At 47.6% G+C, this 57,671-nt stretch carries 31 protein-coding genes, 2 pseudogenes and 1 riboswitch (1 of these 34 running past the window's edge); of the genes and pseudogenes, 6 read left to right on the top strand and 27 right to left on the bottom strand.

Annotation, left to right across the window (positions count from 1 at the left end):
* The 7 genes from ICC18_RS28685 to ICC18_RS28655 form a co-directional block, all read right to left on the bottom strand.
* Positions 1-1,042, bottom strand: the start of a protein-coding gene (locus ICC18_RS28685; RefSeq protein WP_188177845.1) for an RICIN domain-containing protein. The gene continues 1,094 nt to the left of window position 1, outside the view; the window shows 1,042 of its 2,136 coding nt (coding positions 1-1,042); it begins with the start codon at positions 1,040-1,042; its stop codon lies off the left edge, out of view.
* Between the two features lie 310 nt (positions 1,043-1,352).
* Positions 1,353-3,203, bottom strand: a complete 1,851-nt coding sequence (locus ICC18_RS28680) for a glycoside hydrolase family 97 protein (RefSeq protein ID WP_188177844.1) — start codon at positions 3,201-3,203, stop codon at positions 1,353-1,355.
* A 182-nt stretch (positions 3,204-3,385) separates the two neighbouring features.
* Entirely contained in the window at positions 3,386-5,023 is a 1,638-nt protein-coding gene (locus tag ICC18_RS28675; protein ID WP_188177843.1) for an extracellular solute-binding protein, read from the bottom strand.
* Between the two features lie 70 nt (positions 5,024-5,093).
* Entirely contained in the window at positions 5,094-5,984 is an 891-nt protein-coding gene (locus ICC18_RS28670; RefSeq protein WP_188177842.1) for a carbohydrate ABC transporter permease, read from the bottom strand.
* A 21-nt stretch (positions 5,985-6,005) separates the two neighbouring features.
* Positions 6,006-6,974: an ABC transporter permease gene (locus tag ICC18_RS28665; protein WP_188177841.1), complete on the bottom strand. Its 969-nt coding sequence runs from the start codon at positions 6,972-6,974 to the stop codon at positions 6,006-6,008.
* Between the two features lie 242 nt (positions 6,975-7,216).
* A complete protein-coding gene (locus ICC18_RS28660) occupies positions 7,217-9,556 on the bottom strand; it encodes an AraC family transcriptional regulator (RefSeq protein ID WP_188177840.1) in 2,340 nt (779 codons plus the stop codon).
* A 205-nt stretch (positions 9,557-9,761) separates the two neighbouring features.
* Positions 9,762-16,658, bottom strand: a complete 6,897-nt coding sequence (locus ICC18_RS28655; protein WP_188177839.1) for a LamG-like jellyroll fold domain-containing protein — start codon at positions 16,656-16,658, stop codon at positions 9,762-9,764.
* 431 nt (positions 16,659-17,089) lie between these two features.
* On the opposite strand from ICC18_RS28655, the gene ICC18_RS28650 reads away from it, so the two are divergent.
* Positions 17,090-17,923, top strand: a complete 834-nt coding sequence (locus ICC18_RS28650; RefSeq protein WP_188177838.1) for an AraC family transcriptional regulator — start codon at positions 17,090-17,092, stop codon at positions 17,921-17,923.
* A gap of 79 nt (positions 17,924-18,002) precedes the next feature.
* Here the strand turns inward: ICC18_RS28650 and ICC18_RS28645 are convergent, their stop codons facing one another.
* The 4 genes from ICC18_RS28645 to ICC18_RS28630 all read right to left on the bottom strand — a co-directional run bounded on the left by ICC18_RS28645 (position 18,003) and on the right by ICC18_RS28630 (position 23,032).
* On the bottom strand, positions 18,003-19,685 hold the full coding sequence (locus tag ICC18_RS28645; protein ID WP_188177837.1) for a type 2 periplasmic-binding domain-containing protein: 1,683 nt from the start codon (positions 19,683-19,685) through the stop codon (positions 18,003-18,005).
* Positions 19,686-19,780: 95 nt separating this feature from the next.
* On the bottom strand, positions 19,781-20,674 hold the full coding sequence (locus tag ICC18_RS28640) for a carbohydrate ABC transporter permease (RefSeq protein WP_188177836.1): 894 nt from the start codon (positions 20,672-20,674) through the stop codon (positions 19,781-19,783).
* Positions 20,675-20,687: 13 nt separating this feature from the next.
* Entirely contained in the window at positions 20,688-21,635 is a 948-nt protein-coding gene (locus ICC18_RS28635) for an ABC transporter permease (RefSeq protein ID WP_312029620.1), read from the bottom strand.
* A 107-nt stretch (positions 21,636-21,742) separates the two neighbouring features.
* The gene (locus tag ICC18_RS28630) at positions 21,743-23,032 is read right to left on the bottom strand and encodes an alpha-L-fucosidase (RefSeq protein WP_312029618.1); all 1,290 of its coding nucleotides are present in this window, start codon (positions 23,030-23,032) and stop codon (positions 21,743-21,745) included.
* 587 nt (positions 23,033-23,619) lie between these two features.
* On the opposite strand from ICC18_RS28630, the pseudogene ICC18_RS28625 reads away from it, so the two are divergent.
* Positions 23,620-23,791 (top strand): annotated as a pseudogene (locus ICC18_RS28625) (transposase domain-containing protein); the annotation flags it as partial.
* 563 nt (positions 23,792-24,354) lie between these two features.
* Here ICC18_RS28625 and ICC18_RS34055 read toward each other — a convergent pair.
* The 9 genes from ICC18_RS34055 to ICC18_RS28575 form a co-directional block, all read right to left on the bottom strand.
* A complete protein-coding gene (locus ICC18_RS34055) occupies positions 24,355-30,609 on the bottom strand; it encodes a pectinesterase family protein (protein WP_223192958.1) in 6,255 nt (2,084 codons plus the stop codon).
* On the bottom strand, positions 30,609-36,485 hold the full coding sequence (locus ICC18_RS28610; protein ID WP_188177835.1) for a pectinesterase family protein: 5,877 nt from the start codon (positions 36,483-36,485) through the stop codon (positions 30,609-30,611). The genes ICC18_RS34055 and ICC18_RS28610 overlap by 1 nt, the downstream gene beginning before the upstream one ends.
* An 80-nt stretch (positions 36,486-36,565) precedes the next feature.
* Positions 36,566-38,074, bottom strand: a complete 1,509-nt coding sequence (locus ICC18_RS28605; protein ID WP_188177890.1) for an extracellular solute-binding protein — start codon at positions 38,072-38,074, stop codon at positions 36,566-36,568.
* A 108-nt stretch (positions 38,075-38,182) separates the two neighbouring features.
* The gene (locus ICC18_RS28600; protein WP_188177834.1) at positions 38,183-39,055 is read right to left on the bottom strand and encodes a carbohydrate ABC transporter permease; all 873 of its coding nucleotides are present in this window, start codon (positions 39,053-39,055) and stop codon (positions 38,183-38,185) included.
* Positions 39,056-39,090: 35 nt separating this feature from the next.
* On the bottom strand, positions 39,091-40,056 hold the full coding sequence (locus ICC18_RS28595; protein WP_188177833.1) for an ABC transporter permease: 966 nt from the start codon (positions 40,054-40,056) through the stop codon (positions 39,091-39,093).
* 199 nt (positions 40,057-40,255) lie between these two features.
* Positions 40,256-41,740, bottom strand: a complete 1,485-nt coding sequence (locus tag ICC18_RS28590) for an extracellular solute-binding protein (RefSeq protein WP_188177832.1) — start codon at positions 41,738-41,740, stop codon at positions 40,256-40,258.
* A 25-nt stretch (positions 41,741-41,765) separates the two neighbouring features.
* On the bottom strand, positions 41,766-44,075 hold the full coding sequence (locus ICC18_RS28585) for a helix-turn-helix domain-containing protein (RefSeq protein ID WP_188177831.1): 2,310 nt from the start codon (positions 44,073-44,075) through the stop codon (positions 41,766-41,768).
* A 529-nt stretch (positions 44,076-44,604) separates the two neighbouring features.
* Positions 44,605-45,552 carry a glycoside hydrolase family 43 protein gene (locus tag ICC18_RS28580; protein ID WP_188177830.1) on the bottom strand — a complete coding sequence of 316 codons (948 nt, stop codon included), beginning with the start codon at positions 45,550-45,552 and terminating at the stop codon, positions 44,605-44,607.
* Positions 45,553-45,687: 135 nt separating this feature from the next.
* Positions 45,688-45,924 carry a family 43 glycosylhydrolase gene (locus ICC18_RS28575; RefSeq protein ID WP_223192957.1) on the bottom strand — a complete coding sequence of 79 codons (237 nt, stop codon included), beginning with the start codon at positions 45,922-45,924 and terminating at the stop codon, positions 45,688-45,690.
* Positions 45,925-46,423: 499 nt separating this feature from the next.
* Here ICC18_RS28575 and ICC18_RS28570 point away from each other — a divergent pair, with 499 nt between their 5' ends.
* The 4 genes and pseudogenes from ICC18_RS28570 to ICC18_RS28555 form a co-directional block, all read left to right on the top strand.
* Positions 46,424-46,969 carry a PadR family transcriptional regulator gene (locus ICC18_RS28570; protein WP_188177829.1) on the top strand — a complete coding sequence of 182 codons (546 nt, stop codon included), beginning with the start codon at positions 46,424-46,426 and terminating at the stop codon, positions 46,967-46,969.
* 45 nt (positions 46,970-47,014) lie between these two features.
* Complete coding sequence (locus ICC18_RS28565; RefSeq protein ID WP_188177828.1) at positions 47,015-48,079, top strand: WD40/YVTN/BNR-like repeat-containing protein; 1,065 nt, start codon at positions 47,015-47,017, stop codon at positions 48,077-48,079.
* A gap of 12 nt (positions 48,080-48,091) precedes the next feature.
* Entirely contained in the window at positions 48,092-48,859 is a 768-nt protein-coding gene (locus ICC18_RS28560) for an SDR family oxidoreductase (RefSeq protein WP_188177827.1), read from the top strand.
* Positions 48,860-48,950: 91 nt separating this feature from the next.
* Positions 48,951-49,268 (top strand): annotated as a pseudogene (locus tag ICC18_RS28555) (transposase family protein); the annotation flags it as partial.
* Positions 49,269-49,476: 208 nt separating this feature from the next.
* Here the strand turns inward: ICC18_RS28555 and ICC18_RS28550 are convergent.
* The 7 genes from ICC18_RS28550 to ICC18_RS28520 form a co-directional block, all read right to left on the bottom strand.
* The gene (locus ICC18_RS28550; protein ID WP_188177826.1) at positions 49,477-49,770 is read right to left on the bottom strand and encodes a copper amine oxidase N-terminal domain-containing protein; all 294 of its coding nucleotides are present in this window, start codon (positions 49,768-49,770) and stop codon (positions 49,477-49,479) included.
* A gap of 372 nt (positions 49,771-50,142) precedes the next feature.
* On the bottom strand, positions 50,143-53,157 hold the full coding sequence (locus ICC18_RS28545; RefSeq protein ID WP_188177825.1) for a glycoside hydrolase family 9 protein: 3,015 nt from the start codon (positions 53,155-53,157) through the stop codon (positions 50,143-50,145).
* Positions 53,158-53,364: 207 nt separating this feature from the next.
* Positions 53,365-53,598 carry a discoidin domain-containing protein gene (locus ICC18_RS28540; RefSeq protein ID WP_188177824.1) on the bottom strand — a complete coding sequence of 78 codons (234 nt, stop codon included), beginning with the start codon at positions 53,596-53,598 and terminating at the stop codon, positions 53,365-53,367.
* 102 nt (positions 53,599-53,700) lie between these two features.
* The gene (locus ICC18_RS28535; protein WP_223192955.1) at positions 53,701-54,318 is read right to left on the bottom strand and encodes an alginate lyase family protein; all 618 of its coding nucleotides are present in this window, start codon (positions 54,316-54,318) and stop codon (positions 53,701-53,703) included.
* A gap of 436 nt (positions 54,319-54,754) precedes the next feature.
* Positions 54,755-54,849: riboswitch (cyclic di-GMP riboswitch) on the bottom strand.
* A 426-nt stretch (positions 54,850-55,275) separates the two neighbouring features.
* Positions 55,276-55,416 (bottom strand): putative holin-like toxin, encoded by a 141-nt coding sequence (locus ICC18_RS28530; protein WP_188177823.1) that lies wholly within the window; start codon positions 55,414-55,416, stop codon positions 55,276-55,278.
* A gap of 294 nt (positions 55,417-55,710) precedes the next feature.
* Positions 55,711-56,511 (bottom strand): P-loop NTPase family protein, encoded by an 801-nt coding sequence (locus tag ICC18_RS28525; RefSeq protein WP_188177822.1) that lies wholly within the window; start codon positions 56,509-56,511, stop codon positions 55,711-55,713.
* 114 nt (positions 56,512-56,625) lie between these two features.
* Positions 56,626-56,901, bottom strand: coding sequence for a hypothetical protein (locus tag ICC18_RS28520; RefSeq protein WP_188177821.1), 276 nt, complete (start codon positions 56,899-56,901; stop codon positions 56,626-56,628).
* Between the last annotated feature and the right edge of the window lie 770 nt (positions 56,902-57,671).

The following is a 57,671-nucleotide window of genomic DNA, read 5'->3' as shown; positions in this document are numbered from 1 at the left end:
TGGTCCGCGCCAATGTAGACAGCCCGGCGACATTCGCGTAGGAATGCCCCACATCGCGCCCCATTTCGATCGCCTGCACATGGTAGTCCGCCGGGTCCAATGCTTCTCCAGTTCTCTCATTTTTCGTCATCCACCGCATCTGATGCTTAATGGAACCATTTCTTCCCCCTTGATCGCCTGCGGCATTCACGGTCGAAGCTTCTACAGCCTCATCGTAAAGCTTCAGATTATTGGTGAATATCGCTCTTCCCATCGTTCCCATTACCGTAAACTGATGCTGATTCATAAAAAAGCTATGAGGGCCATAAGTGACGGAAACGATATCCATGAGATGGGTGAGATTCGCTGTATCCGTAGCCGTCCATTTCTCACTCGCCGTAGGCGTATCGGAATAGCGCAGGATTTCCGCTGCCGCCGAGAGAAAATAACTCATTGTAGCAAAACGGAATTGCCAATGTTGAACGCAATCCACTGCGGCAGAATAACTCCTGATGATTTTCATGGCATTGGCGCGATACGTTTCATCGCCGGTAATATACCACATAACCGCCTGCATGAAAGCGGTTTCGGAGTCGGTATTGGCACGCGCTCCTACATATTCGCTGGGATTACTGTATGTGACAGTGGGTCTCTCGGGGTCGGTAAACTGCCAAGGACCTTGAATGTGCTTGAAGATATAAACATTTTCATAATAGATTCTTGGTGTTTTACTGGATTGGGAGTCGGCCGCAAAGGCATTAAACGCCGTATTCCAAGGCTCATCCCCCGCTCTTACGTGATCGCGCATGTTGTCCAAATCCGTCTGACTCATTGCAATGCCAGGATGGTGAATGGTTCCCGTTACCGTATTCCCGGAGGAATTGGTATAGGATACATTTGTATCCGTACTTACTACCTGCGGCTTATAAGAAGTAATCAGCGGCGAAATCGCCGCTTTCGCCGTTTGGCTGCCGATTCCGAGGAAGCTCGTCATCGCCAACACCATACAAAGAATGCCGAAAACAATCCTGTGGGAGCGACTTTTCTTCTTGAAAAAATTCATGTCATTATCCTCCTTTTTTTAATTACATACAATGCAGCCTGCCTGATACATCGCCGTACTCGTTTACATGCGCTTCCTCAATCGAATCTCCCCTTCCAAGAGTTTGTAACCGCTTGCAATAAGGGCTGTTGTTCGATGATAATCTGTCATAGTAGAGTAAATCCCCCCTTTTGCATTCAGTTAATGTAAACCCTTCTGTCAGCAAAAGAGGGGGATGAAACATGAAAAGCGGATTCTAATGACGTTACCGTTCCGAAGCTTCATGAATAACCCCCCCCCCCATTTCATGAATGATATATCCCCATTACAACTATAAAGGTTTTACATATATGGCTACTCCTCCCGAGCATTCCAATGGAAACTCGAGTATCGTATCTTTGGTTACTTCAGCGGATCTTATCCCGACCTTTGTACGAGTATCTAGTTCCGGTACATCTTCATAAATCTTCGCAGAATATCGTTTCCCATTATTCAAAAAATGTAGCGGAATTTTCACAGTACGGGCTTTCTCATTATTAATGCAACCGATAAACCACTCGCTTCCCTTGCGTCTTGCAATGGTTGCATATTCTCCGATCTCACCTGATATTCCAATAGACTCATCCCATACAACAGGCAGTTTCTCCCAGAATTCGATCTCCCGTTCACCATTCCAATCAGATGGCTTATCGTACCAGAACATCATCTGCATGGGACTGTACACAATAACGCCCATAGCCAGCATATGAGCATGCGTCACTTTTAATCGGTTATCAAAATAGCAAAGCGTATAATCGCCTGCTCCAGCCTGAAACCGTACAAAGGGCAATGTTGTATTATGTGAGGCTGTGGGAAAATGCTCGTTTCCGCGAATCCCCTCCTGTGTAAGCACATTGGGATAGGTACGTGAAATGCCTGTAGGGCGATAAGCATCGTGAATGTTGACCATCAAACCAAATTCATGGCACTTTTTAACTGCCTCAACAAGCCAACGCGTCGACTCTTGCGGCCCTACTTTTACAAAACCCAATTTAATGCCCGCTATCCCCCATTCTTTCCATACAGGAAGTGCAGCATCCAAATACGGTTCTGCAGCGGTTCTATCAACATATAGGAATATCCCTATGCCTTTCTCCTTACCATACGAAATGATTTTCCTTAGATCCAGGTCTCGGTCGGGATCTTCCCTTCTTGGATCAATTGCTTTATTTTCCGATTCGAGCGATCCATACCAGCCTCCGTCAAAAAGAACATATTGGAATTGATGGTCTACACAAAAATCGATACAGTCAAACGCGCTTTTTGTAGACAGCATCATATCCCGCAATGCCTTTCCAGGTTTAACATATGGAAAATCTTCAGCTTTGCCAGGCTCGCTTAGATTAAGGACCATATTGCTCCGGCATAGCAATTCTGCCGCATGGTCGGCAAGAATAAAAGTGCGCCACGGCGTTGCAAAAGGAGCTTTTCCTTCTACATGGGAAACAAGACTATCCGTTTCATCTTCGTTCAACGTAAATCCATATCCTATATAATCATCCTGACTGAAAAGCCCGCACAAATGTCCTGACAAATGCACTTTTAACGTGTTTTCGGCATGCTCGTCTTTGACAATCAACATTCTTGCATAATCAGTCAAACCGGCTTCATGAATAAGAACATACCCGCCTTCCGGTACATGCACGGCAAAAGGACGTTCACAATATCCGCTAATGTCTCCAACTGGCTTTGCAAAATATTCTCCTTCTACTCCATGCTCTTCCCATGCCATACTTCCTTGAGGAAAAGTAAAACCTGTATCTTCCTGAGTAATTGTAAAATCCTTCAATTTTTCCTGTTCAGGTATGAAATATTGAAAAGCTGTTCCTTCCGAATAAGCACGTAAACGGATTTCCATAATCCTTCCAAGGTCATCTTCCACGCAAACTGCCGCTTCTTCGAAGCTATCATCAATCTTAGCCCGCTCACCATATAACGGTTTCCATACACCTTCCACATTCCTTTTTGTAACGTTTCTTATTGTAAAGCTGTCACATAAAGGATGTGTATTTGCAAGGTGCAAACCAAGCCTTGAAGGCATAACCACAGTTTGTCCGTTACGCTTGACGGTGTACCACAGTCTTCCATCATGGTCAGAACTTAAGCTAATGCTATTCCCGCCGAAGGATGCTTCAGCCATCATACTTACTCACTCCAATATATCCCGGATATTTCGGCAGGCCATATTCCTAACCGTATTGTGTGGAATTCAACAACTTCTGTTTAAAAGGATATCGGGAGGAAGGCTACAAAGGCCTTCTTCCCGATATAGCTTGCGACTTTCAACTTACTTTAAGGCATTGGCATGGTACAAATCTCAGTAGCTTACTTACCGCCCTTATCAAGATAAGCCTGGACTTGCTTGAGGACTTCCGCACGTACTTTTTCCAAGCCCAGCTCACGCCATTCTTTATTGGATTTCTCCGTAAATTGTTTCCAGTTCGGATCGAGACCGGTCATCAGAATGTCATAGGCTTGCTGCAGCTTAGGATTGATCTTTGCGAGCTCCGTTGCAACCGGTTTTGTGTCAAACACGAAGTTGGATAGCGGGACTTGGTAGTAGCTGTCTGTTTTCTGTGCATACTCAACATATTTGATCACTTCCGGTTCATTGCTCGTATTCATTCTGGACAACGTCGGATTCCATGTCATTTCGTAGCCCGGGAATTTATAATTTGAGGATTTATCCGTCGTTTTGAATCCGTTGGCTCCCTCCACAGTCCAATGCTCGCCCTCGATCCCCAGCTCGATCAAATCATGGTTTTCTCGGCTGCTGAACATCCAATCCAGGAATTTCATGGTGCGCTCTACATTTTTCGAGCTTGCTGGAACTACCGCACTGTTGTTGGCAATGAAGGTTGTTCGGATCGCGCCGGGTTTCATATCCCGAATATCATCGCTGGTATAGAAGAAGGGCTCATAATCCGCATTGGGATTAATTTTCTTAAGTTTTAATCTGTCTTGGCTCAGATTGGAGATGGTTGTTTCAATTGCACCCTGCTTGTTCTGATCAAGCGCATCCACTGCTTGTTTCGATAAAGGATCTTTGTTCGTGTACTTTCTGTAATCTGTTCTTACTCCGAAATGGCCGTAAATCGAATCGTGCGTGTTAAACGGCGCCGGGAATTTGGCGAATTCGGAATCAGGATCGCCGATGGTTGCCGCGCCAAGCACTTTCTTCCCGTCTGGCGAGATCGCAACGCTGAACGGAACTCCGCCAGTGAACGATTCCGGTTTGATAGCGGCAAGTCGAATGTCCTTGCGCCCTTTCTCCTCCGGAATGCCAAGACGGAAAATACCGCGGCCGCCAATCACCATCGGTACATAGTCAGGAAGCTTCGTCCTTACGGCTTCCAGATAGTTATTGAAATCTGCCATGGATTTGACGGGAGGCAAGCCCAATTTTTCCCGGACATCTTTCCGGATCCCTATAATGAATGGATCGGCATAAGCCGTTTGAAAAGGAATCGTGTAGATATGGCCGTTGATTTTATTCGCTTCCATCATTTCCGCAGGGAACGCCTTCTTCAGTCCCGGGTATGCATCATTGTTGAAATACTTGTCCAGCGGCTGGTAGTAACCCAGACTCAGGTGGTTATAGAGCGTCGCCCATGGCGCATCGAAGGTCAAGTCAAACGATTCGCCTGTAGACATTTTTAATAGCGCTTTTTGTCTGAACTCGGGACCGGGAACGAAATCAAATTCGATTTTGGTATTCAGTGTGTCTTTGGTACGTTCCTCGAATTTGGCAAGCACCTTATCCAAATCTGTCGGCTTATCGCCGAAGAACATAAACTTGAGCGTTGCCGGGTCTGGTGCCTTTGTTGCCTTTGCAGAGTCTGTAGCTTTCGGTGCACTGCTGCTGGCGGCGGGTTCCTTGGTTGAGCACGCTGTCAATAATGTGCTCAAACCAAGAGTCAAAGCAATTGCTGGTACAGCGATCTGTTTGAATCTTGCTTTCATTTTGTGTCTTCCTCCCTTATTATGTTGTACTCTATACTAAACCGCCAAAGCGGATTTAGCCATCTGCGGATCAGCCTTTAACAGCACCGATTAACAAGCCTTTAACGAAATACTTTTGCAGGAACGGATACAAGAAGATAATCGGACCGATCGTGACAATGGTTGCGGCCAACCTCGTTGTCAACGTAGGAGTCGTATATTCGGTTAAATTAATATTTTGAGCGAGTTCCCTGCTAAAGTCGGCACTATCGAGAATTCGCTTAATCAAATATTGCAGCGGGAACAAATCCTCATTTCGAATATAGAGCATCGCCTCAAACCATTTGTTCCAAAAGGCCAAGGCATAGAACAAACCGACAGCCGCCATAGCGGGCAAAGAAATCGGAATCATGATTCGAAACATAATATAGATCTCGTTAGCGCCATCCATTTTGGCCGATTCCGCCAACGATTCATCAATCGATTTGAAAAAGTTGCGCATTAAAAACATATTAAACGGATTGAGCAGCGATGGAAGAATCAGCACCCATATCGAATCCGTCATCCCCAAATATTTGGTGATCAGAATGTAGCTGGACACAAGCCCTCCATGAAACAGCATCGTAAAGAAGACATAAAAAGCGATATGGTTGCGGTACTTCAAGGAACGCAGAGACAACGGGTAGGCCATGGCACACGTAACCAGCATGGCGAGAATGGTCCCGACGACAGTGATAAAGATGGTTACACCATAGGATTTATAGATCGTGTCGTTTTTTAACAATAATTGATACGCCTCTAGCGAGAAAGCTTTGGGAAATAATTGGAAGCCGTATGCCTGTATCGACGTTTCCGTGGTTAGCGAAGAACTCAGTACGGTAACGAACGGAAATAAACAAATGAGAGCAAAAACAGCAATGGACGCATACATAAGGATTAGCAGCAGACGGTCTCCGGCACCTTCTTTAATCTCCAAGTTCATTCACCTCTATCCTGTTGAATATTAATACAGCGCCGAATCAGGCGAATATTTGCGCGTGATTTGGTTGACAGTCAGTACAAGTATAAAACCGACAAAGGATTGGAATAACCCTATCGCCGATGACATGCTGATATTGGATAATTCCGTAAGCGCACGATACACATAGGTATCGATCACATCGGTGGTTGGATACAAGAGGGCATTCTTGCCGACAATCGCATAGATCATTCCAAAATCACCGTAGAAGATTCCCCCCAAGGCCAAAAGCAGCAACAGGATGATCGTCGGTTTCAACAAAGGCAACGTGATAGTCCATATTTTCATCCACCTGCTTGCGCCATCGATCGAGGCCGATTCATAAATTTCGGGATTAATGCCGGAGATTGTCGCCAAATAGACGATAGCCCCGAAGCCCGCCGATTGCCAAACCTTGATGCATACCAAGAAAACCGGCCAATATGCGGCTTCATTGTAGAATGCAATCGATTCAAACCCGAACACGTTCAAGATTTGATTCACCACTCCGCCTTGATACGGTAAGAAAACCGATACAATCATGGCGACAACCGTCCAGGACAAAAAATGGGGCAAGGTTACAACGGTTTGAGTGAGAACTTTGAACTTTTTGGACTTGATCTCCGAAAACATAATCGCAAGAGAAACGGAAACGACCATCGAGCTTAAGATAAACAATAGGTTTAAAAATACAGTATTTAATACAACTCGATAGACCTCTTTAGATTCAATAAAAAAACGGAAATTGTCGAAACCGACAAAAGGGCTTCCAAAAATCCCCTCTACGGGTCTGAAATCCTGGAAGGCAATGACGACCCCGAAGATCGGCAAGTAAGCAAAAACAAAAATGACCAGGATACCAGGCAATGTCAGAAGGTAAAGCAAATGATTTTTGCGAATTTCTCGGATGAAAGAATTTTTCGTCTTTTTATCAATCTTCTGTGATTGATATTGATAAGGTACAGTTCCCTCCATATGAATCCTCCTTCGAAGTTTTTAATAGCTGCTGTCGTTGATCCTAAGTATGCATGTCCATGCGATAATCCAAAAGTTTAACTACAGAAGTATTGTGTAAAAATGAGATAACCGCTCTTTAATAAGTGGATTATTCTTTAATTTTTCGCTTCTTCTCCATAAAAAGTGTAAATAAATGTCATTAAGAAAAAAAAGGCTGTCCCACAAGGTCTAATTTCAGACCCAAGGAACAGCTTTATCAGTTAATACGACTTCAAGTTTTCCAGTTTATTCTCTCTTCGGTAATGATCCGGAGTCATGCCGACATGCTTCTTAAACAATACATAGAAGTAATTCGTATTCTCGAATCCAACCATTTCACCGATTTTTCTCGCCGGATGATCGGTATGGATCAGGAGTTCCCGCGCTTTCCGGAATCGATGCTCGGCAAGATGCTCGGCAACGGATTTCCCTGTCTCCTCCTTTATATGTTTTCTAACATAACTTGCTGACATACCGATCATTTGCGATAACATGTCCACGGATAAATTGGGATCCGTATAGTGGTCCCTTATATATTCCACCATTTTTTCAACCGCTTTATTATTTTTGGACCGCGATTCTCTGTCTCTAATCGCAACAATCCTCTCACATAACGAAAGATACCATGCTTCGATTTGATCTAACGTATCCAGGCGTAATAATTGCTGTTGACACGTATGAATCTCCAAATCGGCATCTTCACGGTCAAAGCTTGACATCGATTTGGCGGTTCGAATGGTCATAACGAGCAATTGGACAAGCGACAGGATAATTTCATCGTATTTGAACGGATGAATACTCGCAATAAATTCTGCAGTCAAATCCCGAAGCTGCTCCAAATCGCCTGACTTCAGGCTGTTCATCATCTGGTTCTCTAATGCAACGGGATATTGATACTCTTTGGTTTCTGCCGATATAATGTCCTCATAGGAAATCAGGCTATTCGTCCCGTACACCAGTCTGTAGTGAATGGCTTGGTAAGCGCCTAATCTGGAGAGCTTCAGATCTTCAATTTTTTTTGCAACAGGTCCAATAGATGCCGCAACGGTCATTTTCAGAAATTTATCCACATTCATTTGAATTTCTGCTAATATATCCTTGATTTTTAATTCATGTACACCCTCGCCAGAACCGATAGTAAATATCAGATCGAGCGAATCATGACCATCTTCGAGTACTTCCAATTTATAGCGACTTGAGGCAATTTCCCTGCTTATATTTTCAACCGCATATTTTAACAATGAAATATCGACCATATCATATTTATCCGACATTTCATGGAAAGAATCGATCTTAAGTACGCAAACGACGTATTGATCCGACTCCACGCCAAGACCGAACTTCTTCATTGCTTGCTGTGCGTCAATTCCCTTCCCTGTCTTCCCAAGCAATATGGAACGAAGAATACTTTGCTTGCGAACCGATACCGATTGGTTGATATCGGATTGAAGGGTGTTCACTTTATTCTCCAACAATGAAAACGATTTATTCAATAGATCGTACTCATTTAGCAGCGGCTTATCCTTTGCCTCTGTCGTTGCCAACGTTCTTTTTATCAAATGATAAATAGGCACATAAATCATTTTGGTGAAAAATGCCGAGGTAATCGCCATGATGGCCAAACAAATAAGGGTCATTCTGAAAATAAAGCTTTGAAGTGCATCGACTTTGCCGAGCAGCTTATCGTAATCAGCTAAAATAATGAAGTTCCAGCCAAGCCGACCCGATTTCACGAAAGACACCCTTTGAGTCTTGTTATTGAATTCGGCAAAGAAACTCCCTCGCTTTTCATTACTTTCCAGAATGGGTTTCGTTATTTCTTTTACCATATCATTTTCCTGAAAGTCCTTGTCTTCAGGGCGGGAAATGACAAGTCCTTGATCATTAACGATCATCATTTTGTAAGTCCCATTGCCGCTTCCCTTCATGACAAGCTCCTGGAGCACATTTTGGTTCAGGTTCACAACCATGTTGTTCCGGGAACCGTCAGGCATTGCATACGAATAAATGATCGAGATTAAATTCTGGTTCACATCGGCACTGCTATTGGGGTACGTTAAGACGGCCTTTCGGGGGATAAAAATCCCCTGTTCGTATATTTCTTTCTGTACCAGCAAGGCTGTCATGCCTTTATCGAAAAAATTATCAATCGAATTGAACATCTGGACCGAGGAAAAAACAAGATTGCTATTGTAATTGTACACGTATATCGAAGAGACCAATGGGTTCTCCTGTATGAAATCGTTTAGCCGACTGTTTATATCATACATCTCGCCTAATGTGAAGCCTTCTCCATTCATTGCACTAATAATCCATTCATTTTTGAGAAATAACTGGGAGTAATAGTTATAAGTGGACGATAGAAGAATGTCAGCCGTATTGTAGGACTGTTCGATCATTCTTGATGAGGTTTCATTGACCTCTTGAGTCAAATCATTGGAAACCTTGTACAAAATAACGTAAGAAAATCCGGTAATAAATAAAAAACCGACGAGTACATAGGAAAGGATGAGTTTAAAAAGCATATTTTTTTTTCGTATAAATGCCAAAATTGTTTTCATTATGCTCGCCACCTAAGTAGTAATTCTATTATGTTGATATTGTAGCCCATAAACGGCTAAGACGACATAGGCTTTTTTTCACTCCTGATTTTCGCATATCAGATGAGGCATCCGTGTTTTTTAAGCGATTCTCTCACTGCATAACGAAAAGAAGCCCCGGCAAGCCTGAATTTATAAGCTTGCCAGGGGCTCCTATCCACGTTTACTACTTGCCTGACTCGTCATGTGGTACGGTTACGGTTACGGTCTTGACGGTTTTGTTACCGGCTTTGTCTGTCGCCGTGTAAGTTACAGTGTAGACGCGTCCCGTCCCTTGACCCGAACGTTCCGCCCTCAGGCTGAACGATTGGTCCAAGGTGCCGTACTCGGCATTTTGAATATCGTTCGGTTGATCGTCGTCTATTTCCTTTCCTTGATCTGGTTCGTTGCTCGTAATCGAAGTCAGTACGATCGATTCGATGCCGGATCCGCTGTCGCTGCCGTACACCTGAGCAGCAACCGTAACAAGCTTATGGTTCGGCGGCCAGAGAATCGTTTTATCGAGCACGACATCAAGCTGCGGCGCCGTCGTATCGACTACCTGGATATCAACAGTCATGTTAGCCCTCGCCCCTCTTGCATCGTATACGGCGAAAGTCACGCCATAGCTGCCGGGCACATTAGGCGTCCAGGCAAATTGACGGGTTTGCGGGTCGAAGGAAGATCCAAACGGCAGGTTGCTCGCGCTATAGGTAAGCGCGTCGCCATCCTTGTCTTCCGCATATACGGAAAAGGTCACGCTGGTACCTGTTTCTACGGTCTTAGGAGGAACCTGCGCGAAAACCGGAATCGTGTTCAGCGCCTTCAACGCGTTCAGCAGCTGTTCAGCCGCATCGTCGATTGCTTCCTGCGAAGCATCCGCAGGCAAAGTTTTGGCATTTGCGACCGCTGTCTCAAGAGCTTGCGAGCTCGATTCGGTATATTGCGCTGCGTCAAGCTTTGCGGCTTCATCCAGCAAGACAGTAACCAAGCTGATGTCAGTCCGCTTTGCCGCCGTATGGTTATATACGGCTTTAATCTCATCATCGCTTAAGACGTAATTGTAGACGAAGAATTCGTCGAGCATACCGTTCAACAGCGGGTCCGGCCATTGGCTTTTACCGATATAGTTGTTGACCGGTTTAAAATCGCTCGGTTTGATCGTGAAGCCGCTTTTGGTCGCCTTCAGTTCGCCGTTCACATACAGCTTCGCCGTACCGCCGCCCAGCGTCACCGCCACATGCACCCATTCATTGACGCCAAGCTGCGACGTCTCCACCATTTGTTCGCTGCTGCCATTCTTGATTGCGAAACGCAGTGTATTGCCGCCCGATCTCGGTGTAAGGAATAAATATTGATTCGTATCGTTACCGAAGTCGAAAATTCGCTGCCAAGAGTTGCCTCCCTTCCAGTTCACCCAGGTGGCCACAGTAATGGTATCGGAAGCGGACAACGGATGCGACGCAGGCAGGGTGACGAAGTTGTCCGTGCCGTTCATTTGGATCGCTTTACCGAACTTTCCTTCTGCGTATACGGCTTGCCCTTCAACGATTCCATGAGTCGGCCCAAAAGAATTGTCCGCATTGCCATCAAATGAATATAGCGAAGAGTGAACAAGCAGCTTCTCGGCCTGATCAAGTAGCGACGCAAGCTGCGCCTTATCGGCTCCCGGCTGGTTCATAGCAGATTCGATCTGTACCACTTCCTTCATGTACAGATAGTGGCTGCCCTTCGTATAATTTGCAGCAGGAAGCACGTGCAGCTTGACCTCGATGTTCATCGATTGGCTCACCGTATAGCTGCCGTTGCCGACTGTAAACGTTACCGAATGGCTGCCGAAATCCGCTTGTTGCGGAGTCCAAGTGAAGACGCCCTTCACGGTATCGAACGCCGCGCCCGCCGGCAAATTAGCTGCGCTGTAAACGAGCGGTGCGCCGGAGGGATCGGATGCGGATACCTGATAGGTGAACAGCTGCTTCGCCGTCGCCTGTACTGTCGCACCGGTATCGATAACCGGCAGTCCTTTAACCGTGATCCTGATCGTACGGGAAGAAGACAATTCACCGGATTTCACGGTAAAGGTTACCGTGTGCACGCCGCCTTGTTCTTTGGCCGGGGTCCATTCGAACGTTCGGGTATCCTCGCTGAAGGTTGCTCCCTCCGGCAGACCGGTTGCCCCGTACACAATTTCATTCGCATTCGACGCCTGGACCTTGAATGTGAGCTTATCGCCCGCAATGACAAATTTGTTGCCGATCAGATCAAGTACCGGCAGACCGTTAATATACTTCAGTCCGTTCAGTGCTGCCAGCAGATCTGCGGAAGCCGCATCCACATCCTCCTGAGTCGAATCGGCATCGGACGCAACCGCATTCGCATTCGCAGCTGCCGCTTGGAACACTTTGTAACTATCCGCAGTGTAATAATCGGCGACGGCAGAATCGGCTTCTTCCAGCAGCAGGGTGAGCAGCGTCTTGTCAACGCCGATTTCCAGGAACTCGATTTCTTCAAAGTTCACGAATCCGTTATGGTCGTCATAGATACGAATGTAGCGATATGGCGTCGGATCCGGAAGGATGGTTGAATACCATTGATAACTCGTAGTGTTCGGAATCTTGTATAGATCCGTCCAATTCACGCCGTCATTCGAGCCTTTAAAGACGGTCCCGTTAACGCGGCTTACATGTGTTTTTCTGGGCAGGTAGCGGAACGTATCGACCACTTTTTCATTTCCTGCACCAAAGTCGACATCCACCCAGCTCACAGCAGATCTGGTGTGGGTAATGGTACCGGGATTTTCATCGAACAAATACCATGCGTTCTCTTCCTCCGAAATGTTATCATTTTGCCAATATTTTTCCGAAGCCCTGGCCATCGATGGGTCCATATTCACTTTTGTCAGAAGGGTCCGAGCGGAAACGAGCAGCGTCTTCGCATCATAGATTTCGTTAATCAGCGCCGTCTCGTCGGCATCCGGCTTCACCATCTCCGCCTTGATGCGGTCCAGTTCTTTACGGAACAGGTAGAAGCTCGCTTTCGTGTAGTCGGAAGCCGGCAAGCTCTCCGCATACTGCATGACAACTTCGATCGGATCCGCAGTAACCGTTACGTCATAGAACGGCTGCTTCGATCCGTCTCCGTGAATCGGCAGTATCTTGTAGTACATGCTGCCGTACCGCAGGTTTGATTCTTGAAATGAAGTCGCTCGCGTATTTGCCAGAACGAGCGTCCAAGGGGAACCTTCTGCCGGTTCCATCGTGCCCGGCTTCAATTCCGGATCGGCCAGTCTCGCCGCCGCATCCGTGGTGCGGTACAGATTGAACCAGGAAGCTTGCTTCGGTTTATTCCAGTGCAGCGTCACTTGATCCTGCACTTTGGCCACGAACGGAGTTATGCTGCCTTGCGGCGTTTCCGTTATCGTGACTTCGCTGAACTGCGCCTGATCGGATGCGGCAACTCCGGTATAGTACGCATAAGGCAGCAATGAAGACACCTTGGTCACATACTTCCAGTTCGTACCGTCCTTGGATACGAAAGCGTACACGGTTTGCGAATCATGATCGCGCATCAGTTTGACGTACGGATACTCCGCTGCAGTATAGCCTTCCATCTTCGTTTTTCTCGGACTTGCCACTTCACCCGACCACTGTACAATGGAGATCCGCGTACGGTCTTGCAGTACAAGGTTGCCGTTCTCGTCCGCACCGAAATAAATATAACGGGATTTGTCGGCCGTGAGCCGATCACGCATCATGACGCCGCTCGCTTCACCCGACGCGCTGTCGATTTTCGCGCTGATCGAGCTGTTGCCGGCTCCCACCCTGCTTACAAAGTGCAGCGAATCGAGAATATTCCGCTTGTAAATGTTGTAGTCGTCGCCTTCGCCGAATCCAGCTCCGCCCACAGAGCCGATCGCAATGGACGAACCGTCGATCACGGCGCTGCCTGACGTCCCGCCGATGCGGTCATCGCGCCACGCCGTACCGGCAGCGGCGGACACAGGCGCCGTCAAATCAGCCTTCGCGCGGTACGAATCCCAACCCGCGCCGTAATCGTTCACTGCAGCCACTTTGTAATAGTAAACTTTTCCGTTTTGAACCGTTGTATCTTTATAATAATTACCTATTAAGCCAGTTGCGATCGTCTCATACGTGCCGTCTTCCGTTTCCGCACGTTTAATCGAGTAGGATTGCCCGCCGGAGGTCGTTTTCCAGGAGATACCCACGTAGCCGTTGCCCGTAAGCGCATGGACGAAATCGACGTGGAACGGCTTCGGAGCAAGCTCGATATCCGACGTTAATTTCAGCACCATCGCGGTTTTGGGCGGAGCGGTCACTTTGCCGTTCACGACCGGAATGTTCGTCTCCGACACGAGATCGAGCACCGCGTTTCCGGTAAAGTCAGCCGGCATTTCAACGTCAAACGTCTGTTTATTACCGTATTCATCGCGAGTCGTGTTGAAGATGATCAAGTATTTACCGTATCTTGAAGTCTGCAATTCAGGATAACCGGAGTAAGGATGATCCACTTCAAAGTTATCGCGGTTTACTGTTCCAACACCCGGCTGATAAGAAGCCGGCGCGGCTTCACCTGCCAGCGCCTGCGGCGCTCCGCTCCAATTGTTCACCCTGTCGGTTTGAAAATCCACGTCGATGTAGGGCGCCCGCAAATAGTAATCTTCATACCGGAACTTGTTGTTGGTTGCGATCTGAACGATATGGTCGTAGCTGTCTTTCATCACACGAAGCCGTCCGTTGCTTGCCATACCGCGATTTCGGTAAAACAGCGAGCCGAACATTCTGAAATCGCCGTCTCTTACCGACACGTACATATTGTCGATATCCGCCCATGCGAGCTGCTCATAGTCGTCCGGATTGATTCCGAGTGCGGTAATTTCTTCGGGCTTATAAGAATCGAAATCTGTTTGCGGAAGCATAACCCCAGCCATAACATTGCCGCCAAACCGAGCGTAATCGGCGCGATCGGCAGTCACATATTTATAGATTTCGGCCAAGCGGAAATCCGGTCCGCTCATCGAACCTCTATTTCCGAAGTCTTTCACATGCAACAGTTGGTGATCCGCAAGCTGCTGCTGCACATACCCGACCGCTTCTCTCGCGTACTGCCAGTATTCGTCCCACTGCGGACCGCTATATCTTTGCATGTTCTGGGCCATCGCCATTTCCAAGGATGCAAACTGCATCCCCATTCCAAAGCCTACTCTCGTGCCATAAGCGAGGAGCCCGTTTATCGTTTGGTTTCGCTCATCCGTGATTTGCTCCGCTCTCATCACTCTTTTTCCATCGTCGGTCAATGACGGATATCGGACAAATCCCCGGGCGTGGATCGATTTCAATGCCGCTTTCAGAATTTCGTCATTCATTTCCTCATCGCCGGCGTGGTTCAACGTTTTATAAAAATAAGTCAAGAGATAATTCGCAGCCTCACCGTAGTTGGCGACATAACCGTTTTCCCTTGTAAGTCCCGCCTCGGTTAAGCCGGTATAGTGCTTGCCGTAAGGCAGCCTTCTGACAACGTTGCCTTCCGCGTCGAGCTTGCTCTTAGCGAGCCCTTTGCCGACAATATGGATGAAATCGTCCGTGAAATGCGCCTGCGTGTCATGATTGAACAGGGAATGATACAGATCCAGTTCTTCGCCGTTCGGACCGACCAACACCTCTTCACCCAGGAATGGTCTTATTCCTAAAGCTTCAAGCAGAATTTGCCGGCTCCGCTCTTTGCCTTCGTAAAAGCTTGAGCCGATCATGCGAAGCCCTTCATGGGCTTCCCACGCGCCTTCGTACGTATAGTACACCTGGTTGTAGATATAAGAAAGCCGTGCTCGGGCAAAGTCGAAGTTCGCCTTAAGCACCCGTTCCCACGCTTCGCGCCGCGTCAGCTCGCCGCCGTTCCAATCTACGCCCGCCAGGGAGAACTCGCCTGCAGCGGTTCCGGTGACGAACGGCTGGTCCAGATAGGCGTTCCAAGCCGCTTCCCCATAGATCGTGTCGTCCTTGATCAGGTTCTCGACTATGTACAGCGCTTCGCCGAGCGCGCCGTAGTAGCCGCCCCAGTCGCCCTGATGTCCTCCGCGCAGCACCAATCTTGTATTGCCATAATAATCTTTGACATGGTTGTCGATCGTTTTGAAAATTCGCTGGAGCGCTGCTTTCTTCTCTTCTGTCGTCTTCGCCGGAGACCAGCTGTATTTCAGGACATTCGCATAAAATTTCAGTTCGTCCTGATAACGGATGATCGACATCTTGCCGCCTGCGCTTCTATCCACATTTCCTGATAATTGGTTGAACAAGTCGACATGGCCCTGCATGTAGCCATCAATCAGGGCCTGCTTCTCCGTATCCGCCAGATCCGGCGTCAGCATCGTATCCGGATTCTGACCAGGCTTGAATTTATAACCCTGTTTTTCCCCATCCACGTTAATATAGGTTTGAGTATGGGTGTAGGCATTATAATAACCCCTTGAATCGGACGTCATATTACCCGACGGATTAAACGATTTAATCGTGATCTCAACAGATTCCTTCCCAACCGTTGATTCGAGCGGAAGCATAATCGTATTGTAGAAAAATCGGTTCGGCAACGTCCAGCCTCTATTAATAGCTTCATAGTCCCCATTTCTGATATATCCGATTTGCTCGCCGTTAATATTGACCATGCTGACCGAGGAACTTTCTTCACCCGAAAATTTCACAGTGAAGTAATTGCGCATATAGGGGTCGACCTTCATATTAAACGTTAAATCACCGCCCTGCCCTTCAGCCGGAACGCGAGGATTCGACTTCCGGGCAGGCTCGCCCATGAAACCGGTGATGACGCTGGTATCTTGGCCTTTGAAATTGTGTGCACTTTCAGAAGCGGAATTGCCGAATATGAGCTTATCCAGATAACCATACTCGTTCATTGCCGCTGAACTGCTGGCGGCTGCTTGGGTTTCAGCCTCCTCAGCAAACGCCGGAATCGGCGGCACCATCTGCAAGATCAATGCAGATATCAGACCGACTGTCAAAGCTCGCTTCGCATGAGCGGTAATCTTCTTGATTGGCTTGAACATCCCTTTACTCATTCTTCTCCTCCTCAAATCATCACAAATTTAAATTTAATAAAGCGATTTCATTTGTAAATATACCCCGCTCCCTCCTTCAAGTTTTTGGAATAGCTGTTATACCTATTACAAATATGACGATCCATACGCATATTGAAAACTTTAAAAAAACACACATTGTGTAAAAATGAGACAACAGCTTCTTTAAAAAGCAACAAAGTGTATAAATTTCATCGGCTACCCTCCTCGTTAACTTCATTCAACCCGCATAAGTTTGGTGTCCAACCCTTGGGCAGTCTACTGTAAAACAAAATTACTTTATTATTCTGTATATGATAACTCTTACGCTTAAAAAAATAACATCATAATATACTCCATATAACAAAATTACGTTGAAATTCATTTATGCTAATAATATGATGGATTTAATAATATGAAATGGGAGTGATTCCATGTACCGCCATTATTATTTACCCCCTTTCGACGAATATAGCTTCTTTTGCTTTCCGCATTCCGTCGGAAAATTCACGCAGCCCCTTGACCATAATGTCAATCGCGGAGAAGGGGTTAGAGACTTCAGTCTGCATTTCGTTGTCGGCGGCAAAGGAAATATTGAATTGAACGGTACTAATCATACATTGAAAGAAGGAGATGTCTTCCTTCATACGCCATTTCAGAGAATGCGCTATTATACATCCGAAGACGATCGCTGGGTCATTTATTGGATTCAATTTAATGGAAGTACGCTTGCGAATTTCTTATTGGAACGAGGCTTCTACGAATCGTCCATTTGGTATATGAAAGAAATCGGATCACTCGAGCAATCGTGGCTGGAATTACTTGATGAAATTGAAGAAAACAATTTCATGCGGCCTGCCAAAATATCCTCTTTGACCTATGCTGTGCTCAATGAATTCATGTTCAATGCCATACCTTTTTCTAATAAAAGGGGGACGAATCATGTTGACAGGATCAGTAAGCTGCTTCCAATTATGCAAAATAATGCTCATCTTCCCTTCAACCTTGAAGAGTGGGCAGAGAAAGCGAATTTAACGCCAAACTATTTCTGCAGTCTGTTCAAAAAGATAACGAAAATGACGCCCCTTACGTATATTACGAAATGCCGAATTCAAAAAAGCAAAAAAATGCTGCTGAGCGATCCGAATATTCTAATCAAGGAGGTTGCCATCAATTCCGGGTATCCCAGCATTAGTTATTTCAATAAGATCTTCATGGAGATGGAAGGTATGACCCCGAACGATTTCCGAACGAATCATTTCAAATAATAAAACCGTGAATGGTTTGGCAAGAAAAAGGCGCCCCCATCCATTGTTCCCGAACGGGGGCTCTTCAACTTGATGCGCGTTAATTCTTCTTGGAGCTATCAAGCGCTTTCTGGGTAAGCTCCAAATATCTATCCAATTTCAGTTTCTTGAAACCTTCCACATAGGCGTCCCAATCAGTCGCAAGCTTTTTGTTGCCGGTAATGAATTTGATGATATTTTCATCTACGTACTTGTTGATATTCGTAACCAGCAAGCCGTATTCATCAAGCGCTGCCGGGTCGATGTACAAGCTTCCGGGAAGCGTTTCTTTCGGCTTAAAGGGGTCATAGAGCTTTGTTGCCTGATACAAGCGGAGCTCGTACCCAGCCGGCGTTTTGGTATTTTGATCGGCAGCCCAAGACGCTCTGTACGCTTTCGTTTTGACGAAAGGACCGACCTCGCCCCACGCATTGTTCAGCTTTTTAGATTCGTCTCCCTTCAGGGGAATCGGCTTGTATTTCGCTTGCTTTCCGTCCAAATCCAGATCGGAAGCGGTTCCGTCGTTCCACTGTACGCCCTTTTCTCCCATAGTTTCCCGAGTCGTTCCCTCATCCGTAGCCAAAAAATCGGCAAGCTTAATGGCAGCGATTTGCTGATCCTTGTTCGCTTTGTTCGTGATAGCGAAGGCGCCGCTCCCAATACCTTTATAACCGCCGTACGCGGTAAGTTGAACCCCATTCGGTCCTTTGAGCGGAGGAATCGGTTCGTACTGTGTATTGATCGGGTTGTCCGGACCGATAAATACATAAGGGTGCAGCGCTGCACCGACGCCGATCGTTGCGATACCGTCACGGTTGGCGAGACGCTTATAGGCCGGATTGTCTTGCGTGTAGGCGCCCAGATCGATCAAGCCTTCCGCGTACAGCGAAGCGAGGTATTCCAGGCCCGCTTTAAATTCCGGCTTGATGGCGCTCATTTCGACCTTGCCGTTCGATACCGTAAGATAACAAGGGTCTTTGCTGCTGCTGCAATTGCCATAATCCGCATACGTAAAAGCGTTCATAAGAGGCATATCTACACGGTTATCCTTGGAGCCGCTTAATGGTACCTCGTCCTTCTGCCCGTTGCCGTTCAGATCGGTATTTTTGAAAGCTTCGAGCATTTTCTTGAAATCATCCGTCGTCTTCGGCACTTCCATGTTGAGTTTTTTCAGCCATTCGCTGTTGACCCACATTTTGGCGCCGATAAAACAGTGATAGCATTCGTTGATCGGCGGCAATACGTAAATATTCCCGTCAGGCGCTGTAACTCCCGATTTGTAAGTAGGGATTTCCGCCATACGCTTTTTAATATTGGGAGCATACTTGTCAATGAGGTCGTTTAACGGAATCAGAACTCCCTGTTGTCCCAGCTTCATCTGTTCGGCAGGGCTAATGAGGTCGCTCCAGTTCAACATGAATACGTCCGGGTAATCCCCGCTCGTAATCGCAAGCTGTCTCTTATCTTTTACCGTTTCGAATGAATTGATCTGGATATCAAGCTTGGCGTTCAGCTTCTCATTCATCTCTTGCGTAAATTTGTTTTTGTTCCAGTCAAGCTCAGGATCGCCGACCATAAAAATCTTAAGATTGACAGGATTTTTCTTTGCATCGGCAGTTGCTGCCTGGTTGCTTGTGCTTCCAGCTTTGTTATCGCTTCCTGCGTCGTTCTTGGAGCAGCCTGCGAGCACCGGAATGGCGATCAGCAGCGTGCTGAGTAATGAGATGACTGTTTTTTTGATCATGCATAACCCTCCCTGTTGATTTACTATCCATTCACTAATGTACAACTGATGCCTTCTGTCTTGCCGTGCGCCCACCTCCTTACGGAATTACGGAATCAACCCTTAAGCGAACCGATCAAAATTCCTTGCACGAAATGCTTCTGCACAAACGGATACAAAATAAGCACAGGTAAGCTGGACACAATAATCAAGGAATATTTCATCAACTCGGCGACACCTTGTCTTTGGAGCGACTCCGAAATGTTCGTCGGATTTTCCGTCGTGTTGAGCAGCAATATATTTCGTAGCACGAGCTGCAGCGGATATAAATCTTTGTTTTTAATATAGAGCAAGGCATCAAAATAAGCGTTCCATTGTCCTACCGCGAATATCAACACCAGAACGGCAATGATCGGCTTGGATAGCGGAAGTACGATGCGCGCTAGGAACCCCAGATCGCTGATCCCGTCGATTTCGGCCGCTTCCGCCAATTCATCGGGAATGTTGTTCTGAAAAAAGGTTCTCGCAATGATAATTTGAAATACTCCAAGCGCCGGCGGGATGATAAGTGCCCATCGGGTATCGATGAGATGAAGGCTCTTAACGACTAAATAGGTAGGGATTAGCCCGCCCGAAAACAACATGGTGAAAGTTAATAAAAACATCAGTCCATTGCGGCCGTAAAAAGATTTGCGGGAGAGCGGATAGGCCATCATGATAGTGACCGTTACCGCAACCAGCGTGCCGACTATCGCATAAAAAAATGAATTGGCGTACCCTACCAGCACAGACGAATTTTTAAACACCGTCTCGTATCCAAGCAGCGTAAAATCGACCGGGAACAACCATACCTTGCCGGATACGACGGCGAAAGGGCTGCTGAATGACGCGCTGACAATATAAACAAGCGGATAAAGAACAGCGAGCAGGATAAACGTTAAACAAATATAGATGACCGTCATCAGCAGCAAATCGCCGGGCGATTCTTTGATAGCTCTCTTCACAACCATTTACCGGTCCCCCTTACCATAAGCTGTTTTTGGTAACCCTTTTCGCCAATGAGTTGACACTGACAAGTAGGATCAGATTACATACGGAATTGAACAATCCGACTGCCGTCGCGTAGCTGACATTTCCATTCAATAAGCCGGCTCTATATACATAAGTCGCGATGATTTCGGATGAATCCGCATTCATTGAGTTTTGCAATAAGTACACTTTTTCGAAACCGACAGACATAATGTTGCCGACACCTAAGATCAACAAGATAATGATGGTCGGGAGTATGCCCGGGATATCGACATGGATGATTTTTTGCCACCTCGATGCTCCATCCACCTTAGCCGCCTCATAAAGCGTCGGGTCGATGCCTGCAAGCGCCGCAAGATAGATAATGGCGCCATACCCGGCATTCTGCCAAACATCGGACCAGACGACAAGGGATTTGAAATAAGCCGGCTCTCCTATAAAGTTGATTTTTTCAAAACCAAAAGCCGCCAGCAGATTGTTAACAACGCCTACCTGCGGTCCGAGCAACAACGACAGCATCGAAACGACGATAACCGTTGAGATGAAATGGGGTGCATAGGTTACCAGCTGTACGAACTTTTTGAAAGAGGCCCTGCCGATCTCATTGAGTGCAAGGGCGAAAATGATCGGAATCGGGAACCCAACAAGAAGGCCATAAAGGCTGATCCCTAACGTATTTTTTAAGATAAGCCAGAAATAAGGCCCTTCAAAGAAATATTGAAAATGCTTGAAGCCCGCCCACGGACTTCCCGTAATTCCCTTGACGATGTTGTAATTCTTAAATGCCAGCAGCGCCCCGTACATCGGATAGTATTTGAACGTAATTAGCAAGGCTATGGGCAGCAAGATCAGTAAATAAAATTGCCAATGCCTTTTTATCTTTTTAATGACCGCCTTTTTCGGCTTTGTCTTCTCCAGCGTTACCGGCTCACTGACTGATATGGTTTTCAAAGGATTCCCCCCATTTTTTCGAATGTAAGCGCTTACTATTTTCACATGCTGAAGCCCATTTCCTGGATATCCGGCATACACTTCTTGCAATTCCCGTTTCAATCTCCGACTTCCACAACCAACTTGATGACGGTATCAAATGGCTCCCATTTTCCCTTAGGAACTTTGATGGAAATCCCCTGGTCATTTTGTTCGAAAGGAACCGCGCTGCCGTCGAGCATTTGGCAATGTACGATTTTCTGCGGAAGCGCCGGCAAAACCATGTTTTCAAAAGTTGGCATATCCTGTACATGCAAATAAAGATAATTGCCCTTGCAGGTCATGCCGTAAATATGATCTACCGGCTCGAGCGGTCCCGCTTGCGTTCCATAGATGGCTTCACCGTTTTTCTTCATGAAAGCGCCGATCTGCCGCAATCGCTCTACTTGATTTGCAGGTATTTCACCGTTCGGGTCAGGGGCAACGTTGAGCAGCACATTGCCACCGCGGACAAAACAGTCGATCAAAATTTTGACAATTTTTTCGAGCGGCATGACCCTTTCTTCCAGATCGTAGGACCAATGATACGCAATGGTGAAGCATTTTTCCCAAGCGATGGGAACGATGTTCCCGGTAATGTCGTGCGGACCTTCGTCGCATTGAAAATCACCGATCCAGCCGGATCTTGGATTGATTACACATTTCGGCTGGTTACTCCTGACCATTTCGTTTAGTCGGATCGGTTCCCAGAACCAAGCCGCATCGGCATCCGATCCGGTATGAGCCAGCCAGCCTCCGTCGTACCAGAGGATATCGATCGTTCCATACTGTGTGGTCAGCTCACGAATCTGATCATATCCCTGTTTTTTCATCAAGGCTGCATTGTCGGCTAGTTCCTTCGGGTTGAAGTACCCGGGAAACCGCCAATCCATCGGCGAATAATACAGACCGATTCGGAGGCCGGCCTTGCGAAAAGCGTCCGTATAATCTTTAACAAAATCGCGTTCCGCAGCAGCATGCATGCTGTCGAATCGTTCGTAGCTGCCAGGGCTGTCCCATAGCGCAAAGCCGTCATGATGTCGGGTGACCATGACCGAATACCGCATGCCGGCTTCTTGGGCCAGGCTAGCCCATTGCTCCGGGTCCCATTTTTGCGGGTTAAACTGACCGGCCAGCTTCGCATATTCGTCTGCGGGAATTTTCTCGTTGAACATGGCCCATTCACCGCGCCCAAGTATAGAGTAAAGCCCCCAATGGAAGAAAAAGCCGAGCTTGGCATCCCGCCACCATTCCATCTCTTCATCGCTCAAACAAAGCCATGGAGCCTCGACACCGTCGCTGCCTTTGAGCCGAATGCTGCTCTTTAGCATGGATGCAAGCTCGGCGTCTTTCATTTTTTTGATGGACACGTTCTGTCAAAACCTCCTATATATAATAAAATTACTTTATTCTGTTATTATATATCACTTGTTTGACCAATTAAATAACACAATTTTAAATTGTATATAACGAAATTACTATTAACATGAGAGAAAGAGCAGGGCTCGACGCCGCTGCTAGCGGAACTGTGAAGGTTCATAAATCACAGCAACAACGATTCAGTATGAAATTTCATATAAAATCGGGCTCTTCGCATCAATTAGAGCTTTTGTGTATGATTTTTCGTGTATAACTATGGAAATTACCGTTTGAAGGATAAATCTGTATGATTTATCGAGTATATATGGGGGAACGATAGTTTCGAATTGATCGCTAATAGTTTAAGTGGTTTTTCTTACCACATAAGAATTTATAAGTTTCCGATGAGTCGAAAACGAAATTCTTATTGGCGAATAAACCTTCCGCTGAACGCGGTCGCACATCTTCGAAAGACCTCGATAGAGGTTTATCTCATCGTTAGAAATCAACAATGAAGAATAACAAAGCCTTATAATTAAATTAATAGCGTTAACACAAATTTTAATGTGAATTTAACCAGATTACATGGGAGTGGTTCTATGGACCGCCTGAAACGGCAAAAGAAAATGGGCTTTACCCGTACAAATACTTTGATGTACTTGTTCGAGCAACTCCCTCAGCTTCCCGATCCGAAAGATCCTGACCAACTAGATGAACTATTACCATGGTCGCCATCGTTACAACAAACCAGTCGCGAGTTTAAATCCTGATTGCAACAAGTCCAGCCCTCATCTTGTAAACAAGGTGAGGGCTGTTTGGTGCTTACCTTTATTTTATCTTGTCCTATACATTTTTCTTTAGGATGACAGCCCATAGTAGCCTGGCCCCGCAGCAAAGGCTGGCACCCCATATAAGCAAGAGGAAGAGTATTCGCCGATGAGTGCCGTAAGGTAAGGAAGGCGCCTTTTATAAATGGATAAGGTAAGCCATATCTGGCCACCTTTCGGTCAAAAATAAAAATTGAGGGATGTTCCGGTTTCAGCTATGGACTTGACATTGCTCAAAATCATCCACCAATATTTATCGGTTTTTAAATACAAATACAAGTCATTGGATGAGAAAAAGTTTCGCCCACATTATTGCAATCGCTTCCATTTTATCGTTACCGTGCCTATATAGACTATGTCCAAGTTGGTCAGTAAACATTAAGTAGTTTGTCCTATAGGATATATGTGCACATCGCTTGGCATCAAGAAGCATTTCCTCGACAAAACACCTCCAGCACCTTGATTTCAGGTCTGGAGGTGTTCTATCGATGGATCGTCTTGGCTAATTATTTGCTGTCATGCGGCACCGTAACCTGTGCGGTAGCCGTTGTTTGGTTTCCTGCGATATCCGTAATCGTATAAGTAATCAGATAAATGCGTCCTTCCCCTTTGCCGGAACGCTCGGCGCGCAATTGAAATTCCGTATCGAGGGTTCCGAAGTCAGCTCCCGCGATATCGCCCGCTATGTCTCCGTCACCCGAGCCGTTGTCCGGTTCATTGCTAGTAATCGAGGTCAGCACGACCGAACTGACGCCGGAGCCTTCATCCTGCCCATAAACGCTCGTTTGAACGGTTACCAGCTTATGATTCGCAGGCGATAAAGAGAGCTTATCCGGAACCAGTATCAATGTCGGCGCTATCTTATCGATGTTGCTGACGATGACCGTTGCCGCACCTTTATTTCCCGCTGCATCCATAAATTCAAAGGTAAAGCTGCCGTTGTCAGTAAACGTATAGCTGATTGAACCGTCATTGTTGGTGACAGTCACAGCCTCGCTTGGCGTAATTGTCGCCACTACATGCTGGTTCGTAGGCGCCGTGGTGTTGTAGCTTACTGTTGCAGTCGGCACAATTTTATCAATATTGTACACATTGGCCGTAACGCTGCCCACATTGCCAGCTACGTCAACAAACTCGAAAGTAAAGCTGCCATTGTCAGTAAACGTATAGCTGGTTGAACCGCCATTGTTGGTGACAGTCACAGCCTCGCTTGGCGTAATTGTCGCCACTACATTCTGGTTCGTAGGCACCGTAGTGCTGTAGTTCACTGTTGCAGTAGGCGCGACATTGTCGATATTGACGTTGACAACATCATTTTCAACGTTAACCTCTTGTACGAGCACCCACATAAAGTATAACGCTTTTGCCGCTTTCGCTCTTGCAACGATCATCTTCGGCTCAAGCTCTGTGCCGTTGATCATCTTGCCTCTCGCGATACCTTTTTCCGATCGGATGAGCCCTAATTCATAAGCATCCTTCACCTTGCTAACCAAATCAGGCGATATATTTGCCTTATCCGTTAGCTTCTCGTAGGAAACAAGCGGATAGTACATCACGCCTCTGGCGCCGGAATCCAGGTTCGGATCGTAGCCCGGGCTGCCGGGCACTACGGTCGTACCGTTGTAATCGGTCATGTACTTAGGCTTCGTAGTACCGAATTTGGCCCGGAAGGCATCGTCCAATATAGCGCCCATGACCTCGCGTGTCAGCTCTCCGTTCGCATATCCGGCCATAACCGATGAATCCACGCCCATAATCGCGCTGATGGCACGAATGAATTCACCAACCGTCATATTCATGTCTGGATTAAAGTTTCCGTTGCTATCCTTGCTCATAACGCCAAGCTGAAGCAGCTTCTCAATCTGGTTCCGATAATAAGAGCCTGCACCGGTCGTCGTATCCTTGGCCATTTCCGGATAGACGTTCCACCAATCGCCCGATGCGATGGCAGCCTTGACGTCTTGTTTTAAATAGGAAGCAATAGACGCTGCTTTCGGATCTCCCGCGGTTCCTTTGCCCGCGATTTCCGTAACCATGATCCGGGCGAATTGTTTCGCGAGAGCTTCCTTATAGTGGGTTCCGTCTATTTTGTTGGACGGATGTCCGTTGGCGTAGCTTCCGTCGTTGGTTTTGCCCGGCGTTTCCCCGGCTTCAATGGACATGAATACCGCAGTCGTCGCTTCAACTCCAATAGCGTTATAATACTTGAGGCTTTCTGCGTTCAGATCGACAACGGTGACTCCCATTTCCGCAGCCGCCTCTTTCATAATATCCGGGAACAGTCTGGTCTTGAAAGAGTTTGTATATACATATCCCGGCTGCGCTGTGCCGCTTACTCTGGACATTGGCGTCACGAGTACGGGAATCATCCCGCGTGCCCGAATGGCAGGAATGTATACATCCTTAATATAAGATTCATACATGGCCTCGGTTGCGCCTCTGCCGAATCGGCGGCTCTCATCCGTACTTTCGTCATTATGACCGAATTGTACAAGCACAAAGTCCCCGATGTTGCCCGTCATCAGAATATCGTTGAAACGTCCTTCCGTATAAGCGCTCTTGAACGAACGTCCGCCCATGGAATAGTTAACGACATTCACCTTGCTCAAGTCGAACATATTGTCAAACACTTGACCCCAGCCGCTCATTGGCGTCTCGTCGAAGGTGTAGGATTTGACCGTGGAATCCCCCAGCGTATAAATCGTCGGAAGGCTTCCGGCCGTGCGCGTTTGCGGCGCGATCGGCGTAAGAACGATTTCCTGCACGCCGACAGGCGTATTCACTTTGTTCGGCTCAATCTCGATATCGATAAAGCTCCGCCCGCTGACAAAGTTATAGGTCCATTCCTTGCCGCTCGCTGTAATGAAATTGCGTATTGGCACCAGTTTTGCCGTATCCCAGTACCCGCCTTTCAGGAGCCGGCTCGTCTGCATGCCCGAAACCGACACGGTGGTGTCCGCCGCAGCGGAGGTTGTTTTAACACTCACCCGATACGCCCCCGGAGGAGCCTGTATCCGAAACGCCATGCCGTAATGGTTATAGTTATCCTTCTCAAAACCCGGTTCCTCATAAAATTGCGGCTCGCTGATCACAAATCCGGTTCCGTCGGAAGTAATTTGAGCCGAATGCACTTGTCTTGCCGGCATCGCGCTCGTCTCGTTGACAAAACCGTAGCCAACCGAAGAATTATACTGCGGCACACCGTTGTTATATACCACGGATGTATAGCCCTCTTTGGCTGTGCCGGTAAAATTGAATTTGTACGATTTCTGTTCGACCGTATCCGATATGTTCTTAATCAGATTCGCGATCGCCGTCAGATCCTGAATATCGATTTTCCTATCCACGTTGATATCTCCCGCTTTGACCGAGTTCCAGTCGGAATCCGCATATGATTTGCCGACAACACTCGCGATCCATCCCAAATCCGCGATATCGATTCTCCCGTCCATGTTGACGTCCATAGGATCGTAATCAAGCTTTACTGCGTTGTTGAAATTTTCAATCGCCTGGTTGAGCTCAAGAGCGGCTTGATTGATTTGCTGTTGCGTCGATGCGCTGTTGCTCTCCACCGCCTTAGCTGCCTGGATCGCCGATTGGAGAATCGCCTTCGTGCCGGCCGGGTATTGCCCTGCGCCCGTCCCTTCAGCTGCTCCAAGAGCTGCGGCTTCGGCATTGGCAATAATGAATCGGAGAACCGATTTATCGATATTGCCGGCCGGAGGATCCTGCAAACTTTGTTGTCCGGGCAATGCGCCGATCAACGTAGGATCCCATCCGTCAGCACCGGCCAATATGCGCTGCGGCGTATAATCGTTTGCCTCGTCAGCCGTTAATTGTTTTGTCCAACCGAACCTGTCTTTAGCATTGGCGCCCGGACCGCTGCTATTGTACTCGCCGTATCTGGCCGTCTTTTCATTGTCGGCATTGCCCCAGTTGTCCCAACCGACGGCTTTGATGTGAGCGTCCATCCAGGTGTTCACGTATTTGACATTTGCGTACGGCCTCCAAGGTCTGCCCAAATCGACGGCAGCGTTTGTTGCGCCGATATTGGCATCAATATCCCAGGAGGAATCCCAAGTTCCTATCGTTACGGAAGATTTTAAAGCGGACGTGCCTCTGGTCAATCTCGAATTCAGGAAAACATATCCAAACTCGGCAGCCGAATCCGTTGAAGCGGCTGTAACATGGCCTCCCGCCTTGCCGACGAATTTAATCTCCGAGTTGTCGAAGACCGCCCTTGCGTTACCGAAAATATAATCGGCATCGCCTTCGATTATAACGTTCTTGTAGTACTGTCTGCCGCTGTTCGCGTACAGCGTATCCTGGAAGCCCAAAACCTTCACGTTCGTAAATACGGAGCGGTCTCCCGTCACCGACAACGCAACGGCCGGCGCAACCACTGTTCTCGGGTACGCTGTATTTTGAATCGTCAGGCTGTCCGCCGTGAAATTGTGTCCAGTCACACTGACCGAGTAACTGTTGCCTGTTCCCATGATGAGCGTTCCTGCAGGCAATGTGGGGCAGAAGCCAGTTGCCGAAGGCGTTCCGGTCGGGCTTTCTTTGCAGGCATAGTCGTCGTAGGTCAGAACCGTGCGGTCCCGGTTTTCGCCGACAAAGCTGACATAAGGCTTGTTGACCACAATCTTCTCCTTATAGGTACCGTTCTTGATGAAAATAACGGTTCTGACCGTATTATTCGACGGGATGGAATTCACCGCATCCTGAACGGCAGTGAAATCTCCCGTACCGTCCTTCGCCACGACGATCGTAGACGCAGGCGTAGCAATGGCCGGCTTGGCGGGTGCCCCTTCTCCTTTCGCATTCGTTGCCGATACAATGTAGAAGTAGGTCGTGCCGTTCACCACCGTCTCGTCGGTAGTTGCCGTTTCGGACAAGCCTGCGCGCAGCACCGTATACGGTCCGGCAAAGGATATTGCTCTTTTCACCGTATAGGAAGTCGCTTCAGGCACAGGGTTCCACTGCAATTCTACCCTATGGTTACCCGTCTTGACGGACACAGCGTTAGGAGCGGCCGGCGCTCCTGACGGTATAGGTACAGGCGATGCGGCAGCTTGCGCGGAATTCATGCTTTCGAGCTGTCCCTGGGAAGCGGAAACGACATAGTAATAGGTCGTTCCGTTGACTGCCGTTACATCCGTATAGCTCGTCACAGCGACATTAGCGGCGATCGTTGCATACGGTCCGCCGGAGACGGTGCTGCGTTTCACGGTGTAATAGGCAGCGCCGTCGACAGGCTCCCAGCTTAAAGCAACCTTAGCGTCGGAAACATTGGCGGCGACATTCGCAGGCGACGCAAACGGCGCGGCAGGATTCGCATTAACTGGCGTACTATCGTTCCCGGGCGTTCCATCGGGCGCTTGGCTTGCCAGCTTGTAATAATAGGTCGTTCCATTCGTTAAGCCTGAGTCGTAGTAACTTGTTTGCGTATACGGCAGCGTGCTTGAAAGCGTTGTGTACGGTCCCTCCAAAGACGTGCTCCGCTTCAACGTATACTGGCTTGCGCTCGCATTCCGGCTCCAGGAGATGCTTGCCGCCGAATCGCGGGCGATAACAGCGATATCAGCCGGAGGCTGCGGAAGCGCCGCCGATGCTGTAGGCGTAACGGATTGCTCAGCAGAATCGGTATTGCCGAAAGTATTGACCGCACGAATCTTATAGTAATAGGTCGTCTCATTCGTTACGGTCGCATCGTAGTAATCCGATTGGGTCGTAGAAAGTCCCGATGCAATCGCCGTATACGGTCCGCCGGAGGTCGTGCTGCGCAGAATCGAATACGATTCTGCGTTTTTCGCAGCACTCCATAACAATTTCACCTTGGCATCGTACGGCGTAATGCTTACCCAGACGGGCGCGTCAGGCACCGCATTAGGCTTGTAGACCAGGATGTTATCAAGCAAAATATTTTGCGCAGTCGTGCCGCCCGTAGCTGCAGAATACGACTTGGCGACCGCATAATCCGTAGACGCAGCGCCGAGCGTTTTCAGCGAAAACGGCTGACCCTCCAGCTTTCCGACCACCGATCCATCACTTACCTTGGTAACGTAGTAGTCAACACGCAGATTGGTGAAATTGGCAACCGCCTTCAAGTGGTACCATACCCCATTCGCAACGCTGTTCGGCGTAATATTGGTAAAGGCACCGGTACTGTCCTTCCAAGCGATTCTGCCGGATTTGAGGTCGACTTGAATGATCGTATCCGACGAACGGTTCTCGTCGTTGATCCCTCCGGACAATGTCAGAACCGTTCGACCGCGGCTGATATCGTTCGTTCCGTTCGGAACGGTCGTATCCCCGAAGAAATACATATCCTGCTCGATCGTCAAGATGCCGTCTTTGACATTCTGTCCTAGCGATTTGGAGATGGAGGTGGAACCGCTGCCGTCGCCGACGGTTTGGGCAGACCCGTTTTTACCGTCCAGATCCCTGAGTAATAAAGCATCGGAAGTAACGGCTTCACCGCCGTCCATTCCGGTTTGGGCGATGCCGACAGAGCTGTTGGTACCGGAAATCGCAGGTGTATAACCTGCTACCGTCGTCATAGGACTTGTCGTCTTCGTCACTGTCGCATCGGTTACCCCGTTAAAATCATCATTGATTAGCGCGGTATTCCCGACAGGGACGGACACGGCTGCCGCTGCTTTGTTCATTATTTGGGGAAAAGATGCCGTTAACAAAAGGGCAGCCAACGCAATGTTCAAAAACCTTTTCAACCGGATCACTTCCTTCACATGTGACATTATTGAACCACTTTTACGATAGATGGATTTGCCTGCAACACAGTAAGGATTTGCGCCGCCCCGTTGGAGGCTTTGAAGGAAGTGAAACCAAGCTGCGCTGCTTCTGTACCCGAGACTGGCTTCGCTTTAAACTTCAATTCGATAAGATCGCCGCTCGACGTTATGGCGCCAGCCGCTCCCAAACTGGACGCAATAATCCTAACCTGCCCCGGAATGTCCGTCTTCTGTGCGATGATCCGGAAGCCCGGTTTGACCGAATCGGCGGAAACGAAATCAATGGCGTTCGTCCCGAATTGCAGCGTGAAATCCAATGCGTACACCGACGAAGACGGGGAGGACGAAACATGGCCTAACCCGACCCGATAGCTGAACTCCTGCCCCGAGGTTACGTCCGCGGGCCCGTCAAGCGTTGCTACCGGCAAATCGGAAGGGACGCCCGATTGACCTCTAATGAATATATACATGCTTCCTTGAACGCCGCTGCCGTCTTTAGCGGTTGCGACAACCTTGACGATTCCGTCACTCTTGGCGACAAGCAGTCCGTCGGTATTTATCGTCGCTCGGCTCGTAGGCGTAATTCCGTCCTTCTCAACAACATGCCAGGAAACCGACGGGTTTGCCGAATTACCCGGAAGAACCAGCGCCTTCAATGATAGAGATCCATTTTTCAACGTGATCGAATTCGCTCCGCCCGACGCGATTACCGCGATGGAGGATACCCGCACGACGGCAATCGGCGCTTTGTCAATCAACCCGATCGACTCTTTCGGATTCCATCCGTCGGAACCGCCGAGCGTAGACTCAAACGTGTATTGAGCGGCTTCTTCCGACGTCAATTGTTTCGACCAATTGACACGGCCGGCCGGATTGGCTCCCGGACCGTAGCTGAAGTACTCGGATAAGCGCGAGGTCTCCGAACGGCCATCAACCCATTCGTTCCAGCCCGTAGCCCGGATATGCTCTCCTAGGTAGTTGTTGATATACGTTGTGCTGCCATAATCTCTCCATGGCCTGCCAAGGTCTACCGTACCCGCAGGCGCATCGGGGCTAGCAATCAGTTGATTGTTTATAAATACGTATCCCGGCTTGCCCATTTCCGTGGACGGCGCCGTTACATAGCCGGGGCCGACACTCTGAATGATGTTGTTCTCGAATACGACTGCTGAACTCCCGAAAATAAAATCGACAGTCCCTTCGATATGGCTGTCAACAAAGTACTGTCTTCCCTTGTCCGCCTGCAGCGTATCCTGATAACCCAGCAGCTTCACGTTGCGGAATATCCCCCGGTCGCCTTCCGCATAGAGCGCGACGGCTTGCCCGGCTGTCCGTCCGGCACTGTTCCGGATCGTCATATTTTCGAGCGTAAAGTCGGTTCCGGACGTTCTCAGCGTATAGCTGTTGCTTGTGCCGAGCGGCTGTCCGTTAGGACCGATCGTGCTTGCGGAATCTCCATTTACCAGCACAGTTCCTTCCCGGCTTTCCCCGATCATGGTGATCATTTTTTTCGTCGAGGGAACAAGCACCTTCTCGTTATAGATGCCGTTTTTCACTTTGATAATCGTAAGCTTCGTGCTATTATCCGGCACGGCATTGACCGCATCGGCAATTTTGGTAAACTGCCCGCTTCCATCCTGGGCCACGACGATCACCGCGCCCGGGACCGCCTTAACCGGCAAGGAATGATAGCTCATCCCTTTTTCGTTGCGCGCTGCAACCGCATAATAGTAAGCTGTATCATTGGCCAGACCCGTATCGGCGAACGATAGCCCCGCCACATGATCGGCGATGACCGAGAACGGTCCATTCTTATCCGTTGAGCGAACCACCTGATAATCGGCTGCGCCGCTGACCGCATTCCACGTTAATTGAACCTCCGAATCGCCCGGTACCGCTTTGACGCCATCCGGCACAACCGGCTGGCCGATATTCAGTACGGGACGTGCAGCTGCAACGGCGGATTCCAGGCCGGTACCCGTCTCGTTAGCGGCAGTTATTTTGTAGTAGTAAGGCTGGCCGTTAACCAGTTTCGTGTCGGTGTAGGTCGTTCCCGGCAAATTATCAGCGAGAACCGTGTATGGACCCTCAATGTTCGTGGCACGTTTCAGCACATAACGATTGGCTTCCGCGGCCTGCGTCCAGTTCAGCGTCACTTGGGCGTGGCCCGCCTCCGCTGTTAAGACCGGCGTACCAATCTGCGCCCGGGCAACGCCGGTCACAGGAGCCGAGTCGGCGCTTTCTCCCGCTACATTCGTAGCCGATACAGCGTAATATCCGGTTACGCCATTCGTCACGCCGCCTACCCGGTAAGCCGAGTCCGTAATATGGTCAGCGACGATCTCGTACGGCCCCGCCGGATCGGCCGCCTTTTTCACCGTATAGAAATTCACGTTGTCAACGGGGTTCCAGCTCAAATCCACTTGCGAATCCCGGCTCTTTACATTCAGTTCCGCGGGCGCCGCTGGCTTAGGAGCGGATGCCGACGGGGTTACTTGCACCTGATTGGAATTTGCGGATTCGCCGCCGACTCCCATGGCCGTAACAACATAGTAGTATGTCGTCCCGTTTGTTACCGTGTTGTCGATATAAGAGGTTTCCTGCCATTCGGATTTGATGGTTGTATAGGGTCCTCCATCTGTTTCGCTGCGTTTCACATTATACGAGACCGCTCCCTGCACAACCGGCCATTTCAGCTCAACGGCTCCATTGCCCTGCACCGCCGTCACGCCTGCGGGAGCGGCAACCGGCTCCACATATACCTTCACGTTATCCCAATAGGGGCTGCCCGATCCGGTACCGGGCGTTGAGAAATGAATGCGGCCGATTCCTTTGGCCCTCGTATCCGTTAACGTCGAACTAAGGAAGTCGACCTCCGGCGTAAAGGCCGGCGCGCCGTCCACATAAATCTTCGCTGTGCCCGTGACGACGTTCGCTTCGATCTTAAAATGGATCCATTTGTTTACCGGCGGCACCTCGTTTGTCAACTTGATATAGTTGTTGCTGTTATTGATGACGAATGCATTCGCACTCTCGCCTGACGGTTTGCGGATTTCCAAAGACAGCGGCGTTTTTCCGCCGTCCGGCGTTTGGAGCTGCAGCAGGCCTGCTGCACCGATAACCGATTGCTGCATGTAATCGGCTTCAACGATCACGGTGCCCTTCTGCGGAGCAAAGGCTTTTGCTGCCCTGGTATTGACCGTGCCGGTATCATAAAGCTGCATCGCCTTGCCCGAGCTGTTCCCCGTGCTTGTAACCGGAACTTCCTGCGTCATCACTTTATTGGTGTCTGTCGGCGGAATCGGATTGACCTGCGTATAGCCGGCCGGAATTTCTCCAATGGTATCTCCTTCATAATCGTCGGTAATAAGCCAGATGGTCTCGGCTGCGCCTGTCGGTGTTACGCTTGCCTCCGTCGAATCGAAGCTTTCGCCACTCGTATTTACCGAGCTGACGACGTAATAGTAAGGTTTGCCTGCTGTCAGGTTCGTATCGGTAAAGGACGATGTTGTTACGTTTGACTTGACCGTCGTGTAAGGCCCGCCGGGAACATTGCTTCGCTTAATGTTGTAGGTGGCTGCCGTACTGACCGGCGACCATGCCAGCGCAGCGCTTTTGTTACCTGCCGATATGGTCAGCGACTGCGGAGGCGTCGGATAATCCGCGGCCAAGGATTGAATTTCCACACCGCTGAACAGAGAAGCGTTGTATTTATTTACATCGTCTATCGTTTTTGAAGCGTCCGCCGCCAAACCGATATAGACGGTTTCCTGCATCGGAATGTCAACGGATGCGATCCGCTTCCAGTTCGTCTTGTCCGCGGATATCAATCCCGTCAGCTGGCTGCCGATGCGAACGAGCTTCACCCAGTAAGGCGTTGTAATAAAATCCTCGTGTTCCGCTCTTGCAGAATCTGCTCCTGCCTCAGACCGGCTGATCATAACGCCTTTCTTGCCTAGTTTGACGTAAGGAATCGCAAGCATTGCCATCTTGGATGAAGGTTCCAGCGTTTCGCGGACCATAACCCCCGCTTCCGCATTGTCATCCGTAGGCGTAATGTGATCGATCCGGGCAATAATCTCGCCATTGCCTGTCAACGTCTGGTAAGCATAGTGGAACGCATCGGCAGTGCCGCCGATATCCCCGGCAGACTTGACAGTTACCGTCTTCTCGTCGCCTTCCAATTGGGTATGGCCGGGGATGCCGACTGAGCCGATATCCTGCGATTGCCACGGAGCGATCGGACCGGTTTTGTTCACGTGAACAGCGACATTGTCCGATTGAGTCGAGAGCCCGGCGTTATCCGTTGCCTTGACAACAAGAAAATGGGTGCCATCCGTTACATGATTCCATTCAAAGCTGTATGGAGCCGTTGTATCCTCCGCCATAACATTACCGTCTACAATGAATTCCACTTTGGCAATCCCGTCGTTGTCGGAAGCTGAAGCCTCTACGGTTACATTGCTGCCGGCATCTTTCAAGGTATTGTTAACCGGGGAAGTGATCGCGACAACCGGATTACCCGTATGTTTGTTGCCGGCGGTTCCCTTGACAATCAAGTCGTGGAGGTACACCTCAAGGTTCGTGTAGCCTTCCGGAGATACATTCGTTCCGTTGCGATCGTCGGGGTTTGTCGGGGATAAGCCCTTTTCCATTTCCCATGCGTCATCCATGCCGTCATGGTCCTGATCGGCCACAGTAGAGACGACTGTCGGATAATCGGGATATCCGCCCACTTCGATCGGCGAGTTGATATACTGGCCGGTTCTGTTTTTCACATCATTAACAACCCGTGCATCGATCGCATCGCGCTTCGGCAAGGTTGCCCCCGCACCGGCGAGGACATGGTTGTATGCGTCCTGGGCAGGTTCCGGAACGTATCCGCCGGCGACCTGTACGGGCTGAGACAACTTCAAGGAAGGGTCTTGCACGCTTTTCACACCGAGCCAGTTGTCCGCCGAGATCTCGGCGTCGCCTTCCATAACATTCCCGTCAACGTACAGCTGGCTTGGCGAAAGAATTTCGTTAAAAAATTCATGACGCACGTTGTAATAGGTGTTTGCTCCATGTTTATAGTAGTTGTTATTCAAATTGTACTGCCCTTTGCCGCCGCCATAAGCGGAGAATAGACCCCAATTATAAATGACGTTGTTGGTCGATTCCATGATGTCAGACACAGGGTCTCCCCCCGAAAATCTCGGATTGCGGCTGAAATTATGGGCAATGAGATTATGAAGAAAGCTTGCGTTGTTACCGCCCCATATTCCGGCATAGCCGTGACGACCCTTTTGGTGTGTCGTCATCAGCATGCTCTCCTCGATGAACGACCACTGCACCGTTGTGTTTTCATTGTTGTAGAGGCTGAGCACCTCATCGACCGACCAGCTGAAGGAACAGTGATCGAGGATAAGGTTTTTGTGATTGCGCATGCCGAAAGCATCATCCTCGCTCGGGAAACGATCGCCCAAGCGGAATCGCATATACCGGATGACGACATTATCCGCGTCGACGGTTGTCGTGTAATCGGTTACCGTAATGCCGTCGCCGGGAGCGGTTTGTCCGGCGATGGTCAGATTCGAGCCCGTAATCTTCAGGCTTTCCTTCAAACGGATCGTCCCTCCGATGCGGAAGACGACCGTCCGGTTGCTCTGGCTTACCGCATCCCGCAGTGAACCGGGAATCGGCGCTTCCTTGCTCGTGTAATCATCAAGCGTGGTTACCTCATACACCGCTTGAGAGCGCCCGCCGCTTGTATATTTTCCGCCACCTTCAGCGCCGGGGAATGCCGGCAGCGGAGCGGATGCCGCTTCTGAGTGAGCGCTTACAGAAAACGATGCTGCAAGCAGGGATGCGACAAGGATTCGTGCCAACCACTTTTTCATAAATGCCCTCCTCATGCCATATAATCAGGAATGTCCCCTGCCCAGGTTTGGGGAACATTCCTGTCTTCCAAAGAAATGGGTTACTTCTTCTTGCTTTTCTCGTACGCTTCCTTATACTCCTGCATCATTTTCTCGCCGCCGGCCTTTTTCCACTTCTCGATATCGGCTTTCCAGCCTGCCTCGTCGAGCTTACCCATGATAAACTTCGTTTCCGCGTCGGTAATCATCAGCTCAAGCTCCTTGCCGCGTTCCGAGAACGTATCGGACAAGAGGGTATATGCCGGATTCGGCACAATATACTTCTCGTTCTGCGCGGGAATGTTCGAGCTCTTGAGGAACAGGTCCGGCTGTTTCGCTTTTTTGGCGATATTGTAGGATTCGCCGCGATTCGGGAATGTGTCGCGATACGGCTTTACTTCCTTCAAGTCGGCGTCGCGATCAAGTACCTCCGTAAATTCGCCCGCATCCTTCCAATGCTTGCCTTCCACGCCTTTCACCAAAAGCGTTGCCATCTTTGGATCCATCAATTTATCGATAAACGAAAGCACTTTTTTGAGCTCCGCTTCTGTCTTTACAGCCGCTTTCGGAATGGCCCAACTTCCTGCATTGCCCGGCTCGGCAGGTACTGCTACGCCTGAAACTCCTTCCACCTGCGAGACATCTATTTTAGCTGTAGGAACGACCTTCTCCACTTTAAGCTGCCAGTTATACGCATTGCCGGCGGTTATTTTAATTCCGGCCCGGCCCGATTCGTACTGTTTTTCGGTCTCAGTAGTATCCACCGCTGCGAAATCCTGATTGATCAGCTTCTCTGCATAGAGGCGCTTCAGCATCTGTAAAGTCTGGAAGAACGGCTCGGTCATAAATTCCGGCGTAAAATTGCCTTTGTCATCCACCGACCACTTGTTCGGAGCGCCTTGCGTTACGGCAAGCCGTGTTAGCGTTGAGAAAGCATCCAAATTATATTTCTTCTCCAGAAGCAATCCATAGGTGTCGTTCTTCCCGTTCTTGTCGGGATCGTTCAGGGTCATTGCTTTGATGACATTGTACCAGTCATCCAATGTTTTCGGCGGTTGAAGACCCAACGCATCCAGCCAATCCTTGCGATACTGCAGTTGGGCACGCCCTAAATCGCGGTAAAGCGGAATGCCGTACAGCTTGCCCTCCACAGACAGATTATCGTAGTATACTTTATTTTGAGCCGTAAGATTTTTGTAATCCTTTAAATAAGGACCGATTTCCCAAAATATCCCGGACCGAAGGTGCCCGGTCACCGTGGGATTATTATTCAGCTTAATAATGGTCGGAAGCTCGCCCGAGGCTACCATGACATTGATTTTCTCATCATAAGCCGATGCGGGAAGCCATTGTATATCCAGGTCCGTATTCGTATAGGACTCGATCTGCTTCTCCAGCTCACTGTCCTTCGGGGGAATTTCACCTACCTGGTTAATGACGAGCTTGATCGGATACGGTTTGTTGTCCTCTGCTTTCGGCGCTTCCGCTGCCGCTCCTTGCTTACTTTCCTCCACTTTGCTCCCGCTGCATGCCGCAAGCGCCGAAGAAGCGAGCAGCAATGTGCCTAACATAAGCGCTGCATGTTTTTTCTTCAATGTTTTACCCCTCCATCATGCGAATATTATTTAAAGCTTACCCCCAGGGGTCATCCCGTGAAAGACAAGCGATAAACCGATTTTTTACCCCTTCACCGAACCCAGAAGCACACCCTTGGCAAAATGCTTTTGCAAGAACGGGTACACAATCAGAATAGGTACGGTTGCAAAAACGATGACAGCCATGCGAATGGTTAGCGGTTGAATCTGGGTCTCATCGATGCTTACATCGCCGATCCGGCTTTGCGCCAGAATAACAATCTCCCGCAGGAGCACCTGAATCGGCCATTTCGTATTATCGTTGATATACATCACGGCATTGAAAAATTGGTTCCAATGAGCCACCGCGTAGAAGAGGGCGAAAGTGGCCATGGCCGGCAGCGATAAAGGGATCACGATGCGGAATAAGACCCCCAGGTCGCTGCATCCGTCGATTTTCGCCGAATCCTCCAAGCCATCCGGTATTTGCTGAAAAAAGTTTTTCAGTACAATGAGATTGAATGCGTTGATCGCACTTGGAATCATCAAGGACCAAAGCGTATTGGTTAGCCCCAACGCTTTTACGACAAAGTAAGTGGGGATCAGTCCGCCCCCGAACAGCATCGTAAACAAGACGGCAAGGAGGAACATTCGTCTGCCCCGAATATGCGGCTTCGATAGCGGATAGGCCATCAGCGAAGTGAAAAGCAGGTTTATAAATGTGCCTACAACCGTTATGTAAATGGATACCAGCAGGCTCCGCACCAACGTGTCGGTTGAAAAGATATACCGATATGCGGCAAGAGACCATTCCTTCGGGAATAAAATGATTCCCCCTTTGGCCACCTCCGCCGGGCTGGTGAATGAAACCGCCAAGATATATATAAACGGCAATGAGCAAGCGATGGAAAAGATTAACAAGAAGCTGTAATTAAACATATCAAAGAGGCGGTTGCCAAGAGTTTTATCGTAAGTCACAGAATGACCTCCCTATGGTTTGGAATCTAACTAGATCAGTACACGCCTTCCTGCCCGAACCGTTTGGCAAGCCAGTTGGAGCCAAGCACCAGGATCAAACCTACAGCCGATTTAAAAAATCCGACTGCCGCACTATAGCTATACTGCGCCTGCGTTAAGCCTTTCGTGTATACGTAGGTATCGAACACTTCGCCCACTTCACGGTTGGTCGGCGTGATCATCAGGAAAATATGCTCGAAGCCGGAATCCAGAAAATTTCCGAGACGAAGAATAAGCAAGATTATGATCGTGCTTCGGATTGCAGGAAGGGTAATATGCCAAAGTTGTCTCCACCTCCCGGCTCCGTCAATACGCGCAGCTTCATACAGCTGCATATCGACACCCGACAAAGCCGCAAGGAAAATAATCGTTCCCCAGCCTACCTCCTTCCATATGGATTGAGAAACGATCATCGTCCGAAACCACTCCGGTTCCATCAGAAAAGCGATCTTCTTGCCGCTTATGGCGTAGATGAGTTCATTCAGAATCCCGTTCTCCGTCGTCAGCAGCATGTAAAAGATGCCAACCACAACCACCCAAGAAACAAAGTGGGGAATATATACCAGCGTTTGTACGAACCGTTTGAACCTTTCCCTGCGGAGCTCGTTCATCATCAGCGCCAGAACGACCGGCAGCGGAAAGAAAAAGATCAGATTATAGAGCGCAAGGATAATTGTGTTTCGAAACAGCATTCCGAAGGAAGGCTCGCTGAAGAATCTTATAAAATGCTTCAGCCCGACCCAAGGGCTTCCGAAAAACCCGAGGTGGGGCCGGTAATCCTGAAACGCCATAACCAGTCCATACATCGGCACATACTTGAAAATAAGAAAGTAGGCCACGCCGGGAAGCAGCATCAGGTACATCCATTTGTCCCTTATCAATTCTTTCACGAATAAACCGAATTTCGATTTACTCACCTGTTTGTCCGATCGTTTCGAGCGCAAAGTCAATTCCGCCTTCATCCTGACTCCTCCATAACATGTCGTTTATGCCATGATTATGCTGCGGAAAGGTGATGACCGGCTATACCTGCCAATTAACCTCTTTGACTTCTCAAACCTTCTTCCGGCGTAATAGCTTCCAGATAACCAAATGTGCACAAACAAATAAACACCCTGCATGCCTCATTTGAGGTCTGCAGAGTGCTGCACATCCACTTGCTTATTCTTTTTTTGCATAGGCTTCCTGGTATTCCCGAATCATGCTATCACCGCCGGACTTCAACCACTTCTCGATCTCGATCTTCCATCCGGCTTCATCTATTTGCCCCATAATAAACTTTGTCTGAGCATCCGTTATCAGAATGTCAAGCTCCTTGCCCCGCTCGGCGTAGGTTTCCGATTCCAACGTCAATGCAGGGTTAGGGACGATATATAATTCGTTCTCCTTGATAATCTGTTGGTTTTTACGGTACAGGTCCGGCTGTCGTATAGGCTTAAGATCAGGATTGCTGTCCATGTACGGGAGAGTATCCCTGTACGGCTTAACCTCCTTCAAGTCCAGTTCGCGATCAAGAACCTCCGCATAATCGCCCTTATCGACCCAATGTCGGTTTTGAATTCCTCTGTTGAGCACGGTTTGCACATCAGGCTCGAGCATCTTGTCGAGAAAGGCTAATATCGATTTCATTTCCTCTTCCGTCTTCACCGTATCCTTGGGAACCGCCAGAAAACCGACATTGCCGGGTTCGCCGGGAAGCCGAATCCCTTTGGGCCCCTCCATTGGAGCAACATCCACAATCGCTGAAGGAACCGTCTTGGCCAGCTTATCTTGCCAGCTTTGAGCATTTCCTCCGACAACCTGTATACCTGCTCGCCCCAATTCATATAACTTCGATGTTTCCGAAATATCCGCAATGGCAAAATCCTGATTGATCAGCTTCTCTTGATAAAGCCGCCTGAACAGCTTCATGGAGTCGTAAAACGGCTCCGTCATAAATTCGGGGGTGAAACGGCCGTTCTCCACCTTCCATTTGTTCGGCCCTCCTTGAGATACGGAGAAACGTGTCAGCGTTGAGCTCACGTCCTGATTATATCTTTTCTCCAGGAAGATCCCGTACGTATCGTTCTTCCCGTTCTTATCCGGGTCACCCAGCGTCAGCGCCTTGATGACCTCATACCAATCTTCAAGCGTCTTCGGCAGCTTCAAACCCAAGTTGTCAAACCAGTCTTTACGGTATTGGACGGATGCACGGCCAAGAGGGCGGTACAAAGGAACCCCATATATGTTCCCGCCGACAGCGATGTTATCGTAAAACTGCTTGTTTTGAGCGGATAAATGTTTATAGTTCTTTAAATAGGGACCGATCTCCCAAAACTGTCCTGCCTTCAGCGTAGCGATGATCGTCGGCGTATAGGTGAGCCTGAACAGCTTCGGCAGCTCCCCGGAAGCGATCATGACCTTAGTCTTCTCATCATAGGCCGAAAAGGGAATCCATTGAATTTGCAAATCCGTGTTCGTATAAGCTTCAATTGCCTTTTCCATCTCGCTGTTCTTGGGAGGATTCTCTCCAACCTGATTGACCACGATGGAAATTGTAGTCGGCTTTGCAGCATCTCCCGCTTTCGAATCCATACTTGAACTGCATGCTGCCAATAACCCGAAGGATACAAGCGAGCAAGCAATGAACACTATTTTTCGTCTCATTAGGCACTTCCCTTCATGCGGTGAATCATATTTGCTTTTGATCCAGCTTCTCGCGATATTGTCCGGGAGTTATGTCGTATATCTTTCGAAAGCTCCGAATGAATGCGCTTATATTTTTATATTGAAGCTTTTCGCCGATTTCCGAAACTTTCATATCCGTTGTCTCCAGCATCACCTTGGCCATCTTCATCCGGTAATCGGACAAATAGTCGCTGAACGTGGTGCCGATTTCCTTCTTGAAAATGCGGCTTAGATAGACCGGATGGTAGTTAAGCGCTTCCGCACAAAATTCCAATGTGATTTCCTGGTCGTATTGCTCCTGTATCATTCTTACAAGCTTATCAGCAATCTTGACATATTGCGATTCCGATTTCTCCGAAAGTACCTCAATCGTTGGAACGAACAATTTGGTTTCGAACCAGTGCTGAATTTCCTCCCGTGTTTGCAACCGCAGCAATCGTTCTACCGCACCTTCGTCCGTCAGTACTTTTTTAATCGAAATCCCATGCTCCTGCACGATCTGCAGAATCCGGGAAATCAGCTGCAGCAGCAAAATGTGATGCTCGTACAAATAACCGTCCTTATGCAGCAGCGCATTCAAATATTGTTGAAACAGCTCTGCTGCTTTGTCCAATTGCATTTCGCGCAGGGTATAAACAAGCTGCTCTTCCATAACCTTCAGATGCGTATAGACGTATTTATCCACTCCGGGGTTGTTTTCGACATCCTCATAGTGGACGATAATATCCGGACCGAGGCTGATTCGGGACTTCAATGCGGCCAGGCTTTCTCCGTACGCTTTGACGGTATCCGCCAATGAATGGTACGGTTTGCTGATGCCAATGCTTACTTTGATTTGCAAATACTGTTCGGCGTTCGTTTTGATCGACTCCGCCGCTAGATACAATGCGCTTTTGACTTCGGCAGGTTCCTCTTTGTCCGTCGCCACAATCGTCACTTGCGACCGGTTCAACAGGATCGGTGTGAACCGGGACTCGTGAAGCAATATTTCCTGAGCAATATTATTTATGGCATAGAGCAGAAGCTCTCGGTCCTGTTCCTGATACTTGGTCTCCTGCAGATTGTCGATCTGCAGCGTAAGCACCCCCAGACGTTTCCATCCTTCCGGAAAGCCGTACATGGCAGAACGCAGCAAATAATCAGTGTCCGTTAACTGGCCGGTAAGAAGTTTTAATACGAAAAACTCCTTTAAGTGGCCAGCTTGACCAAGCATTTGCTGTTCCATCTGATTTCTCGAAACAGCCAAAGACTGAAAGCTTACTTTAATGAATTCAAGCTCATCCGTTCTAGGCCGGATCGGCTGAACGTTCAATTTAGGATGAATCCCCTTGGCAACATCCAACAGATGTTGTATCGGACGATACATGCGGCGGCTGCCGTATAAAGCGAATACCAGGACGACGAGTAGAATAGAGGCGCAAACAATCAGTGTCAGTTCGGCAATCTTTCGGGTTTCTCTGGTGATTTCGTCAATGGAGATTACCGACACGTACGTCCATCCGTTATAACCCGAGGAACGGTATAATACCGCCACCTCTTCTTTATTCAAGCGCGTATTGAATAATCCTTGCCGGATATCCGGTAACTCTGCCAGTCTCTTCGCGATAGCAAGGTTGACTTCCCGATAACCTTCTCTCATCTTGGCCGTTGCCAGAATATCCGCGCCTGAGCGGTCTAGGATATAGTTTCGGCTTGGCGAATTGTCGGCTGCCAACGCATCTCGAATATCGGACGCAGAAATGCGTACGACAACAAGCCCCTGTGGCTTGCTGGTTTGAGGCAAAATCGGAATTTTATGAACAAGAGTAATCATTTCCGCCGGATTTGCATCTTCACCGTCATTAGCAGAAGCCGATTCCGTTGTCCAAAAAATGCTTTTCGGCAGCAGGGCATAATCCCGAAACGCTTTACTGTATCCCGACTGGTCTAACGGCTTCATAGTATTCAGATCTAACGACCAGTTGTGCTCAAAATTAACCAAATAGGCCTGAGTTATCACCACGTCGCTGGATTGAAGGTTGTATAGCGAGACGGAAAGGTCGCGTATTTGTTCAAAATGATTAATATCGTAGGATGCGTTCATCGCCGTCTGTACTTGGGAAGAGTTGGCAAATTGAGTTGCCGACTTCTCAATGGACCTGAGCATCTGCTCGACACGCATCTGGGTTTGTGTCAGCCACTGCATGTTGCCTTCTTTAACCTTATCCTCCAGATCCCTTGTCGCTACCGAAGATGAGAAGATCCCAATCACGATGACAGGGAGTACTCCTAATAGAAAGCTGAATGCCAGTAACCGAAGCAAATATCTGTGCAACTCTATTCCCCCTTCGGAAGTGGAAGTATTGCAACCTACTGTCCGGAAATATATTAACTCAATTATATCTGAAAGTGGAGGGATGGGCATTACCGTTTTCACCAAATAAATAGCTTTATCCAGAAATCATTGTAAACACTGTAATTTCTGGAAAACATCTGCACCCTGCCCTCCTAGTTGTTTTGTATAATTTACATGAATAAAATTGAATTATTTGTGCAACTTCATCCTCCTCTTTCCATCAAAAAGATAATAAGTAAACGCTTTCAACCATTGCGATATCACTTACTTGTTACATCATTTGACCACCTTCAAATCAGCAAGAAGATCCACGTGGATTTCACGATCGGTAATTCCTTTACCGAATCATTGTAATATAGAATGACGCAAAAAGGTCATACTTAATTGTCGGACCACGACGTAAGAAATATTATGGACCTTATTTCAACATGTTTGGTGATAAAGTTTAAGCGGTGGAGAAAATCGCCACCGCTTTCTTGAACAATATTGAATTCCCCTTCTTATTCGCCTAATATTCTGATGGCATTTTTTTGTAAGATTTCAATTTTTCGTATTCTTCCATGGTAATCGCCAATATGGTACCATGCTTATAACCGTATGGGAATGTAAAGGATTTATCCGAACGAATGAATCTTCCTGTTGACATTTTCTCTGCTATGAACGGAACATACCCTTGCTGTTCTGCTGAACATCCATAGAAATCCAAGAATAAGCACCATCTGCCATCTTCCAATTTAACTGCTGTCGGAGCTTCATATTGTCCTGATTGCAGTGATTCCATGCTTTTATCAAATTCTTCAATCTTCTCAAATGGTCCAGTTATATTCTCTGATTCCGTAAGAATAATTTTGGCAGGATTCCTTTCACTCTTTAAGAATAAATAATACTTTCCCTCTTCCTCATACATGGCAGAATCAATGACTCCGCTGCCTTCTTTCTGATATAATAACTGAGCTTCTGTAAAATTCATAAAATCTTTAGTTCGGGAATAATAGATTCCCTTTTCTCCATAGTTATTGCTGCTATGGGATGATGACCAGTGAATGACGTAATCGTCATTTTTCTTATCATAAATAATATCCGGTGCCCACAAACAGCCGAAGTCTTCATTTCCCAGTTTTATCATTCTCTGTTCTGACCAATGAATCAAATCATCAGACTCCCAAAGAACCAGACATTTGCTTCCGTTCCTGGAGATTTCACCCCATGAATGTTGATACTGATTTAACATACCATATGACAAACTTAAATCTGTTGCTAAAATGAAAAATTTACCTTCTTTGGTTCTAGTAATCGTAAAATCTCTGACGCCCTTATCGCCATAATAACTCCATAAAACAGGATTTCCATCATTAACTTCTTCCCAATTAAATCCATCCTTACTAACTCCGAAGTAAACCTGTTCTCCGTCCGGTGTTCTTTTTTCCTTAAAGTGTACAAATAAATAAGCCTGCATGATTTCTAGTCCCTCCAATAATTTTGTAATCTGACTTACGGCAGACCGCTTAAGACTCTCTATCTAATGTTTCCATCAAATCTAAAAACATTGAAGTGCTCTCTCCCCCTCGAAGGAAAATAGATATATAAACCTTCATAATAGACAAAATCCGGAGCCTGAATGTTGCCCACAAATCGGTTGATGGCGTGTCCGATCGGCCCCCAGATTCAACAGATCCTTGGGATGCCAGATGAGCAGACCAGGCGTATAGTCAAACGAGGAATGGGTCATGTAATAGTCCTGGCCAACACGGACAACGGAAGGATCGGGATAATCGCCGGGGAGGATCAAGATCGGTTTGGTATTGGTTTGCATACTTTCATGCCGCATAACATCATCATCCCTATAATATATCAAGTGTTCCTCATTTAGCGCTTCATTAGAATTAACATTATTATTAATCGATAATCAAGTATATTAATTCAATTTCATAGTAAGATATATTTTGTTAGAATGCAATCATAAAAAAACGGGTATTCGGATTTTGTGGTGGAATTATTTGCATATAACAATGCCCTAGGCCATTAGCCCAATAGAATTCTTTTTTATATAATCCAAAAGCGGCTCTTTCCAGTTTTGAATGGGAATTCTCAACTGATTCTCTAAAGACTTATCCATCTTGCTCGATATAACTATTCAGTAAAAATTCCTATTTATCGAATGTAATTCTCGAGAAAACGAATTTACTCTGAATGCTTGGACTAACACAACACAATTGACTTTGTGTTGTATTTTTTGTTGCCATTTCATTGTTGCAATTATTACGATTCGATGTATTATATGTATCGATTCGATATTACGATACGATATATATGAAGGAGCTTATAGGATGTACGATTTGTTTGTATTAGGCGAATTAATGTCGGAGGACAAACACGGCTACATACTTCAAGAAAGACTGCAGTATGCGGTCGGGCCCACTCGAAAAATCAGTCCAGGAACCCTGTATCCGCTTCTCTCCCGATTTGTGGAGAGTGGATGGATTACGCTTCAGTTTGAAGAGAAAAAGGAAGGTGGAAGATCACGGAAACTTTATGGATTGACGGAGCACGGGCGTGAACGATTTCAAGAACTGATGGTCAACCCGGTGGAGCACAATACTGACACCGAGCTTACCTTTCAGTTTCAGATTACTTACTTCCAATATGTAACGAAAGATGTTCAGCTTATGTGTCTAGACCAGTATTTAGGGTATCTCCATAACAATCTAAAGTACGTTAACTCCTTATCCGAAATGATTGCTAAAAAAAAGATTAACGAGAAACAACTCTTTCAAGTTCTGCGAATGTTAGATCACAGAAAACATGTTTTATTAGCAGATGTAGGGTGGGTGACGGAAGAGATTGAGCGAATCAAAACAACCAAGGAATTATAGTTTCATTTTAAACATCCAAATAAATATTTACGAGGAGAGAGTAAGATGAATCGATATTTTTTGTGTATGCCGGACGAATTAGTTGTTGTTGATGATCATAAAACTTCGTACGATATCCAGTATCATCTTCATGACAAGCAACCTACTTGTATTGCATTCGATCCCTTCTTACCAAACCGTTTGTATTGCGGAACCGATGGCCAAGGTTTATGGGTAAGCGATGATGGCGGAGATCATTGGGAATCAACCGGAGCGGAAATTTCTTCATCTATTTTCACATCCGTATCGGTTAGTCTAACAAGAAAAATCGGTGATTATGGCGTTGTCTATGCAGGTACTGAACTGAGCGCTTTATTTTATTCGGAGGATGGTGGACAAAGCTGGCATGAATGGAGCGCCGTACGCTCGTTGCCTTCATACTCCAGGTGGTCCTTTCCGCCGATTCCTGATACCCATAATGTGCGTATGATCGCAGAAGATCCTGCCAACGGATACATCTACGCATCCATAGAAGCCGGCGCGGTGATCCGTACGCAAAATGGCGGAGCGGAATGGCAAGATACGAAAGAAGGTGACCCGATAGATGCCCATACTTTACTCATTCATCCCCAAGCGCCAAAACGTATTTACGCAGCGTGCAGTGATGGCGTGGGTTTTCCCGGACGAAGTGTGTTGGTCAGCCGCGATCATGGTGAAACATGGGCGCACGATAGTAAAGGTTTGGAGCAACATCCTTATCTGTTCAGCATGACAGCGGGCATTCACGATCCGGATACGTTGCTCGTATCCGCGTCTTCCGATGCGAAGACTGCCTATGTCGCTCCATTCGCCAACTCTTTCATCTATCGCAAAGTAGGAAATCAACCTTGGCAGCAAGTCCATAAAGGATTGCCTCCGGCAGAAGGAACGATGATTTCCAATTTGACCGCCGATCCGAATGAGCCCGATACATTCTATGCATTAAACAATAGAGGGCTCTATTGCTCTGCCGATAAAGGGATGACATGGACAGCATTGCCGGTCGATTGGAAAGAAAAGTATCTGAATCCCGATCCGAATAGAAGACACAGAAGCGCTCTGCTGGTCATCAGCAAAGAATTTAATTCATAGGGAGTGAATAATTTGAATCAATTAAACGGAAAAGTTGCACTGATTACGGGAGGAAGCAGAGGGATAGGCCGGGGGATTGCACTACGGCTGGCAAAAGAGGGAGCACTGGTTGCGGTTCACTACGGCAGCCGCTCAGATGCGGCGGAGGAAGTCGTTCGCACCATCGTGGCCGATGGGGGTAAAGCATTTGCTGTAGGTGCGAATCTTGATTCAGTTGCAGGTGTCGAACAGCTCGTGCAATTGCTGGATGAGGAACTGAAGCAACGCACCGGCGGTAGCGAATTTGATATTTTGGTGAACAACGCAGGAATCGGCATAGCACAACAATCCTATGAAGAAACGACGGAAACCGCTTTTGACGACGTATTCGCCATCAATGTCAAAGCACCGTTCTTCCTTGTTCAGAAATCGCTATCGCGTCTGCGCAACGAAGGCCGCATCATCAATATCTCATCCGGCGTGACGAGGGTTGCTTATCCTTCGATTATGGCTTACAACCTGACTAAAGGGGCAATCAATACATTCACGCTTCATCTGGCCAAATTGCTTGGACCGCGGGGGATTACAGTCAATGCCGTTTTGCCCGGATTGGTCAGAACAGAAATGAACGCAGCATTTCTCGATTCCCCCGAAGCACAAAAACTTTCGGTGGATGCGGTTGCGTTAGGACGAGTCGGGGAACCTTCAGATATTGCAGATGTCGTCGCTTTTCTCTCGTCTTCAGACGGTCGATTTGTCACGGCACAATTGCTCGACGCAACTGGTGGATCTCATTTATAATCTGGTTTTATAACCATTTAAATGGATTAACCCACTTCCTCGTTCGAAGAGAAGCAATTAAGTCTATTTTGATGGACAAAAGGGTTACCATATGGATATTCTTAATCTTTCGAGTTTTACGGTTCTTAGCATTTCAGAGAATGAACACTATTTTCTAATTCGGGTGGAGATGAACTCTCCACCTTCTCATTGCCCTCTTTGTTGTTGCGTAGCGAACCTCTACAAGCGCGATAACAGAGAGCAGCTTTGTATGGATTTGCCAATCCACGGAAAGCGTGTAGGACTTCTTATTAAGCGTCAGCGGTATAAATGCTGTGAGTGTAATCAAACCTTTTGGGAGCGATTAGACCACACCATAGACGAAAAGAGAAGTTGTACTAAGCGTCTCCTGTCTTATGTTCCGAGCCAATGAGCAATAAGGAATTGGCTACCAATCTGAATAGTCAGCGGCGCAATCGTTACTTCCCACGTGCGCAAACTGAAATCAGCGGGAATTATCGATTCCCGAATGGTTCGAATCGATGGGGCACATACAAAATATAAAGGCAGTCAAAAAGAAAAGCCTTTTGCAGCAAGTATTCGCCGCAAAAGGCTTCCTTTCATCAGAACAATGTCCATTAATTTTTATTCGTAATGTGTATAAGCCCCTCGTCAAATTGGATGTCCTTGTTCAAGCTTTCGCCGACAAACCGCAGCGGTACCATGGTTACACCATCTTTAATCATCGACCATGTATCCAACCAGGTTGGTACGCCGTTCACATAGGCCATATAATTGTGTATCTGCAGCTTAATTTGAGTATCCCCCTTGGTAAGGGTTACCGTTTGATCCTCTCCGTTTTTCTGTACAATAAAGTTTCGTAATAATTCAAGTTGAGATTTCGTCTCATTAAATAATAATGTCTGGCTCACCTGAAGGTATTTTGATGGATGTCTTTGACCAGATTGTAAGAAGATAAAGACTTGAAATGCAATAAAGTAGGTAGTTTGAAATGCACTTTGTTGGTGATTGCAAAGGTTTGCCAATCCTTTGTGGAAACCGCTGCTGTTGTGAGAGTCGTCCATATCGTATTGTCATTGTAGCCTTGGACAACTGTACCTTTAATTCGGGTATAGTTGGAATCTTGTCTCACCAGCAATTCTACACCCGTCAGCATGGCTTGTTTTTCTGCCTTGAAGTCAAAGGTAATATAGCTGCCGATACCGGAGCTGCTGCTGTTCTGCCTGTAGTGGAATCAATTAAATTCATGATGCACGGTAGCACTGCTTTCGATTCTCTATTCCCTATTGCAATATTATATAGTCTACATTCCAGCCCGAATCTCCGGCATCACATTGGAACTTCAATGTCGCGCCTGCAGGGATATTAATCGGCACGGTCACGCTAGTGTAGGCACCAAACCAACCGCCATTCCCGGTGAAGTTGATTGTCTTTGTCTTAACCCCATTCACGTACATACTATACGTACCCGAGTTAATGGAAGCATAGTGCACGGTAAGGCTGGCTGCAGCAGGAACATTGCTGAACTGAATGCCATCGCCCGTCACTTCAAGAAATTGTACCGCTTTGCCGCCTGACGCTGCAGCGTCATTGTAGATCGCTGCGCGTCCCAACAAGGTCGCTGTTTCCGCTTCAATTGGCGCAGGAGAAACCAGAATATGGTCAAGGTTAATTATTCCCGTATCGCCATTGTCATATTTGTAAGCAATCGTATTGACGCCGGCTTTTAATGTCAACGTTTCCGTTTGATTGCCCCATGTATCCCAGCTCGCAAGCATAGGCAAGCTTGTCTGCTTGATTTTCGTCCCGTTCACAAAAAGACTCACTGTAGCCGGATTAAAAGCGGCATTGCCGTATCGTGCGGTTACTTTGTATTTCCCTGAAGCCGGAACGTTAACGGTAAAAGTCGCTGTTCCTCCAAAATTCCAGAATCCATCCAGAAAGCCGCTGCCCGTGTATCCCGAATGATTTGTATTAACACTGACACCGCCTGACAGCCAAGCTTGTTCGGCTTCAAGATGAATTGCAGCTTCATTCGATTGGGACAACATCGCAACCAAGAAGGTCAGGGGCGAGTTGTAATTCAAGGCTTGCTCGTTGGTCTCCCAGTCGATGGAGGAACCGTTGTAAGCCTTGCCGCTGAAGGTATAGCGTCCGTTGTTATTCGGACCGCCAGGCATGTAACCACTCGGCATCTCCAAGAGATAGTCTTTATTGTAAACTTCATGGATGGTTCTAGTCACTCGGCGCTCCCCGTGCCCGGTAATATAGCTCATCTGAAGCGGGTTAATCCCCAGCAGATAGTTCAGATTGCCGGCGGCTACCTTCTTGTCGTCTTCATTATACAGGCCGAGAATGCGGCTGCCGATAGCGAGGCCAACCGGAACGCCGGCCACATTGGAGTTCGCTCCCCAATAGAATTGATTGGTAGTGGCATTCCGCCACACAGCCTTATTCATATTGGCGTTAATGATAATGTCCCGCCATTTTTTAAAGTTATCGGTGAACCATGTCTTCACTGCGGCGTCCGGCTGCATCCCCAACATGTAATGGTACAATCCCATCCTTACCAAGGAACCGATATTGTGCGAGAAAGTTTCGCTCGAGTAATCGAAAATAGCAGTATGCTCCAAGTAATGAGCGACGACGTAATCGTTATAAACTTGTGCTCCGGTTGCCCGGTACAGCGTCGCTGCCGCATAGAAGCGGTCGTTCACATCGCTGCTAGTGTCGTACGGACCGCTCGGCTGCGGGATGAATTCCGGATGCTGCTCCAGATAGCTCCATCCGCGGAGAGCGGCGGCCTTCAACGTCTCGGCATAAGACGTCAACCCCGGAACATCCTTCATGACGATATACGCATGAGCCAGAGCCCCAACTGCAGCACCGGTGTGGAAAGTCGGGATGAGTCTGTTACTTGCCGTTCCATCCATAATGTAGCGGTTTGGTGAATTATCCCGTATGACGTAAGCATAGAAGCCTCCTGTGGCCTCGTCCTGCATTTTGAGAATAAAATCCGTTTCAACCTTGATCTCGTCCAGCAAATCCGGGATGCCGTTTCCGCTTTCCGGGATATTCAACGAATTGTCCTGGAATTGGCTCGGAAAGCTCTCGTATGCCCAGAGGAGATCCGAGATGGCTGTCGCTCCCACTGTGACATATTTGCCCAAGTCGCCGGCATCCCACCATCCGCCACCAACATCCTTAGTGATAGTCGGATTGGACTGGAACGGAAGGTTGTAATCTTCCATGTGCTCGCCGGTCCTGGCGAAGATCCCTGCGTGTTTCGCTAACAGATCTACATTGGCGCGCTGGAAGTAAAAGAACTTCTGCACATCTTTTAAAAGAGTACTATAAACGCCATCGCCGATCTGGAATACAACGGAAGGTTGAGCGACCCCATCCACAGTCAGCACATATTCGCCCAATTTGGTCAAACCGGAGAAGTCTGCCTTCAGCACCTTCTCCCCGGAGGAGGCATCATACGCTGTGACCAATGACAATGCGCCGGAGTAAGCGATGCTCATATCCGATGCATTTCTCACCTGAAAAGGAGTGCCGGGCAACGCGGTCAGCTCGTTATAATAGCCACTCACCATAGCGTATTTTTCGCCGTTAAGAGGATAACCGACCTGATTGACCTTGATCGGGGCATAACTTGCCGCCTTATCCGGCGATTTGATGACGATGTTGCTGAGCCAGAACGTCATCGGGAAGTTATTCCCTTTGAATTTCAGCATTTGCACACTGGATTTATTGAAAATGCTATTGGCGTCAAAGATATTCTTCAATGGAATGGAATAATGCTTCCATTCGGTCGTAAGACTCTCCGGAAGGGAAATCAAGGCTTCCTCGGAGGTTTGATGCGGAGTCGTGTCATTATCCTTGTAAAACTCGCCGTTGACCAGTCTTTCCGTGACGACGTCCATGAAGCCTACGGAGAAGGTTTCGCCGCCGGCCGCTCCGACCGCATCAAACTCCAATGTGCCATTCTCGTATGGGCCTACATCCAAGGTTTGCCACCCGTTCAGGATATAATTAACCCCCCAGGAATTGTTGTTTGCGATCTTCTTCGCTGCCTTTCCCAGATAGGTTTCATCGGTTACGTTGCCGGAGCCCCCTGCAAAATTATTGATCATGAGATCCTTCAGCTTGTTCCAGGCCGCTCCTCCGGGAGGCAGATAAGGATCGCTGTCAGCAGCTGTGGCGGGAAGCACGCACATCAGCATAAATGAAACGGACATGCATAAGGAAATGATTTGTTTGATGAAGCGAAGCGACTTTTTCCTTGTTTTCATCTTGATACTCTCCTTTTTTTACTAGTCGATGCTTTTTTGAAATATATTTAAATAATGCTTATAAACACGTATGAACTCTCTTTTTGCAAGCCAATCGTTCACCTCTTATAGAATTCCAATTCCGCCACATTAGCGAATCCGCCGTTCGGCGTGTAATAGCGCAGATAACGGTAAGCCGTGTCGGTATTGATCGAGACCCTGTACCATTTATATGTCACTGACACCGCTGATGCTGTAAAGGGTTACGAAGCTTGTACCGTCATTGGAGCCTTGGATAAGGGCTCCGTTCATCCGGGCAGCACTCCCCGCTCTCGGATAAAACCTGAGTTTACCGATGGCCTGTTCGTTCCCTGCACCCAGATCGACCCTGACCCAACCATCACCGGTCTTCGTGTCGGGTGAAGTGGCCGTCAAAGGCGTGCCATCCGTTACGGACGGCATTAAATTTGTTATCCCACGAAATGGACGAGGCGGTAACCATCGATTGCGCGAGCTGAACCTTCTCCACAGAGAGGTCGATTAACGGTACCAGCAATGCTTCCGCTATGGCATATGCGGCTGCAAGATCCGTTTTGACGGCGCCCGGCTCTGCCAATCTCGTTTCGATCCGCCCGACTTCCTTCTGGTACAGGGTTGGATGAAGTATTCATTTTCGCCGCTGTATGATCCCGACGGAGACGGACCCGAAACATACGGCATATCGCCCGGCTTGTGCGGCTGCCCTGTGAAGTATCGCAGCGCTCTCTCATACATTGTCCGATTATCCAGAAAAACGCCCATTGAAAGCAGCGCTCTCCAGGCGATCATGTCCTGGTTGCCGTGCCGGCCTGAATCCCCGTTAAATATTCGCCAGTAGAATGTGCCGTTCGTAGAGCTGACGGAAGCAGGCACGCCCGTGCTGGAGTAGCCGGGATAAACGAGCATGTCCTTAAACTTCTGCAAATCCGCAGGAGCCCAGCCATCATACGTGTTTTTGATGATTTCGGCCGCTTCCACCAGCTTCCAGGCGTACAGCCCTGCGTTTAACGGTCCCGTGCCTGAGGGGTCAACATCGGTCAAATTGCTCCACGCATTAAAGATTTCAATCGCTTTGTCGGCGTGGCGCTTATCCCCTGTAATGGCCCACATTAATGCATTCAGGTAGGCGGCGTTTGTATCCAATTCAAATGCGCGCCGTTAGTCCCTCCCCTCGCAACGTAAGTTATGCTTGGATTTCCACGCACCCAATAATCATAGCTTGATTTGTAATCGGCTTTCATGTCTTTGAATGAAGTCAGCCACGGTTCGATTCAGGCTTCCACCATGTACTTCATACGCTCCAGATCGGACTTCTTAAACAGGATTGCAGCATATGATATGTACTTTCCAGAGTAAGAACCAGGATTGCTGCGCATTTTTGTATCATCGCTCTGGATAAAGAAGCCATCATTATTTTTCTCATCCTTTCAATCGGAATGATATGCAGTACCTCCCTGCTCAAAAACCCGGGATCGCCGATTCGCTGTCCGGGAGTATGTCCAATGACTCCTTTCTTCCTGATGATTACATGTAAAAAGGACCATCCTGCAATCAGGAGGGTCCTTCGTTGTCCCCGTCCTTCGGTAGCTGGCTGGCTTGCGGCATTCACTAACACCGCGTTACGCCCCTATAGCTTTGCGTCGCTGACTTTCGCCAGTTTTGCCATTGTCGGAACTTGTTGTCGAATATAATTTACCAACTAAATTTTAGTCGATAGTACACAAGACGTAAACGGTTCTTTTGTACTTATTTGGAAAGGGATTTAGGACTTTTTTCCCGAGTAAACGGAAAGCAACCGCTTCCAGCACGCTTTTCAAGCCCTACAATGACCGCTTCATATGCAGGCGTCCGGCTTACATGCACAACATTGGTTCGTATTCAAGCATCAAATATTGCAAAAAAATGAAAGCAGGAAGGTTATCCCCTCCTGCTCTGTTCCTTTGGATTTAAAAATTTTAGTGGCCGCTCTGATCAAAATTCTAACGTGATACCGCCACTGCCGATACGTGCGCGTGAGCATAAAAATACAAGAGCGCTGCCGACACTCTTGTAAATACATTGGCTAAGGGCTGCGGGCTTCGCCAGAATGATCGTTCCACCCTACCTGACAGTTTGACGGCGATAGGTAGATTTGTTAGGGATCTTTACAACGATCAATGCGATAAAGGTTAATAACGCCAACAGGAAGCTTCCGAATTGCAGTAGCAACTTAAGCAATTCTTGCGGTTCTTGGTGTTTCACCTTATCTCCCTCCTTCCTTTCCCAAAGGGACATTTAGGTGGTCTTATCTAGGGTTGCGAAAAATTTCAAAAAAGCCCACCCTAATTCGGCTACTGGCTGGCGTGGTTTCCCTTAGCCGTTTTACAACAAAAAGAGACCCACAGCAACGGGCTGAGGGTCTAAGTTATATATTTTAAAGGGGGTCGACTTTTATTATAGGCTTGAATGATTAATGCCACATGAAAATAAGATTTCAATCATGTTACATTTACTTAACTATCTTCAATACCAGGAACATCTAGCAACCCGCGCATTTTACCCGATATTTTGACCAATCGCCCCTACCATTTTACTAAAGACCTCTCCCCAATCTAGATTTACATTTTCAATAGTATAGGTTGGGAACGGAAGCGTATCAAGCAACCTCAATTCGATCCGCTTGCGGTTTTCCATAAACCTAATATTTTGTTCCGTGGCGAAATGGGGTTTTGAACGGATAGAGGATATCCAAACCTGCTGCTTCCGCACACTTGACTGAGTTAAATAAATCAATACTGGATTCATGGCAGCAATCTGATCGGCGATTCCATGAATGTGCTGCTCAATTTGGCGATCAGCAGCTTGATAATGCCGTAGCAAATCATGAATCTGATGCTGAAAGAACACTGCTTCGAGTACATATATTTTCTCTGAAGTGCTAGCAAGCTCAGCGAAACGTGCCCATTGCCGCTGGATCGAATATGTAAACTCCGACAGCGTGGCTATGGGCGAATCCGTCCAGCATAGTTCGCGAGACTTTAGCTCAGCATAGAGCGCATTCAACTCGGTGAATTCCTTGACCTCACGATAAGGAAGCAAGTAATTGCTATTATCCTTTATAGCACGTGAGCGAATTTCGTTAGCTGTGTTCGGATAGCGCTCCAGAAGTTCCTTATATTCCTCATCTCGGAAGAACGCGTGCCAATTCATGCTCGCCGGATGCCCCTCGGCACCTTCATCATAAAAACTGGATGAGATGCCTTGTTGTACGAGATAGCGATGCAATCGTTCCGCTAACGTCGATTTGCCCGTTCCACACAATCCTTCAACTAAGATCAACTTGCAATCCCTTCGCATGTGATTTACTCCTAACCATTAAGAAATTTTTAAAACAATATGCTATTCAACAATTCCATCTGTTCGATCATACAATGATACTATCGTTTCCGTTAGTTTAGTTGAAAATTGAAACTAAACGTAATACCCGCCTTTTACTGGATACTCATTATGCTCAAGAAAATGTTTGTATACCTTACTGAAAACTCTGTTCGCCATTGCTTGTTCTTGATTATCGTTGATTAGCTTAACAACTACATTCATAGGAGTATCTCCAGATATTTCCCCGCTTTTCAACTTAAATAAATCAAGTTCGAATACGCCATCTAAATCACGTAAACAATTGCCGAATCTATACCTTGCTATAGTGCCGATTACTTCTATTAGTTCAAACTCAAGACAAATAGCCATTTACATCCACCTCAATGTTAAAAACTTCAAGTTAATTATAACAACAATTACTAAGCTATGCTGCCAGTTAGCTTAATGAAATAAGGAGCTATCCCGAATTTGAGCTTCGATAAAGTAGGTGAATTTGTGTCGTAAGACTACAATGTAGGCAGTAATGCTCTTGAAATGGCTCTGTCGGGAATGAAATCAAGTTCTTGTCAAAATCGGGAATGGAATCAAACATTTAATGATGATATGATTCTTGTCCGGCGATACAAACATGTGTGCCATTGCCTAAAAAAGGTTGGGCTTATTTATTAGTAATAATTACGCACTAAAGACATGTTAAATTCGAAGTTAACATAATATGGTTATTCTCTATTAGCCGGCCGGATCGGTTGTTCGATCTGCTGTTATTTTTGTTTCCGCTAGCAGCTCGTTATGTAGATCTCCTAATACACAAAGAAGGTCAACGTCGCGTTCCCTGTAAGGAGTTGTGTATGGCTTGTGGCTATACTGAAAGACGGACACAGCTCCATTGTCATGTAATAGAATTTCTGTGGAGCGACGGTCGAGTAATTCTTTGTGTATAAAGATGATAATGACAATAGCGTTGAGTATGTTATCCCGTCAAATACTAGGTAGGCCCATGGCAAATGCATGGGCCTCAAACAGAACCTTACGTCAGTCTGTCTAACAACTGATTTCTGAGCACGCTTTAAATCATGGATTTATGCAATTTTACTTAAATTAACGTTGTGCATCTTAGATATTGAATGAGCTCGGTCTCT

This window comes from Paenibacillus sedimenti (assembly GCF_014534655.1).
GTDB lineage: Bacteria > Bacillota > Bacilli > Paenibacillales > NBRC-103111 > Paenibacillus_E > Paenibacillus_E sedimenti.
This window is presented reverse-complemented; position numbering and strand designations above follow the sequence as displayed.

Bases quoted from the DNA above. Each gene is read 5' to 3' on its own strand.
- ICC18_RS28680 (WP_188177844.1), bottom strand. From the start codon at position 3,203: ATGATGGCTGAAGCATCCTTCGGCGGGAATAGCATTAGCTTAAGTTCT.
- ICC18_RS28675 (WP_188177843.1), bottom strand. From the start codon at position 5,023: ATGAAAGCAAGATTCAAACAGATCGCTGTACCAGCAATTGCTTTGACT.
- ICC18_RS28670 (WP_188177842.1), bottom strand. From the start codon at position 5,984: ATGAACTTGGAGATTAAAGAAGGTGCCGGAGACCGTCTGCTGCTAATC.
- ICC18_RS28665 (WP_188177841.1), bottom strand. From the start codon at position 6,974: ATGGAGGGAACTGTACCTTATCAATATCAATCACAGAAGATTGATAAA.
- ICC18_RS28660 (WP_188177840.1), bottom strand. From the start codon at position 9,556: ATGAAAACAATTTTGGCATTTATACGAAAAAAAAATATGCTTTTTAAA.
- ICC18_RS28655 (WP_188177839.1), bottom strand. From the start codon at position 16,658: ATGAGTAAAGGGATGTTCAAGCCAATCAAGAAGATTACCGCTCATGCG.
- ICC18_RS28650 (WP_188177838.1), top strand. From the start codon at position 17,090: ATGTACCGCCATTATTATTTACCCCCTTTCGACGAATATAGCTTCTTT.
- ICC18_RS28645 (WP_188177837.1), bottom strand. From the start codon at position 19,685: ATGATCAAAAAAACAGTCATCTCATTACTCAGCACGCTGCTGATCGCC.
- ICC18_RS28640 (WP_188177836.1), bottom strand. From the start codon at position 20,674: ATGGTTGTGAAGAGAGCTATCAAAGAATCGCCCGGCGATTTGCTGCTG.
- ICC18_RS34055 (WP_223192958.1), bottom strand. From the start codon at position 30,609: ATGTCACATGTGAAGGAAGTGATCCGGTTGAAAAGGTTTTTGAACATT.
- ICC18_RS28610 (WP_188177835.1), bottom strand. From the start codon at position 36,485: ATGAAAAAGTGGTTGGCACGAATCCTTGTCGCATCCCTGCTTGCAGCA.
- ICC18_RS28605 (WP_188177890.1), bottom strand. From the start codon at position 38,074: ATGTTAGGCACATTGCTGCTCGCTTCTTCGGCGCTTGCGGCATGCAGC.
- ICC18_RS28595 (WP_188177833.1), bottom strand. From the start codon at position 40,056: ATGAAGGCGGAATTGACTTTGCGCTCGAAACGATCGGACAAACAGGTG.
- ICC18_RS28590 (WP_188177832.1), bottom strand. From the start codon at position 41,740: ATGAGACGAAAAATAGTGTTCATTGCTTGCTCGCTTGTATCCTTCGGG.
- ICC18_RS28580 (WP_188177830.1), bottom strand. From the start codon at position 45,552: ATGCAGGCTTATTTATTTGTACACTTTAAGGAAAAAAGAACACCGGAC.
- ICC18_RS28575 (WP_223192957.1), bottom strand. From the start codon at position 45,924: ATGCGGCATGAAAGTATGCAAACCAATACCAAACCGATCTTGATCCTC.
- ICC18_RS28570 (WP_188177829.1), top strand. From the start codon at position 46,424: ATGTACGATTTGTTTGTATTAGGCGAATTAATGTCGGAGGACAAACAC.
- ICC18_RS28565 (WP_188177828.1), top strand. From the start codon at position 47,015: ATGAATCGATATTTTTTGTGTATGCCGGACGAATTAGTTGTTGTTGAT.
- ICC18_RS28545 (WP_188177825.1), bottom strand. From the start codon at position 53,157: ATGAAAACAAGGAAAAAGTCGCTTCGCTTCATCAAACAAATCATTTCC.
- ICC18_RS28540 (WP_188177824.1), bottom strand. From the start codon at position 53,598: ATGCCGTCCGTAACGGATGGCACGCCTTTGACGGCCACTTCACCCGAC.
- ICC18_RS28525 (WP_188177822.1), bottom strand. From the start codon at position 56,511: ATGCGAAGGGATTGCAAGTTGATCTTAGTTGAAGGATTGTGTGGAACG.
- ICC18_RS28520 (WP_188177821.1), bottom strand. From the start codon at position 56,901: ATGGCTATTTGTCTTGAGTTTGAACTAATAGAAGTAATCGGCACTATA.